Below are 57671 nucleotides of genomic sequence, written 5' to 3'. Positions count from 1 at the left end.
TCGTCGATGGAGCGGTGAAGTCGATGGAACGGTGAAGCGGTGAAGCGGTGGAGCGGTGAAGAGAAGGACGCCTTCGCGGCGCCGCGGGTTTCCGTACCGGCGAGGAGTACGGGCGCGGCGGACGCCGGGCCCGCCGCGCCGCGTCCGCACACCGCAGTGTGGAGCACGTGCCGACTTTCCGGAATAACTTCCGGAAAAAATTCCAGAAAATTCTTCTATGCTGGTCCGCGAGGCGCCCGCGGGGCGCCGGACCCCGAACCGGGAGCGAGGCGGCGGCGATGAGTCCGAAGCAGCAACGCGGCGCGGCCACCGCCGCGCAGGTCCTCGACCGTGCGCTGGAGATCTACGCGGCGGACGGCGAAGCGGGCCTCACCCTGGGGGCGATCACCTCGGCCAGCGGCGTCAGCGCGGGCAGCATCTACCACCACTTCGGCAGCCTGCCGGGCGTCCTGACCGCGCTGGCGCAGCGCTGGCTGGCGCGGCTGCTGGAGGAACTGACCGCCGCGCTGGGGCAGGCGGACGACGCGCGCTCCGGCGTCCACGCGGTGGTCCGGGTCTATCTGCGCTTCGTCCAGACGCACCCGGACGCGTCCCGGCTCCTGCACTCGGCCCCGGTGGACCGTGAGGTCATGGCGCGCGCCCCCCAGCTCCGCGGTTCGCAGGAGGCCCGCCTCGCCCCGCTCGGCGCCTGGCTCCGGGACCGCCAGGAGGCGGGCGAACTGGCCGACCTCCCGCTGCCCGTCCTCGAATCGCTGATCCTGGGGCCGGTGACGGGGCTCGCCCGCCGCTGGCTCTCCCTGGGGGACGTCGATCTCGACGCGGCCGCGCGGGAGACGCCGGAGCGGATCTGGCGGTCGGTCGGTCCGTGAGCCGGGCGGATGCCGACGGACGCCCGGGGTGGGCCACCTTCCCCCGTCATTGCGACCCGCCGGACGCCGCCTCACTCCTCGATCTCGCCGTCCTCCACCGCCTCCACCGTCTCCGCGTCGACGGCCGGTCCCCGCCCCTCGGGCAGTACGGGTGCCTCCTCCGCCCCGTCCAGCTGCTGTTCCGAACGGAGCGACTTGACCCGGTCCATCATCCGGGCCACCGCCGACATCGGCAGGGTGTCGATGTAGCTGGAGATGTCGCCGCCGCCGATGTAGCGGGGGACCTGCATACCGGAGATCTCCCTGATGATGCGGATCATCGCGACGTTGTCCCGGCCCAACGCCTCGATCTCCCCGTCGAGTTCCAGGGCGGCACGGCGCCGCTCGACAACCAGCCGCCGCTCCTCGATCGCCAACTCGATATCGGCGTTCTTCTGCTCATGGGCGAGCCATTCGCCCCGCTGCTCCGCCTCGAACGTCCGCTTCAGGGCGTCGTTGAGCGACTCGTCCTCGGCCCGGAACTCGCCGAGCGTGGTCAGCCGCGCCTCCACGCCCGCGGCCTCCAGGGCGGTGCGGACCTGCGCCGCGAGGTCGGTCCGGGTCTCCGCGTAGGTGCTCAGGAACTCCGAGACGGTGGAGGCGGCGGCGATCTCGTTGAAGTACGAGGCGACGGTCGCGCCGAGCACCCGCTCGACGAACCGCTGCACCGGGATCGGGTCGTTCTCCAGTCCGCCGAGGCCGGAGATCTGGGTGCCGCCGAACTCACGGATCAGCTGGGGCGCGGACTTCCGGGGGATCACCAGGGTCTGGCTCATCTCCACCGACAACCGGTGGCCCTGGACGGTGACGACGATCTGCCGCAGCTGTGCGTCGTAGTTCCGGGACGCCGACGCGGTCTTGTACATCCACTCCAGGATCAGCAGCCGGGTCGGGACCAGCATCACGCGGACGAACCAGGGGTTGAGGGTGTAGACGGGCCCCTCGCCGAGCGTCTCCGCCTGCACGCCGCGGCGCCCGCCGTTCTCCAGGAACACCCACGGCAGCTGGAAGCGCCGGTGCCCCGGCACCCGCGGCCCCAGCTCGTCGTCGGCGTCCTCCTCGGGGTCCGCACCGTCGAGCGTGACGACCACCCCGGTGAAGCCGACCGGGACGGTGATCTCCTGGAGGTGGTGGGTGGTCAGCCCGCTGCCGCGGAACCGTTCGGTGGTGACGTTGTCGGTGGTGACGACCTCGAACAGCGCCGGGTTGATGTCGTAGTACGAGCCGCCGGCCAGCACCGCCATCTGCCGGCCCTGCTCCCCTCCCCCGGCCAGGAACGCCTCCCCGTCCTGGAAGTTGTCGCACTCCACATGCGGCCCGAAAAACCGGTCCGGCGGCCGGATCCGGCCGTCCCTGGCGCTCACCAGCCCGATCGTCCCGGAGCCCACGTAGGTGCGCGGGGCCAGCTCGACGGTGAAGAGTGCGGCGTTGAGGTCGTAGGCGTGACCGCCGCTCAGCGTGACGGCCTGGACGCCCTGCTCGCCGCCGTTCAGCAGGAACGCCGCACCGTCCTGGAAGAAGTCGCACTCCACGGCCCGCCCGACGGTGCGACCGGGCGGTTTCTTCCGCCCTTCGCGGGCGGTGACCACACCGATGCTGTCCACCGGGATGCGCACCCGGGCGACGAAGGTGACCTCGTACAGGCCGGGCAGCAACCAGGTGTAGCGGTCCGGGAGGAGGGTGCGCGCCCACACGCCCCGCGAGGCGCGCGGGGTGATCCGCCGGAACTGCGCGTCGGCGCGCCCGTACCGCCGGGTGACGATGCCGACCTCGTCCGGGGGAACGACGACACGGCCGAACCACGCCAGGCTCACGAGGCCGACGAGGACGAGCAACGCCACGATGATCACGATCGGAGTCATCAGCGGACAATCCCCTCGTGGTGGAGGTGCAGATGGGTGGCCAGCACGGTCGCCGTCCACTGGTCGTACCAGTCCGGGAACCGTTCGTTCTGCGGATTGCGCAGCGTCGGGTAGAAGCCCGGGCGGCCGCCGGGCCCTGCCGCCGCGGTGAACTCCCGGTAGGAGCGCGGCACGCCGTCCGCCTCCGAGCCGCGCCAGCCGCAGGCGACCGACAGGGCCAGGAACTCCGCGTGCCGGGTGCCGCGTACCGTCGCCGTCCGCGCCTGTGCGGTGAAGCCCTGGCGGTCGTGGGAGTGGGTGGACCACAGCGCGTCGATGCCGGTGAGGACGCCGGTCGGCAGGCGCCGGGCGTCCCGGGCGCGCAGCCAGCCGTCGTCGAGGCGCCCGGCCGCCTCCAGCAGGAGTGAGGTGGTCAGCAGGTCGGCGTGGGCCCATTCGCCCTGCCGCAGTACATGGGCGAGCCCGTCGAGGGAGGTGGCCGCCGGGATGCGGACGGCGCGGACCGGGGGCCGGGCGAGCGGGGCGGGCAAGACGTCCGCGGGGTCGAGCGGGCGGCCCGCGGCGCGGGCGTCGTGCAGGCGGCGCAGCAGGGCGAGCTCGTCCGGGCCGGGCAGCCGGCCGTCCCGGGCGTCGAGGTACCAGGTGTGCGCCAGGTGGTAGTTGCGGTCGCCGTGGAGCAGGACGGGGAAGAAGGGCCGGTCGTGCAGCAGCCCTTCCAGGATCATCCGGGTGATGTCGTCGGAATCCTGGGACTGCGGGGACATGAGCACCACGACCGCGGTGGCGTACCGAAGGCGCTGCCGGATCGTCCAGAAGTGCGCGTCCCCGGGCCGCAGGTCACCGGCGGACCAGGTGGGGAGCCCGGCCGTGCGCACCTGTCCGGCGAGCGCCTGTCCGTAGGCGGCGTCGGCGGGGACGTAGCAGAGGACGACGCCGGGCTCGTCGGGCGGGGTGAGCGGCCGGGGCGGGGCGGGCAGGGCCGCCGCGAGGCTGTCCGCGTGCCCGGTGGCGGGGTCCGGGGCGTGGCCGAGGATGACGGCGGCGAGTTCGGCGACCTTGGCGTCGTACTCCTGGGCGCCGACGTCGCGGAAGTCGCGCCAGGTGCGGTTCGCGGCGAACGGCGGGAGCGTGACGTCGCCGAGGAGCAGCGGGATGAAGCGCAGGGCATGGCGGGCCCCGGCGGTGGCGAGGGCGGCGTACTCCTCGTGGGCGCGCGGTGAGGCGACCGACGCCGGGCTGATGAGCGCGAGGGCGTTGGCGGTGTCGCGGATCTCGGCCTCCAGCCGGTGCACGACCACATCGCCGGGGAGCAGGCTCCACTCGTCGAGGAAGACCCGGACACCGTGGGCGGCGAGCCGGGACGCCAACTCCGTTGCCCAGGCGGCATCTGCGGGTGCGTGGGAGAGGAACGCATCACTCATCGGCAGCCTCCGTCACGGCGCGGTACGGGGAGTGGCGCCGCCGCCCGGCGCCGCGGCCTCGTCCGGGCGGACGGCGCGGACGAGGGCGGCGAGCTGTGCGTCGAACGCGTCGGCGCCAAGGTCCCGCAGGTCGAGCGGCCGGCGGATCCGCGCGAACGGCGGGAGCAGCACGTCGTCGGTCAGGACGGGGACGAACCGCCGCCCGCCCGAGTGGTCCCGTTGCAACAGCGCCGCGTACTCGTCGCGGATCGCCGGGTCGGCCAAGGTGGCGCGGCTGAAGAGCAGCACCCCGTTGGCCGACGCGAGCAGCGCCCGCTCCTTCTCCAGGGACGCGACGAGCCCCGGGCCGATCCACGCGTCGAGGAAGACCTCAAGACCCGCGTCCCGCAGCCGGTCGGCGAGCCGCCGGGCCGTGTCGGCGTCCGCGTCGGCGTACGAGAGGAAGACGTCGTAGCCGGGTGCCGGATCGGGCACCGGGGGCTCGGGCACCGGCGGCTCGACCGGGTCCGGTGGCCGCCGTCGGCGGATCTGCCCGCGGACGGCTACGTATCCGAAGTACGTCGAGGCGAGGGCGGTGGCCCCACTGATCACCGCGATGACGTCGTCCAGCATCTCCACTGTCCAGCCCCCGTCCCCGTATCACGCCATCCATCACGCCATCGGTTCAGAGTAATGGGAGGGGCGGTGAAGGGGACATCAACTGACGTGATCTGCAAGGGAGTTGGGAGAGATAAGTGAAGCGGGAGAGAGGAGGGGAGCCAGAGGGAGAAGGGAAGTGTGGGGCTGAAGGGGCGGCGGGCGGTCTCGGAAGTGGTGCGGGTGGCCGCGGGAGATTGCCCTGCTCAGCCATGAGCCGCCGTCGAAGGCCCGGAACCGGCCGCCCCCGAACGCACACCGGGCCCCGCGGACCGAAGTCCACGGGGCCCGGTGACGGGAATCGCTCAGTCCGTGCCGGATTCCATCGCGGCGCGGTCCAGTGCCTCGTCCTCGGCGGAGACCTCGCCGCGGGAGGCGATGGCCTCGGCGCCGCCCTCGGGCATGGAGCCGATCAGGCCGGTCGCGGCGGCCTGGGCGGCGCCGACGGCGGGGCTGGTGGTGCCGATCAGGCCGATGCCGGCGTACTGCTCCAGCTTGGCGCGCGAGTCGGCGATGTCGAGGTTGCGCATGGTGAGCTGGCCGATCCGGTCGACGGGACCGAACGCCGAGTCCTCGGTGCGCTCCATGGACAGCTTGTCCGGGTGGTAGCTGAAGGACGGGCCGGTCGTGTCGAGGATCGAGTAGTCCTCGCCGCGCCGCAGCCGCAGGGTGACCTCGCCGGTGACGGCGGCGCCGACCCAGCGCTGGAGCGACTCGCGGACCATCAGGGCCTGCGGGTCCAGCCACCGGCCCTCGTACATGAGGCGGCCCAGGCGGCGGCCCTCGTTGTGGTACTGGGCGAGAGTGTCCTCGTTGTGGATCGCGTTGACCAGGCGCTCGTACGCGGCGTGCAGCAGGGCCATGCCGGGCGCCTCGTAGATGCCGCGGCTCTTGGCCTCGATGATCCGGTTCTCGATCTGGTCGGACATGCCCATGCCGTGGCGGCCGCCGACGGCGTTGGCCTCCATGACGAGGTCGACGGCGGAGCCGAACTCCTTGCCGTTGATCGTCACCGGGCGGCCCTGCTCGAAGCCGATCGTGACGTCCTCGGCGGGGATCTCGACCGACGGGTCCCAGAACTTGACACCCATGATCGGCTCGACCGTCTCCAGGGAGACGTTCAGGTGCTCCAGGGTCTTCGCCTCGTGGGTGGCGCCCCAGATGTTGGCGTCGGTGGAGTACGCCTTCTCGGTGCTGTCGCGGTAGGGGAGGTCGTGGGCGAGCAGCCACTCCGACATCTCCTTGCGGCCGCCGAGCTCCGTGACGAAGTCGGCGTCCAGCCACGGCTTGTAGATCCGCAGGTTCGGGTTGGCGAGCAGACCGTAGCGGTAGAACCGCTCGATGTCGTTGCCCTTGTACGTGGAGCCGTCGCCCCAGATCTGGACGTTGTCCTCCAGCATCGCCCGGACCAGGAGCGTGCCGGTGACGGCGCGGCCGAGCGGCGTGGTGTTGAAGTAGGGGCGACCGCCGGAGCGGATATGGAACGCGCCGCAGGTCAGCGCGGCCAGGCCCTCCTCGACCAGGGCGGCCCGGCAGTCGACCAGACGGGCGATCTCGGCCCCGTAGGTCTGCGCGCGGCCGGGCACCGAGGCGATGTCGGGCTCGTCGTACTGGCCGATGTCGGCGGTATAGGTGCACGGGACCGCGCCCTTGTCGCGCATCCACGCGACCGCGACCGAGGTGTCGAGGCCGCCCGAGAAGGCGATGCCGACGCGCTCACCGACGGGGAGGGAGGTAAGGACCTTGGACATAGGAAGAGTATGCAGTGTTTCGAATTTTCATGCAAGTACTGCCGCACTCCGCCCCACCCGGCCTCCTCCTCCCCACGCGCCCGGCACCTCCCCGCACCTGCCCGACCTGCGGAAACGCGGCCGCCCGCCGTCCGGACGGTTCCGGGCGGCGGGCGGCGTGGCGGCGGGTCGGCGGTCAGTTCCGGCCGCGGCGCAGCGCCTTGCGGATGAAGTGGACGAGCAGCCAGATCACCAGCACCACGAGGAGCAGGAAGATCACGAAGAGCACGATCAGGAAGATGCCCAGCTTCTTGAAGAAGCTCGTTTTCTTCTTCGGCTTCCCGTGGGCGAGATGCACCTTCTTGACCTTCGAAGCGGTCACGGCGGTACCGTGCCCCGCCTCACCGGAGACCGTGGCCGCACCGGCGACCGCCGCACGGGACGAACCGGCGGCGGGCGCAACGGACTTCGCCTCCGCCCCGGCCGCCCCGGCCGGTACGGCGTGGTGGGCGACGACCGCGGCCGGGCGGGGCGCGGCGGTGGCGGCGGGCGCTGCGGCGGCCAGCAGGCCGACCAGCAGCGCGAGGATCACCGCGGGCCGACGGCGCGAACCACCCTTCCTGGGCGTGGAGCTGAGCCCGGACCCGGCAACGGATGCCGTCCCCCCGGCCGCACCGGTTCCCGGTGCGCGGCGTATGTCCCTGTCCATGTGATGTTCCCCCTCGGGCGTACGTCGGACGCTGCGCCGCGACGCGTGGACCGTCCGCGGCGTACACCATTATCGGCGGCGCGGACACCCGCTCGGGCCCCGCGCGCACGCACCGTACCGCCCGGCGCCACACACCCGTACGCGGCGGTCCGCACCGGGCGACGCTCCGCGCAGGAAGAAGAGGAGGAGGAGAAAAGAGGAGGGGGAAGCGGCCAGGCGGGGGGGGTGCCTGCCGCTTCCCCCTGGGGGCCGGGCCTCCGAGTCCGTGCCGCGATCGGGGGAGTACGCGACACGGACCCCGCAGTGAGGCCCGGCCCGGCCCCGGGGCTCCTGCTGGGCCCGCCGGGGCATATCTCCATGCTGCCCGCGCGAGACGCCCCGACGGCGGGCCAAAGGGCCTTCTTCAACGGGCCTTTGGTCCCGTTTACGCGGGACGGACGGGGTCATGGGCGGCGGGGGCCGGGGCGGCGGATGCGGATTCCGGCCGGTGCCCGGGGCGCGGGAGTGGTTACACTCGCCCGGTCGCACAGGGGATCGGGCAGCACTGCCCAGGGGGAGACGGGATCGATGGCGCAGGCGAGAAAGATCGCGTTGTACGTGCTTGTCGTCTTCGTGCTGTACACGATCATCACCTCCCCCGACCGGGCCGGTGATCTGGTGAAGATAGGCTTCGAAGGTGTCTCGTCCGCCGCGAAGGGCGTCGGCGAGTTCATGACGCAGCTGGTCAGCTGACCGTCCCCGGCACCGCCGACGGCCGGTCAGGCCACGCACCGCCCGCCGCACGGAGGCCCCAGTGATCCGCCACCTGGTCCTGTTCCAGCTCAACGACGGCGTCTCGCCGGACGAGCCGCGCGTCCAGGAGGCCGCTCGCGCCTTCATGGAGCTGGGCGGCAAGATCCCGGAGCTGACGCACTGGGAGTGCGGCTGGAACATCAGCGACCGACCCATCGCCCGCGACTTCGCGATCAACTCCGCCGTCGCCGACCGGGACGCCCTCGCCCGCTACCTCGCGCACCCGGCCCACCAGGCAGCCGCCGCGCAGTGGCGCGCGTTCGCCACCTGGGTGATCGCCGACTACGAATTCTGACCGCCCGCGGCACCTTCTGACGCGCCCCTCGCCCCCGGCCTCGACCCCGGGCGGGGGGCTTTTGCGTACCGGCGCGGCGGAACGGGGCGCGGCCCGGGGCCGCCCACGCAGCTACCGGCGTGCGCGCGGGCGCCCGGCGCGCGCGACCGTACGCCGTTCGGGGCTGACCCGACGCACAGCGGCGCACCGCGTTACGCGGATCAACTCGCCGCTCAACACGGAGTAATGCGGTACTTGCACACACTGCGCATGTCTTGTGATGCTATGACCGCTTTGCCGGATGCATGCATTGTGAAGGGTGGCGTGACCGTGACGGCCCGTACTGCGCCCAAGGCGCCATCCCGCGAGAGCCGGAGCGCGGACACCCGGGCGCTCACGCAGGTGCTCTTCGCCGAGCTGGCCGGGCTCGAATCCGGCACCCCCGAGCACACCCGGGTCCGCGCCGCCCTGATCGAGGCCAACCTCCCGCTCGTCCGATACGCCGCCGTACGGTTCCGCAGCCGCAACGAGCCGATGGAGGACGTGGTCCAGGTCGGCACCATCGGCCTGATCAACGCCATCGACCGCTTCGACCCGGACCGGGGCGTGCAGTTCCCCACCTTCGCGATGCCCACCGTCGTCGGCGAGATCAAGCGGTACTTCCGCGACAACGTCCGCACCGTCCACGTACCGCGCCGCCTCCACGAGCTGTGGGTGCAGGTCAACGGCGCGACGGAGGATCTGACGGTGCTGCACGGGCGCTCGCCGACCACCGCCGAGATCGCCGAACGCCTCAAGATCGGCGAGGAGGAGGTGCTGGCCTGCCTGGAGGCCGGGCGGTCGTATCACGCCACTTCCCTGGAGGCGGCCCAGGAGGGCGACGGGCTGCCCGGCCTCCTCGACCGGCTCGGCTACGAGGACCCCGAACTGGCCGGTGTCGAGCACCGCGACCTCGTCCGGCATTTGCTCGTCCAGCTTCCCGAGCGCGAACAGCGGATTCTGCTGCTGCGTTACTACAGCAACTTGACGCAATCTCAGATCAGCGCGGAGCTGGGGGTGTCGCAGATGCACGTCTCGCGGCTACTGTCACGGAGCTTCGCCCGGCTGAGATCCGCAAACAGGATCGAGGTCTAACCGGCAGCGGCGACGCGGACCCCGCGTTCCTGCACAGATATGTCGACATGACGCTACAGCGCGTTGCCGACATGTGACATTCTGCTGGAACCGCGTTTGCCGTGGCGCCGCCTCCGGTATTCAGGTGGAGGCATCACTCTCCGGTCCGCCTCGGTCCGGGGACGCCGCAGCGACCCGACCCGCGACCTCAAGGGGGTGGCATGTCCGTAGAACTGGACAGCTCAAAGGTGCTTCCCGCGATTCCCGCGCCCGCACCGCCCGTGCACGACGACGACGCCATCAACACCCGCACGCTCTCCCGCTCCCTGTTCCTGCGGCTGGCCACGCTCGACAAGGACTGCGCGGAGCGTACGTACGTTCGCGACACCCTGATCGAGCTGAACCTCCCGCTGGTGCGGTACGCGGCGGCCCGTTTCCGCAGCCGCAACGAGCCGATGGAGGACATCGTCCAGGTCGGAACGATCGGTCTGATCAAGGCGATCGACCGTTTCGATTGCGAACGCGGGGTGGAGTTCCCGACGTTCGCAATGCCAACGGTCGTGGGCGAGATCAAGCGTTTCTTCCGTGACACCTCCTGGTCGGTGCGGGTCCCGCGCCGCCTCCAGGAGCTGCGCCTCGCGCTCACCAAGGCCAGCGACGAGCTGTCCCAGAAGCTCGACCGTTCGCCGACCGTCCCCGAACTCGCCCGCGTGCTGGGGGTGTCGGAGGAGGACGTCGTCGACGGTCTCGCCGTCGGCAACGCGTACACCGCCTCCTCGCTCGACTCGCCCTCCCCCGAGGACGACGGCGGCGAGGGCTCCCTCGCGGACCGCCTGGGCTACGAGGACACCGCGCTGGAGGGCGTGGAGTACCGCGAATCCCTCAAGCCGCTGCTGGCCAAGCTGCCGGCGCGGGAGCGGCAGATCATCATGCTGCGCTTCTTCGCCAACATGACGCAGTCGCAGATCGGCGAGGAGGTCGGCATCTCGCAGATGCATGTCTCGCGCCTCCTCACCCGCACCCTCGCGCAGCTGCGGGAAGGGCTGATCGCCGAATGAGGACGGGTCCGCCGAGCGGTCGTTGACCTCCCGCGTCATCGCACCACCCGCACCACGCGCACCACTGCTCGCACGATGCGCACCACTCGGCGGACTGCGAAGAGGATCGATCGCCGGTCGGTCCGGTACCCACCGGCCGTTCCCCTCTTCCTGGACCTCCCTCGCCTTTCTCACCTCGCGCGCCTCTCTCCCCTCTCCCGAACCTCTCTCACCTCTCGCGAGCCTGTGGCCCTTCTCGGCCCTCGCCCCTCGGCCACCTCCCCTCGCCCCCTCACCCCTCGGCCCACCGCGCCGGTCTCCGGCGGTCGCGTGGCGACGGCCTCTGCCGAGGGCTAGGAATCTGACGGTTCGTCATCAACACTGGGCCGATGCGACAGTCACCCCGCATACCCGCCCGTGACACGTCCCCGCGCTCCGCCCGCGCCGCCGCGTGCCCAGCGGAATCCGCCCCGGCACACCACCGCCTCTCCCCCTCCCGTACCGCGTCGGCGGTCGCCGCGTGCTGCCTGGGAGGCGCACTGCTCGTCGGCTGCGGGAGCGGAGCCGGTCAGGGGTACGCGGCGGTCGGCGCCGCCGGTGAGGGCGCCGCGACCGGCGCGCCGTCCGGGCAGGGCGTCGAGCTGACCCCGCTGGACGGGTCCGGCGCGCCCGCGCACCGTACGCCCGGCGGGGGCGGCGGCGACGCAACCGGGAATTCCGGCGAGGGGCAAGATCCGGCCAACTCCGCGCCCGGGGGTGCCCCTTCGGGCGCTCCGGATCAATCAGGCACAGACCCTGATGGTTCCGGTGGGCCCGGCGCACCCGGCGGCCCCGACGCCTCCGCCTCGCCGCCCGCGCGGCCGGGGGCATCCGGCTCCCCGGGCCCGTCAAATACGCCGGACGCACCGGGCTCGCCGTCCGCGCCGCAGCTCCCCTCCCCCACCGTCCCCGCGGGCGAGGGCGCACCCGCGGGGCTGGTGATCGGGAAGCCGGTGCGTGCGGACGGCGGGGAGCGGTGGTGCGAGCAGGTCGCGTTCCCGGTGCTGAACACCGGTACGGAGCCGGTCACCGTCGGCAGGGTCACGTTCGGAACGCACATCATCGGCGGCCTCGGCATCGACTGGGACACCCGCACCTCGACCCGCAAGCTCCCGCTGCCCCTCCCACCGGGCGCGCGCCGCACCGCGTCGTACCGGGTCTGCGTGGAAGCGTGGCGGGTACCGCTGGGGATGCACATCGAGACCAAGGACGTGTCGTTCGACTGGAAGCGCCACCTGGCGGACGAACCGGAGACCGGCCCCGGGGAGAAGCCGGGGCGGACGCCCGGGGAGAAGCCGAGCCCGAAGTCCGAGTAGCGGCCCGGCCGCCCTCTCCCGGCCCGAAGTCCGAGGAGGGCCCGGCCGCCCGGCCACCCGCCCGACTCCCCTCAGCCCGCACCGGGCATCCCGTAGGGCCTGTCGTCAAACTCCCGTTGTCGCCCGCGAGGCAGGCGGGAGTTCGCGGACACGTCCTGGACCCGGCGGAACACGGAAACGGGGCCCGGAAGCGTTCCGGGCCCCGCGTTGTACGGAGGGGTGAGGGGTGGTGCGGGGGTCAGGCGACGGCGAGCCAGACCGCTGCCGCGACGACCACCACGGCGACGGCGATGCCGACGATCAGGCCGACGCGGGGGCCCGCCGGCTGCGCGGGGGCCGGGGCGCGGCGGCCGCCGGTCTGCGGGGTGCCGCCCTCGTCGACGAAGGCGCGGAACATCTGCGTGCTGCCCGCCGGGTCGTAGCTGCCCTCGGCCTGGTTCTGCGGGTTGGTCGCCATGGGCAAGGACCCTAGCGAACCCCGGTCTTCGGGGCACCCTTGGGCCGCGCGCAGCGGCGCCGGAACGGCCCGCGGAAGCGGCCGGACGCCACGTCCCGCACACCGTCGGACCGCCTCTCCCCTGCCCGGAACGTCTGCCCACCCGGTACGTACAGGAGAAGAGAGGAGGTACGGGAAGAGAAGGGGTGTGAGGCGTGGCGGGGGGTAACACAGGGCAGACCGGGCGAAATGAACGACCACGCGCCGCACCGGGCGCTGCCCTCGACGCCTCGAAGGGCCACCGAAGCGCCCCGAAGCCCGTCGAAGTGACGCTGACCACATTTCGGAGCGGCCTGGCCACCCCGGGCGAGCGGCCCTGACCTGCACCTTCCCGGCGATCACCCACCCCCTTGACCCCGGCCTGAGATCGTCTTTCCCTTCCCTTTACTGTAGGCCCCACCTATTCGTTTGCCTTCAGCAACCAACCTCCCTATGGTTGCCTCAAGCAACAAAACCGCGTGGAGGAGCCCATGGCCGCCCAGAGTCAGTACGAGGAACTGGCCAGGCAGCTCAGCGCCATCGGAGCCGTCAAGCGTGAAATGGGGCGCATTCTGCCCCAGGACTGCCCGCCCGCCTCGGCCGGTGTGCTCACCCTTCTCGACTGTCACGGCGAGATGCGGATGAGCCAGCTGGCCGAGCTGCTCGCGATCGACATGTCGGTGACCAGCCGGCACGTCGCCCACGTCGCGGAGCGCGGCTGGATCGAGCGCAAGCCCGATCCGGCGGACAAGCGGTCGCGTCTGTTGCGCCTGACCCCGAGCGGCAAGGAACTCCTGACGGAGCTCTCCGAGCGCTACACCCACACACTCGCCCGGTACCTGGACGACTGGACCGACACCGACGTCGGCCACCTCGTCGAACTGCTCACGCGGCTCCGTACGAGCTTCGACGACTGCCGTACCCGGGCGCATCACGACTCCACCACCCGTACACCCGCAGGATGAAAAGGAACTACATGGCTACGACCACACCAGCCGGTGTGCGGGGCGGCCACGCCAAGCACGGGGGGATACCCGCCTCCGGACAGCCGCCCATGACGCACCGTCAGATCATGGAGGCACTCTCCGGGCTGCTGCTCGGAATGTTCGTCGCCATCCTGTCGTCGACCATCGTGTCGAACGCGCTCCCCGAGATCATCCACGACCTCGACGGCGGCCAGTCCGCCTACACCTGGGTCGTCACGGCGTCGCTGCTGGCGATGACCGCGACCACCCCGCTGTGGGGCAAGCTCTCCGACCTGTTCAGCAAGAAGCTGCTGGTGCAGATCGCGCTGGTCATCTACGTCGCGGGCTCGGTCGTCGCCGGTCTGTCGCAGAACGCCGGGATGCTCATCGCCTGCCGTGTGGTGCAGGGCATCGGCGTCGGCGGCCTGTCCGCCCTGGCGCAGATCGTCATGGCCGCGATGATCTCCCCGCGGGAGCGCGGGCGGTACAGCGGTTACCTCGGTGCCACCTTCGCCGTCGCCACCGTCGGCGGTCCGCTGCTCGGCGGCGTCATCACCGACACCAGCTGGATGGGCTGGCGCTGGTGCTTCTACGTCGGCGTGCCCTTCGCGGTGATCGCGCTGATCGTGCTGCAGAAGACCCTGAAGCTCCCCGTCGTCAAGCGCGAGGGCGTCAAGGTCGACTGGGCGGGTGCCTTCTTCGTCAGCGCGGCGGTCTCGCTGCTGCTGGTGTGGGTGACGCTGGCCGGTGACAAGTACGACTGGATGTCGTGGCAGACCGCCGCGATGGTGGGCGGCGCCGTCGTCCTCGGTGCGCTCTTCGTCTTCGTCGAGTCCAAGGCGACGGAACCGATCATCCCGCTGCGGCTGTTCCGCAACAAGACGATCACCCTCGCCTCGCTGGCCTCGCTGTTCGTCGGTATCGCGATGTTCACCGGCACCGTCTTCTTCAGCCAGTACTTCCAGCTGGCGCGCGGCGAGTCGCCGACGATGTCCGGTGTGATGACGATCCCGATGATCGGCGGTCTGTTCATCTCCTCGACCGTCTCCGGCCAGGTCATCACCAAGACCGGCAAGTGGAAGGCGTGGCTGGTCTCCGGCGGCGTCCTGGTCACCGCGGGTCTGGGCCTGCTGGGCACCATCCGCTACGACACCGCCTACTGGCACATCGCGATCTTCATGGCCCTGATGGGTCTGGGCATCGGCATGATGATGCAGAACCTGGTGCTCTGCACGCAGAACCAGGTCGCGCCGCAGGACCTCGGCTCCGCCTCGTCCATCGTCACCTTCTTCCGTTCCCTCGGCGGTGCGGTCGGCGTCTCGGCGCTCGGTGCCGTGATGGCCACCCGGGTCACCCACTACGTGAAGGACGGCCTGGCCGAGCTGGGCCCGAAGGCGGCCAAGGCGGCGGCCCAGAGCGGCGGCGGGAGTGGGAGCATCCCGGACCTTGACGCGCTCCCGGCTCCGCTCCGTACCGTCATGGAGAGCGCCTACGGGCACGCCGTCGCCGACATCTTCCTGATCGCGGCTCCGTGTGCCCTGCTCGCTTTCCTGTTCACCCTGTTCATCAAGGAGGTCGCGTTGAAGACTCGCGGCGGACTGGCCCAGAACGCGGACGGCGAGGAGGCGGCCACCCCGGCCACCACCCCCGCGGCCACCCCGGCCCCCGCGGCCGCTGCGGCCGCAGCCGAGCGGGAGCCCGCCCTGGTGGGCGCGCCCGCACCCTCCGACGAGCACACGCCCACCTGGGCACAGCCGGCCGCGGCGACGGCCACCCAGCCCCTGGCGGCGTTCGCGTCGGCCGGCGGCGGTGACGTCCCGGCCGGGCCGTCGATCACCGGCTTCATCCGCAACCCCGAGGGCCACCCCGTGCCGCGCTCCGCGGTCACGCTGATCTCCCTCAGCGGCCGCCAGCTGGGCCGCGCCGCCGCCCGGGCGAACGGTGCGTACGAGCTGACCGCCCCCGGCGCCGGTTCGTACGTGCTGATCGCGGCGGCCGACGGGCACCAGCCGCAGGCGTCGACGGTCGTCGTCGGCGACCAGCCGCTCGGCTACGACATCCTCCTCAGCGGCACCAGCGGCCTCGGCGGCCAGGTGCGCAGCGCGGTCACCGGGCAGCCGGTGACCGGAGCGATGGTCGTCGTCACCGATGTCCGCGGCGAGGTGCTGACCACCGGCACCACCGGTCCCGAGGGCTACTTCGCCTTCGACGACCTGGCGTCGGGCACCTTCACCGTCGCGGTGAACGCCGCGGAGTTCCGCCCGACGGCCGTGCCGGTCGAGGTCGGCGGTCAGGGCACCACCCGCATCGAGGTCGAGCTGCTGTCCGGCGCGAAGGTGGAGGGTGTCGTGCGGGCCGGTTCCGCGCGGCGGCCGCTGCCCGACGCCCGCGTCACCCTGGTCGACGCGGCGGGCAACGTGGTGGCGACCTCCACCACCGGTGAGGACGGCGCGTACGCCTTCACCGACCTGGACGCCGGCGACTACACGGTCATCGCGAGCGGCTACCCGCCGGTCGCCAACGGCCTGCAGGTCGACGCCCGCGGGATCGACGGCTACGACGTCGAACTCGCCCACCCCGGCGACTGACCCGCCGTCCGGGCACCCGCCCGGGCGACGATGAACCCCGGACCGGGGCGCGCTTTTTGAGCGGAGACGCGCCCCGGGCCGGACCCCAGGGCTCCGGCAGCGGTGCTGCGCACAGGCAGGGGACGGCCTGCAGGCCGCTGCCGGAGCCCGATACGTACCAGGCAAGAAACGGGAGTGGGAATGACTTCGACGGGCGCGGGACCTGCGGGCGTACGGGCGCAGGTCCGCACACGGGACGGCTGGGCGGTTCAGCACGCCGTGCTGACCGTCACCGACATGACGGGCGCGCAGATGCTGCGCGCGACGGCCGACGAGGATGGCGCCATCCGCAGCACCGAGCCGCTGCGGCCCGGTCCGTACACGGTGATCGTGACGGCCGTCGGCTACGCGCCGGTCGCTTCCAGCGCGATCGTGACGGCGAGCGGCCGGATGGACGTCGGCAACGTCGTGCTGGCGCGGCAGGGCGGCGCGGAGCTGCCGCCGCCCGGCACCTGGACGATCGACCCGATGCACTCGACGGTCGCGGCGACCGCGCAGCACCTGGGCATCACCAGCGTGCACGGCCGGTTCACCGAGTTCAGCGGGCGGATCGAGATCGCCGAGGACCTGGAGAAGTCCGGTGTCGAGGCGGTCATCGCGGCGTCGTCGATCGACACCGGCAACGGCATGCGCGACGGTCACCTGCGGTCCGACGACTTCCTGAACGTCGCGGAGTTCCCGGAGATCACCTACCGCAGCACCGGTCTGGAGCCGGCCGGACCCGACCGCTGGACCGTCCACGGCGACCTGTCGCTGCACGGCGTCGTCCGCCCGGTCGACCTGAGCCTGAGCTACCTCGGCACCGGGCCCGACCCGTGGGGCGGTGTGCGGGCGGCCTTCAGCGCCACCGCGGAGCTGCGCCGCGAGGACTTCAAGATGAACTACAACCAGGTCGTGGCCGCCGGTATCGCGGCGATCGGCACGACCCTGCGGGTCCAGCTCGACATCCAGGCGGTGCAGGGGGATTCGCTGCCGACGGCGGGCTGAACCGGCACACCACGACGGTACGGATCGGCGTACGGGACCGGGCCGGGCGCGGGCACCTTGGGGGTGCCCGGGCCCGGCCCGGTCCGGTTTTCGTGCCCGGTCCGGTACGGGCTCGGCCCCTACGGGCTCGGTCCTCGGCGAGCGGGTCCCCTACGGGTCAGCCCCCGGTGGCCCGGTCCCGCAACGTCTCGATGCCCGCGATCTGGAGGTCGAGGGCGAAGGCGAACTCCCGGTCGAGCATCTCGACGATGCCCTGACCCTCGCGGGCGTACCCGGCGCGGGCGGACAGCTCACGGGTCTCGGCATACTCGGGACGGTCCACCATGGCGGCGGTGACCTGCGCGAAGTAGTCGTCGAGGGAGACCCCGGCGGCCCGGCAGCGGGCCTCGTGCAGGGCGCGGATCGTCGCGAAGCCGTAGACGAAGTGGAAGACCGCGGCGAGGGCGCCGGAGGCCCGTTCGGGCTCCAGACCGCTGCGGCCCATCACCCGCAGCGTGGCATTCGAGAACGCCAGCGAGCGGGGGCCGATGTTGAGGTACTCGCCGAGCAGCCGGGCCACCCACGGGTGGCGCAGCAGCATGTCGCGGTAGGCGGTGGCGAGCACCCGCAGCTGGTCGCGCCAGTCGGCGCCGCCGTCCTCGTCGGGCAGCCGCATCTCGCCGGCGACCGCGTCGATGGCCAGCTCCAGCAGATCGTCCTTGGTGTCGACGTACCAGTAGACGGACATCGCGGTGACGCCCAGCTCGGCGGCGAGGCGGCGCATCGAGAACTTCGCCAGACCGTCGGCGTCCAGCAGCCGGACGGTCGCCGCGACGATCTTGTCGAGGTCGAGTCCGTCCGGCTGGTCCGCCTTCCGCTTGAGCGGCGGACGCCCGCCCAGCCAGACGCTCTTCGGCCGCTTCCCGGCGCCCTCTCCTGCCGCTGCCATGACGCCTCTCCCTCGCGCTTCGCCTCCCGCCGAGCGGGACGTGCTCCGCTTTCGATGCTATTCCGCCGCGGCGGCGGCTCCCTCCGGCGCCGCCGGGCCGGCCGACGGACCGGCCGACCGCTCCGCCCGCCGCAGCAGGACGGCGGCGAGCAGCCCGCCGAGGAACACCGCGGCGGCGCCCGTGAGTTGACCGGTGCCGATACCGGCGGCGAACGCGTCGTGGACGGCGGTGCGCTCCGCGCCCGTACCGGACTTCGCGAGCGCCGCGGCCAGCGACCCGGCCCCGGCGGCGGCCACCGGCAGCAGCGCCTGGAAACGGGCGGTGAGCACCGCGCCGAGCACCGCCACGCCCAGCCCCTGGCCGAACTCCATGAGCGTGCCGTTGACCCCGGCGCCGACGCCCGCCTTGGCGGGCGGGATGGCCGACATGATCGCGTTGGCCATGGCGGGCATGGCGAGCGCGATCCCGGCGCCCATCACGATCAGCCCGGCGAGCATGCCGCCGTATCCGGAGCCGCCGAGCGTCGCGATGAGGAGGAGGCCCGCGGCGAGCAGCGACATCCCGGAGACGATCATTCCGGGGGTGCCGAGGCGGGGCATCAGCCGCGCGCCGAGCCCGGTGAAGTTGATCAGTACGACGGTGACGGCGAGCGGCGCCATCCGCAGCCCCGCCTCCAGCGGCCCGTACCCGAGGACGAGTTGGAGATGCTGGGTGAGCAGGAACATCGAGCCGCCCATGCCGAAGGCGACGAGGATGCCGCCGGAGACGGCGCCGATGAAGCGGCGGTTGCGGAAGAAGTGCATGTCCAGCATCGGATACGGGGTGTGCAGCTCCCAGAGCGCGAAGACCGCAAGACCGGCGAACCCGACGGCGGCGGAGACCAGCACCTTCCCGGAGAGCCAGCCGTCGACCGGTCCGGAGATGATCGCGAAGACCACCCCGACCATACCGATCATCGACAGGACCGCGCCGAGCGGATCGGGCCGCTCGGTGCCCGGACTCTTCGACTCCGGTACGAGGGTGAGCACCGCGCACAGCGCGAGGACCGCGACCGGCAGATTGACCAGGAAGAGCGAGCCCCACCAGAAGTGGTCGAGCAGCGCCCCGCCGATGAGCGGACCGGCGGCGAAGCCCAGGGAGCTGACGGAGCTCCAGATGCCGATGGCTCTGGGCCGCTCGGCGTCGTCGAAGATCTGCATGACGACGGCGAGCGTGGTCGTGACCAGCAGCGCGCCGCCGACGCCCATCCCGGCGCGGGCGGCGATCAGCATCCCGGGCGAGGTCGCCAGGGTCGCCCCGAGCGAGGCGAGCCCGAACAGCGCCAGCCCGATGGCCAGCATCTTCTTGCGCCCGTAGCGGTCGGCGGAGTTCCCGGCGATGAGCAGCAGCCCGGACTGGACGAGCGAGTACGCGTTGACCATCCACTGCACATCGGCGGTGGTGGCCCCCAGATCCTCGGTAAGGGAGGGGATCGCGACGTTCAGCACGGTGTTGTCGAGGATGACGGTCAGCTGCGCGAGACAGATGACCGCGAGGATCAACCAGCGTGTGGCGGAGGAGCGGTCGGTTCCTGCGGGTGGGGCGGACGAGGGCGAGGGTGCGGTGTCGTGGGCGGAGGGGGGCATGTGCGGCTCCCGTGGCGGGTGGTGAGCGGAAGGGGACGTGCCGCCCTGGAGACCCGCGTGGGTTCAGGTGCTCCGGTGGGGCCGGGCGCCTGGAGTTCCGGGGGTCCGTGAGGCCCGAACTGCCGGGCACCGGTGGAGCGGTGCGGGCGCCCGGTGCGGAATTGCCCGCGCTGGGCGCCGGAGCGGGGCGTAGGGGCCCGGGGCGGCGTCGTAGAGCGTACGAGAGTGAGCTGTACGGCGTACAACGCTTTTTGGGAGCCTCTGTTGGAGCCCATACGAGCGCGCCCCCGGCCGGTTTCACGTGAATCCGGCCGGGGGCGCGCTCGTTTCACGTGAAACGGCGTTCCTGTAGGGCGAGTTGGCGTCCCTGTGGGACGAGTGGGCGCTCCCGTGGCGCGAGTCCGGCGCTGCGGCCCGCCTTGAGGCTGCGGGCCTGCCGACGCCCGGGACCCTCAACGGCTCAGGGTCCGCCTTGAGGGTGCGGGCCTGCCGACGTCCAGGGCCCCTCAGCGGCTCAGGGCCCGCACCTCACTTCTTCGGCGCCGTCAGGTCGTAGAAGGTGGCGTCGCCGACGGTGACCTTGGTGAAGGTCTTCGTCACCCAGGAGGAGATCGCGGACGCGGTGCCCCGGCTGTCGCGGCCGCCGCCCGGGAAGCCTCCACGGCCGCCTCCGTGCCCCTTTCCGCGACCGCCACCGGCGCCGCCGCCCGGGCCGCCTTCGCCCGCGAGGAAGTAGTGGATCCGGCCGTCCGCCACCAGCTTCTTGAAGTGGGCGAGGGTCGGGGACGGGTCGCTGCCGTTGAAACCGCCGATCGCCATCACCGGCTTCTGCGTCGCGAGTTGGTAGCTCGCGGCGTTCTGGGAGCCGATCCCCGCCGCGGCCCAGGTGTAGCGTTCGGCGTCCTTCGACACCAGCGCCCGCGCCGCGGCGCTGACCTTGCTGCCGTCGAGCAGTCCGCCCATGCCGCCGCCCGGTCCGCCTCGTTCGCCGAGGGCACCGGCGCCCGGGAACCCGCCCCGGCCGCCCTGCCCCGGGAATCCGGCGCCGCCGTGGCCCGTCCCGGTGCCCGGCGGGCGCCCGGTCCAGGCGCCGCCGTTCGCTCCTGGGGAGCCGTTCCTCCCGCCGGGCAGGCCGCCCTTTCCGCCGGGGCCGCCGCCCTGGAAGCCGTGGCCGCTCCGTACCGCCGGTCCGGCCGTGATGATCGAGCCGCGGTGCGGGGTGGCGACCGTGTTCAGCGTGTACGCCACCGGACCGGCCAGCGCCACCGCCGCGCCGAGCGTGGCCGCGACCGGCGCCGTACGACGCCGCGCCGCGCCACCGCCCGCCGGGACCAGCAGGCCGAGCGCGGCGAGCACGCCCACGACGAGCACCACCCACCGCAGCCACGGCAGCCACTCCGGCGAGCGGTCCAGCAGTACGTACGACCAGACCGCCGTCACCGCGACCACCACGGCGAGCACCACACGCCCGCCACGGCCCGGGCGGCGCCACAGCAGCACCGTGCCCATGCCGGTCAGCGCGGCCACATACGGCGCCAGCGCGATGTTGTAGTACTGGTGGAAGATCCCGGACATGAAGCTGAATGTCACGAACGTCATCAGCAACGCGCCGCCCCACAGCAGGAACTCCGCCCGCTGCGCCGCCTCGTGCGCGGCGGTCGCCCGCCGGGCCCGCCGCAGCAGCCATACGGCCGTGACCAGCAGGATCAGCGCGGCAGGCAGCAGCCAGGAGATCTGCCCGCCCATGTCCGAGGAGAACAGCCGGGCCGGACCGGTGTCCCCCCAGCGACCACCGCCGCCGGGGCCGCCCTTGAAGCCGCCGACGCTGCCGGTCTCGTTGCCGGTGATCCGGCCGAACCCGTTGTAGCCGAAGGTCAGCTCCAGGAAGCTGTTGTGCTGCGAACCGCCGATGTACGGGCGCGACGCCGCGGGCCACAGCTCGACGAGCGCCACCCACCAGCCGCCCGTCACCACGGTCACCAGCCCGGCGAGCAGCAGCTGCCCGACGCGGCGGGCCCGGCCGACCGGCGCGCAGCACAGGTACACCAGCGCCGCCGGCGGCAGGATCAGCCACGCCTGCAACGTCTTGGTGAGGAAGCCGAACCCGAAGCAGACCCCGGCCACCAGCAGCCACCGCGTCCGCCCCGTCTCCAGGGCTCGCAGTGCGGCGGCGACGGCGCCCACCATCAGCAGGCACAGCAGCGCGTCGGGGTTGTTGAAGCGGAACATCAGCGCGGCCACCGGCGTCACCGCCAGCACCGCCCCGGCCAGCAGCCCGGCGCCCGCCCCGAACCGCCGCCGCACCGCCGCGTACAGCACCCCGACCGTCGCGACGCCCATCAACGCCTGGGGCACCAGCACCTGCCAGGCCCCGAGCCCGAAGAGGCGCACGGACAGCGCCATCGGCCACAGCGCGGCCGGGGGCTTGTCGACGGTGATGGAGTTCGCGGCGTCCGACGAGCCGAAGAAGAGCGCCTTCCAGCTCTCGCTGCCCGCCTGCACCGCCGCCGAGTAGAACTGGTTGGCGTACCTGGAGGCCGACAGGTCCCACAGGTAGAGCACGGCGGTGACCAGCAACAACACCAGCAGCCCGGGCCGTGCCCAGCGGGGGTCGTCGGATCGGCCGCGCAGGCAGCGGGCGGGGAGTCCCCGCCAGCCGTCCGTCGTCCCGCGCGCGGGCCCGTGTGCGGGATCGTCGTACGGGGGCAGGGCTGCCGTGTCCTCGGTCTGCGGCTGGGGGGTCATCGGGTACTCCGGGTGGTGTGGGACGGGTCGGGGACGTGGGGTGCGGGGTGGGGTGGGGACGTGTTGCCGGATGCCGGGCCGCCGGGCGTCGCGCGGGGCGGGAAACCGGGCGTCGCGCCGGGCACCTCCTGCGCATCCGGGACGGCAGCAACCGTGGCCGGGGCGTCCGGCACCGTTCCCCCCGTCCCCTGGCGCCGTTCGCGGTCGGGAAAGACCCAAGCCCGGAACAGGAGGAAGCGCAGGACGGTGGCGGCGAGGTTCGCCGCGATCAGGACGGCCAGTTCGGTGGCGTGCGTGGGATGGCCCGCGGCGGCGTCCAGCGCGGCCAGAGAACCGCTGGTCAGAGCCAGTCCGATGGCGAACACGGCGAGACCCTGCGCCTGGTGGCGCACCGCCCGGTCCCGGCCCCGTACGCCGAACGTCAGCCGCCGGTTGGCCGCGGTGTTCGCACACGCCGACAGCAACAGCGCCATGGCGTTGGCGAGTTGCGGGCCGACGCCCAGCCGGGCGAGCGAGTACAGCCCGAGGTAGCAGAGCGTGCTGAGCGCGCCGACCGCGCAGAAGCCGACGAGCTGCCGGGCCAGTCCGCCCGGCACGCCCGCGAGGGCCCGGTCCCGTGGATCGTCGCCGAACGGCCGCGCCAGCCGGTCCAACGGCAACGCCCCGGTGGTCAGCGCCCGCCCCACCCGCCAGACCCCCTTGAGGTCATCGGTCGCCGTCCGGACCAGGTGGACGGTGCTGTCCGGATCGTCGATCCAGTCCACCGGCACCTCGTGGATCCGCAGCCCGGCCCGCTCCGCCAGGACCAGCATCTCCGTGTCGAAGAACCAGCCGGTGTCCTCGACCAGCGGCAGCAGCCGCGCGGCGACGTCACCGCGGATCGCCTTGAACCCGCACTGCGCGTCGGAGAACCGCGCCGCCAGCGACCCCCGCAGGATCAGGTTGTACGTCCGCGAGATGAACTCCCGCTTCGGCCCGCGCACCACCCGCGCACTCCGCGCCAGCCGCGAGCCGATCGCCAGATCCGAGTGACCGGAGATCAGCGGCGCGACCAGCGGCAGCAGCGCGTTGAGGTCCGTGGACAGATCGACGTCCATATACGCCAGCACCGGTGCCCCCGACATCGACCACACCTGCCGCAGCGCCCTCCCCCGCCCCTTCTGCTCCAGCCGTACGGCCGTGACCTCGTCAAACGTGTCATCGAGCCGGGCGGCGACCTCCGGGGTGCGGTCCGTGCTGGCATTGTCGGCGATGGTGATCCGGAACCCGTAGGGGAACGTCCGGCTCAGATGCGCGTGCAACCGCCGTACGCACGGCCCGAGGTCGCGTTCCTCGTTGTGGACGGGGATGACGACGTCGAGGACGGTACCGCTGCCGCCGGGACGTAGGTGCTCCCGGACCGGCAAGGTCTCCAAGGCGTTCCATGCGTCCGGTGACGGCGTGGCCTCGGCGGGCTCACCGGCTCGATGGGCCTGATCGGCCTCATGGGCCTCACGGGCCTCACGGGCCTCACGGGCCTCACCGAGGTGGCCCTGCTCCCGCCGGTTCGGTTGGGCCTGTTGGGCCTGCCGGTTCGGCTGAGCCTGCCGGCCGCCTTGAGGGTCCGGCTTGCCGCGCCGGCCCGGGTGGCCGTGCCGTTCCGGCTCACCCGTACCGCTCCTCGGCGTACCGCTCGGTTTCCTGTCGCTTGGCGTCTCGCTTGGCGTCACAGGGGGAACGCTCGCCAACCCCGCTGTCACAGGGGTGTGCTGACGCTGTGTTCGAGCTGTGAGATCAACGCGATACGGGCTCGGGCGCGGGCTCCCGGCCCTGACCTCCAGCTTCGGCCCTGGATCCGGCTCGGGCGCAGCCCCTTCGGCACCGGTCGGCCGCGGCTCGGGCCTCCGGCTCGGATGTCGGCCTTGGCCCTGACTCCGGCTCGGGCTCGCCCCCCTGCGGTACCGGGGTCGGCTGCGGCTCGGGCTCCGGCGCCGGCCTTGGCGCCAGATCCACCCCTACGGCACCGGCGCCCACCCGCCCCCGGCCCCACATCCCCCCGCCGCGCCGGTATCAGTCCAGGTCACGACCCCACCCCCGGCAACACCACCGCAAAAACCGTCCGCCCCGGCACACTCTCCACCGTCACCCTCCCGCCATGCGCCGCAACCACCGCCTGCACCAGGGCCAACCCCAACCCCGTACTCCCCGCCACCCGGGAGCGGGACGCATCACCCCGCGCGAACCGTTCGAAGACGCGCGGCAGCAACTCCGGCGCGATGCCGGGACCGTCGTCGCCGACCTCCAGCCGGACCGCGCCGCCGCCGTCCGCCGCCCGTACCCGCGCCGTGACGGTCGTTCCCTCCGGCGTGTGCACCCGGGCGTTGGCCAGCAGGTTCACCAGCACCTGCTGCAACCGGGCCCCGTCCCCGCGTACGGTCATGGGCTCGACGGGCAGATCCAGCCGCCACCGGTACCCGGGCCCCGCCGCCTGCGCATCGCTCACCGCGTCCACGACCAGCGGCGACAGGTCCAGCGGTGTGTACGCCAACGGGCGCCCCGAATCGAGCCGGGCGAGCAGCAGCAGGTCCTCCACCAGCCCGGACATCCGCTCCGCCTCCGACTCGATCCGCCCCAGGGCGTGGCGGGTCTGTGGGCCGGGGCGTTCGTCGCCGCGCCGGGTCAATTCGGCGTACCCGCGGATCGAGGCGAGCGGCGTCCGCAGCTCATGGCTGGCGTCGGCGACGAACCGCCGCACCCGCATCTCGCTCTCCTGCCGCGCCGCCAGCGCCGACCCGACGTGCCCCAGCATCCGGTTGAGCGCCGCGCCGACCTGCCCGACCTCCGTCCGCCCGTCCGACTCGCTCTCCGGTACGCGGACGTGCAGCGCCACCTCCCCCTGATGCAACGGGAGTTCCGCGACCGACGTGGCCGTCGCGGCGACCCGGCGCAGCGGACGCAGCGCGTACCCGACCATCGCGGCCCCGGCGATCCCGGCCGCGAGCAGCCCCGCACCCGTCACACACGCCTCAACAGCCACCAACGTCCCCACCGTGTCCTGCACATCGTCCAGCGGCAGCCCCATCACCAGCGACTCGTCCGGCGCGAACGCCGCCCGGTAGTCGCCGAGCCCCGCCAGGGTGACCGTGTGCGGCCGCCCGTCCCTCGGTACCGCCCCGAGCGCCGCCACCTGCCCGGCGGACAACGCGTCCAGCCGCTCCGACGGCACCCGGCTCAGCGAACCGTTGCCCCGCGCCCCGGCCCCCACCGACCCGTCGGGCGCCACCCGCGCCCCCACCGTCCCCCAGTGCTGACCACCCAACGCGACGAAGTCGAGGCTCCCGGCATGCACCATCACCTCCCGCGGCGGCCGCGCCGCCCGCCCCACCGCCTCCTCCAGCCGCCCGTCCAGCTGCTCCTGCAAATACGAGTGCAACGCCACCGCCGTCACCACCCCGATCACCGTCCCCACCACGGCAATCAACCCAACGGCGGACACGACCAGGCGCGTCCGCAGGGACCAGGGGCGGCGGATGCGTGGTCCGGTGAGGATTCCCTTACGGGTGGGGACGCCCGTACCGAGGGGAGGTTCCGTACGAGTGGAGGTGCCTGTACGGGTACGCGCGCCGGGACCGGTACAGGGGCCGGGCTCGCCCCTTCCCCCCGAGCGCGTACGCCTACGGAGGCGGGTGCGGGCACCGGCTGCTGCGCCTGAAGCCGTACGAGTGCGGGCACGGGCCGTCGCCTCCGAGGGAGCAGCCATCGGGGAGGTGGCTTCCGGGATGGTGGCCTCCGCGGTTGCGGCCTCCGGCGAAGCGGCTTCCGGCCAAGCGGCTTCCGGGGCGCAGGCCCGGGCTTCGTCCCCGGCACTTCGACGGCGCTCCGGCAGGGCACCGTCCCCCACTCCCCCGCCCGCTTCCCCTCCCCGGTACGTCATCGTCCGCATCTCCGCATCCGCATCCCCGTCCGCGTCCGCGTCCGCGTCAGCCCGCCGGCTTGATCAGATAGCCCGCGCCGCGCCGGGTGTGGATCATCGGCTCCCGCCCGGCGTCGATCTTCCGTCGCAGATACGAGATGTACAGCTCGACGACGTTGGCCTGCCCCCCGAAGTCGTAGCTCCAGACCCGGTCCAGGATCTGCGTCTTGCTCAGCACCCGCCGCGGGTTACGCATCAGGTACCGCAGCAGCTCGAACTCGGTGGCCGTCAGCCGGATGTCGTCCCCACCGCGCGTCACCTCATGGCTGTCCTCGTCCAGCGTCAGATCGCCCACCGTCAGCACCGAGGCGCTCTTCGCCGCCGCGGCCCCCGCCCGGCGCAACAGGCCCCGGAGCCGGGCGACCACCTCCTCCAAGCTGAACGGCTTGGTGACGTAGTCGTCGCCACCCGCCGTCAGCCCGGCGATCCGGTCCTCGACGGAGTCCTTGGCCGTCAGGAACAGCACCGGAACGTCCGGCAGTTCACGCCGCAGCCGGGCCAGCACCGTCAACCCGTCCATGTCCGGCAGCATCACATCGAGCAGCACCGCGTCCGGCCGCCAGCTCCGGGCGCAGCGCAGCGCTCCGGCGCCGTCGCCCTCGGACCTGATGTCCCAGCCCTCGTAGCGGAGCGCGAGCGACAACAGATCGGCGAGCGAGGACTCGTCGTCCACCACCAGCACCCGCACCGGACTCCCGTCGGCCCGCCGCAGCCCGGGCTGCCCACCGGGCGCCCGGGCCTCCCCGCCGCCCCCCACGGCGGACCGGTACGGCCGGGCACCCGAAGGCCCCGCGGAAACAGCGGACGGCGATGAAGTCACGGTCATGCCCCGAACGTCCCCCTCCCCCGTGAGAGCCCCCTTTCCCCTTTCTGTGAATACCCTGAGAATCCCCCCAGCCTGCGGCGTGACCGCACGGCCTCAACGTGGCCCCTCGGCCCACGTCCTCAACACGCAGCCTCAACGTGCCCCGTCAGCACACGCCCTTGAACACGCGGCCTCAATGTGGCCCCTCAGCACTTCCCGTCAGCGCTCCCCCGTCAGCGCTCCCCTCACCGCCGCCTCCCCCGCGTACGACACCGCCTGCGCCCCCGAATCCGAAGCCAAGCTGTCCAAGACCCGTCGTTGCCGCGCTCCCCCGCTCCCCCGCTCCCCGACACCGGCCGCCGCGCCCCCAAGTCACCTCAGCTCACCCCAGCCCCCGGCATCGCCCCCCTCTCGCCCGGCACCGACTTCGCCCCCGAGCCCAAGGCCCAAGCTCCCCTTGCGTCTCGGGCCCCGGCCTCTCCGCCCCAGGCCCGTCACCGCCTGGTGGCCGCTCCCCGCTCCTCCGGCCCAGGCCCGTCACGGCCTGCGCGCTGCTGCCCCTCCTCTCACTCGCCCCGCCCCGCGCACGGTGCCAGGTTCGGCCCGGCCGTCTCGTCCCCCCTGTCTCCCCGCTCTCGCCCCTGCCCCCGTTCCCGTTCCCGTTCCCGTTCCCGTTCCGCCAATGGCTGCTGCCGCCCGTCCCCACCTGTTCGCGGCGCCCGCCGGCCCTCCCGGCTCAGGCCCGTCACGACCTGCGCGCCGCTCCCACGCGTTTCTCCCCACCCGGACGCCGCCTTCTCTCCACACCCCCGCTCATCAACTCCCCCGCCGCGAACAAGCTGGCCACGACCGAGCTGGACCGCCCCCCGCGCGGCCCACCCCGATCACTGCGTTCCACCTTCTCACCCACCACTGACAATCGCCCTGACCTGCAACAACCCGGCCCGCCCCTACTTCTGACACCTCACCCGCCCGCTGCCTTCCCCACCGATCCGCCCCAGGACACGGAGCGCCCGGGCCCCAGGGCGCTTGAGCACCGGAGACCCACGCAGGGCACCGCAACACCGAACCCAGCCCCCGAGGGACAACCACCCGCCCTCGACCACCCGAACACCCGCCGCAGCGGCCCAACGCCCGGCGTACGGTCACCCCATGAGACTCGTCGCCCTGTCCGGCAGCCTGCGCGCCCGCTCCTCGAACGGCGCCGTGCTGCGCTCCGCGCTGGCCTTCTTCGACGGCCCGGCCACCACCGCCGACATCGCCGCCCTGCCGCACTTCAACCCCGACCTGGACGGCGAGGGCGCCACCCCACCCGAGCCCGTCGCCGCCCTCCGCGCCACCGTCGCCGCCGCCGACGCACTGCTCGTCGTCAGCCCCGAGTACGCCCACGGCATCCCGGGCGCCCTCAAGAACGCGCTCGACTGGCTGGTCAGCAGCGGCGAATGCGTCGACAAGCCGGTCGCCGTGATCACCGCGTCGCCATTCCCCACCGGCGGCGATCACGCCAACGCGCAACTGCGGGAAGTGCTCCGCATGATGACGGGCCAGGTCGTCATGGACGCCTGCCGCGAAATCCCCGCCATCGGCCCGAAGATCGACCCCACCACCGAACGCGTCACCGACGAGGCGACCCTGAACGACCTACGCACCGCCCTCCACGCCCTGACAACAGCGGCGGCAGCGACCGGACCAGCACCGACGGCCGAGGCGACAACGACGGCCTGACCCTCACCCCACGAACCGGGCCCCCACCAGGCCACCCCGTACACCGGACCGCCCCGACACCACCTCACGGCCCTCCCTCGGCGGCGCGCTCCTCCAGGCGGCGGCACCCCGCCTCGGCGGAACACCGGCCCCCACCCCCAGGCACCCCCTCGCACGCCCCGGCCCCGGCCCCGCTCCGGCACCACCACCCCGCGCCCGGGAGGGGCCGTCTCATCCGGGAAGCCGACGCCACCGCCTTACCGGAGCCACCCGAGGCACCCGAGCCGCCCGAGGCACCACCCCGCCCGAGGCGCCCGGCGCCACCGCCTGACCCGGGGGCCCATACGCCTCCCCAACGCCCCCTGGACGCCGGAGCGCTCCCCTCCCCCCAACCTCAGAACAGCCCCTCCTGCCCGCCGTCCCCCTCCTCTCCACCCCGGCGGCCCCCTCTCCCGTACGACGCCACCCGCACGGGAACCGTCGTCACCTCACCCCGCGCGGCCCCCAGCACCCACCCGGACAACAACCGAGCATCAAGCACCGCCACCACCTCACCGACCGCCCCCTCCTCACCGGAACGCCGAAGCCCACCGCCAGGACCGCCCCCGCTCCCGGCGCCCGCCGCAGCCCGAGCCCCAGCCCCAGCCCCAGCCCCAGGCGCAAACACCCCACCCTCCGCAGCCGCCCCGGCCACCTCGGACACCCCCCGGATCCGCACCCGCACGTACACGTCCGTCCCGGCCCCCGCCAGCACCTCCCCCACCACCTCCGCGCCCGCCGCCATCGCCCCCAGCTCGGCGGCGTCCGCCGGAATACGCGCCAGCCCGAACAGCTCACTGTGATCGCCGAACGTGAAGTCCACCGGCTCCAACGTCTCCGGCCACCCGGGCAACCCCCGTGCCCGCGCGTGCAGTTCGGCCAGCTCCGCACGCCGCTCCGCCACCGCCGGCAACACCCCTCGCGCCGCCCGCTTCGCCTCCTTGGCGAACCGGTCCGGCACCGCGAGCGCGCTCCCGAGCACCGCCTCCGCCCGGCGCGCCGCCATCAGCGGCCCGCGCCCCAGCCACGCGTACGCCACCGCCCCCTGCTCCACCAGCCGCGCCGCCCCGCGCTCGGCCGCCGTGATCCCGACCTTCACCAGGCCGGGCCCGAAATACGCGAGGTAGACGCCGTACGGGCGCGGATCATCGGCCATGGTGTCCGCCGCCACCGACCGCGAACGGTCCAGCCGGGCACACGCCTCGCACTGATCCCGCGCCGCCGCCCCCGGGATCGCCGCCTCGTACGGGCAGACGATCCACCGCCCGCCGCGCCGCACCCCCAGGCATCGCCGCTCCCCCACCACGGAAAACGCCAGCCACTTCCCCGCGGTCAGCGCGCTGACCCGCTCCGCGCCCCGCTCCGCGCAGTACCAACCGAGCCCCTGCCGAAACCCCCGTTCTCCCCCCGCTTCCCCCTCCAACGACCACCGCGGACCCGTACATCGCCACACCCCGCAAGCGTACGGCCACCCACCGGCCGATCGAGATGTTCCAGCGCCCAGGTGCGGGCGGCCGCCGTCGACGAGGTCCGGGCCCGCCCCCTGAAGCCCGCCGCGGGCGCATCCCCACGCAAAAAAGCCGTAGGCCCGGTGGACGAATCCACCGGGCCTACGGCATCAGTAGCGGGGACAGGATTTGAACCTGCGACCTCTGGGTTATGAGCCCAGCGAGCTACCGAGCTGCTCCACCCCGCGTCGGTAAACAGAACTCTACGCGAACTCCGCCCCAATGCCTAATCCTTCCCCCTCACGCCACCAGACACCCCGCGCACCCTCCGCCACCAGGGCCACGAGCCCCCGAACCACGAGCCCCCAGACCCCAGACCTGCGAGCCCCACCCCCGCGCCCCGTTGAAGCTCCCGCCCCACTTCAGGAGCCCCGCCCCACGCCCACAGGAGCCCCGTGCCCCCACGCAGCCGCCCCGCCGCCATCCCCCACCACGTCCGCTTCCAAGGCGCGACCCGCAACGACCACGGCTCCTTCCCCGGCGTCTTCGCCCTCGTCAACGGTCTCGCCCGCCAGGGCCTCCTCACCCCGGCCCAGGAACGCTTCCGCCGTGCCTCCAACGACTGGTACGACGCCCACTTCACCAACCCCACCGACGTCGACCCCACCGTCTACGACCGCACCCGCCACCCCGGCGCCGCCGCCTGGTTCAAGTCCACGTCCCCCCGCCTGATCACCCGCGTCGACGGCTACCTCGCCATCCTCCGCACCCACCGCATCCCCTGCCACCGCCTCCACTCCCGCTCCCCTGGCCACGTCGTCTACGAGGACCCGGACCAGATCGTGGTGGTACCCCGACGCTCGACGTGAACGGCCGCGGCATCGGTCGGCCTGCTGCTCCTCGCCCTCGCCTACGGTGCCTTCGCCGTCATCGTGCTCCGGCAGGCATACACCGGAGACGGTGCAAGCGGCCCGTTGACAGGCCCGGCCCAGTGGCCCCTGGCCCTGTCCGCCGCCACGGGCCTGTCGGCGCTCTGCCTCCCCAACGCCGCGATGAGCCACACAACGCGCCGCCGCACCGTCGCGCTCCAGTACGCCCTGGCCCTCGCAGGCCCCGCAGTGGCGGCCGTCGACTTCGCCTAGGAACACCAACGGGCCCCGGCCCAACACAGGGCCCCGGCCTCCTCGGGCGGGACCACTCAGGGCATCAGAAACACCGGAGGCCCCGTCGATTCCTCGACGGGGCCTCCCGGCCTGCTGTGCGCTCGGCAGAATTCGAACCTGCAACCTTCTGATCCGTAGCGTTGGGCAGGTCTGTGCAGCGACACTGCCTGATCAGTCGGCCCGTGTTCGGCTGACCGCTGGTGTCAGCTCACGTGTGCCGTCGTTGCCGTCACAGTTGACCGGGCAGGACGGCACGTGCCTCGACACCTGGGTGGTGCCCGGCGGCGATGCGCCGGGCACCGGTTCCGAACGAAGGTCGCACAGCCCGCGTCAACCAGACATCAACGGGCGAAGAGGGCAGGCGTGATCGAGGCGCTGGCCGTGGCTTGCTGGTACTTCTTGTTGCCCGGGAAGTGCACCTCGTACCCGCCGGCGAGACCCGGCCCCCACACGCCAAGGGGAGAAGAGTTGCCCTGAAGGTGGCCTTCGCCCCGACCACGGCGCCCGAGACATCGTCGGCAGTGAGCTGCGGGAGCACCTTCATCTGTTCCCCCCGTCCGCGGTCGGAGGCTGCGGCGGGTAGTAGCCCTGCGGCGGGTACGGGTAGTACCCGGTCGGAGGCTGCGGCGGGTAGTACCCCTGCGTCTCCTAGTAGGGAGAAGATCGGTCCGGTCTGCATCCCCCCAAGCACGTTCGCACAGCCCTCGTTGTGCCGTATTTCGGATTCACCAGCCGACCTGCGCATCGTTCCGGTCCTTTGATGCCGCGCATCTGACGCAAGCCTCGTCCGAGATGCCGAGGGCCACGAGGCGAGAGGGTCGACGATCAGGCAGTGGAAGACCCATGGCGAACGGCAGATCTCCACCCATCGGTGGGTGCACCTGTGCCTGGTGGACGTCCGGCAGCCGGACGGGCGCCGCTGGGAACACCACGTCGTCCGGCTCCCTCACCTGACCGCGGCGACCGCGGTCAACGAACGCCGCGAGATGCTGATGATGTGGCGTCACCGCTTCGAAGGGTTGGCGATCCGCCTCCCCATACAGGATTGGCGATCCGCCTCCCCATACAGGTCAGCCGTGGCGCGTCCGGTGACAGCGGCTGCTGCTCGCCGATGACGACGTAACCCCCTCCCGCGTACAGCGCTTGGACCTTCCCGTCACCGGCCTTGCCGTTCACGAACAGGGTGGCGTAGCGCTCGGGGCGTGCCTCCAGCAGGTGGTAAGGGCCTGCCGGGCGCTGTCCAGCTCGGTGAAGCGGCGCATCGTGATCGAGTCAGCGTTCATGTCAGGACCTCTCGCTGGTACTGCGTCCACGTCGGTAACGCTCAAGATCAGCGCCTACGCGAGGTCGTCAACAGGGCGAACGTTGCCTGATGCGGCACTGGATAACGCTGGCGGTCGCCTGCGAGGTGGGCGATGTGGTGATTGGCATGCTGCAAAGCCACAGACACAGCCACGGGGACGTGGCTACACGTGGAAGGGCACGGTGGTGATGACGATCTTCGGCAGTGGGCGCAGTGCGTGCCGCAGCCGTGGGGCGATCCTGCTGTGCAGCAGGCGGTACCGCCTGCGCATCGTGACGGTCTCCGGCAGGATGACCGTCAAGGTGAGGTCCGGGCGCTGTGCGTGCAGGGCTTCGATGTAGTGGACCAGTGGCGCGACGATCGCGCGATAGGGGGAGACCACGACTTCCAGCGGGAGGTGGTCGCCCCACAGGGTCCAGTACTGGCGGAAGCGTTCGGCCTCGTCCTCTTCGGGGCTGACGTGAAGGGCGAGTACGGGCTGGTGGAGCGAGGCGGCGTAGGCCAGTGCGCGCATCCCGGCCAGGTCCATGGTCGCGATGGGGACGACCGATAGGTGGCGGATCTCCTGGGGTGTCTCCTCGTCCTCTTCTTCCGTCCGGGCGTCGGGAAGTGCCGTGGGGGACTGCGGAGTTGTCGCCGCGGACGGCGCCGCGTCGGGGCTGGGGTGTGCCGGGAGGATGGGGGTGGGCAACTCGATGGCGTGCGGGTGCAGACGAAGCGCCTTGCCGACGGTCTCGTAGTGGTGCCGGATGCGCATCGTCACCACCAGGAACAGTCCGACGGCAAGCACGGCGACCCATGCGCCCTCGGTGAACTTGGTGAGGCCGGCGGTGAGGAAGACGACAGCCGACAGCAGGGCGCCGGTGGCGTTGAAGAACAGGCTCTTGCGCCAGTGGCGGTCACGCAGGCGCCACCAGTGGACCACCATTCCGGCCTGGGACAGGGTGAAGGCCAGGAAGACGCCGACGGCGTACAGCGGGATCAGGGATGCGGTCGTGCCGTTGAAGGCCACGTAGACCAGCGTCGCCGCGATCGTCAGCAGAATGATTCCGTTGCTGAAGGCGAGGCGGTCGCCCAGGCGTAGAAAGATCTGTGGGGCGTGTCGGTCACGGGCGAGCAGGAACAGCACGCGAGGGAAGTCGTTGTAGGCGGTGTTCGCCGCGAGCAGCAGGACCGCGGCCGTGGCGGCCTGGGTGAGGACGTACAGCGGTCCGGTGCCGAAGCTGTGGTGGGCGAGCTGGGAGAGGACCGTCTCCCGGGTGCTGGGCACGACGCCGTCGAGTTGGACCATGGCGACCGTGCCGGCGAACAACACAATGAGCAGACCGGCCATCCAGGTCAGCGTGGTGCGGGCGTTGCGCCACTCCACGGGTTTGAATGCCGGCACCGCGTTGGAGATCGCCTCGATACCGGTCATCGCTGTGGACCCGGAGGCGAAGGCGCGCATCACCAGCAGTACGCCGACGCTCTCCGTGGTGTTCAGGTGCGGAGCCGCAGTGGGGTGGAAGCCGCGGCCGGCGGCGTCGACGAGGCCCACGGCGACGAGCGCGAACACCGCAATGATGAAGGCGTAGGTCGGCGCGGCGAACAGTGCGCCGGCCTGCCGGATGCCCCGCAGGTTCCCGGCGAGCAGCAGGGCGATCACACCGACGCCGATCGGGACGGCGTCGGTGGCGAGTGAGGGAACTGCCGAGGTGATCGCCGCGACCCCGGAGGCGATCGACACGGCGACCGTGAGGATGTAGTCGGTCATCAGGCCGGCGGCGGCGATCAGTCCGGGAACGCGGCCCAGATTGTCGCTGGCGACGATGTACGAGCCGCCGCCGTGCGGATACGCGCGGATCGTCTGGCGGTATGACACCCCCACCGCCAGCATCAGGAAGACGATCGTGGCGGCGATCGGCACGGAGTAGGCCAGTCCCGCCACGCCGCCGAGCACGAGGACGGCGAGCATGGCCTCGGGCCCGTAGGCAACCGAGGAGAGGGCATCGGCGGACAGCACGGGCAACGCCACCAGCTTGCGCATCCGCTCCTGCGCGATCGCCGTGCTTTTCAGGGCGGCCCCCAGGGCGAAGCGTCGCACGTGGTAGCCGAAGCGGCCCAATCGGCCTGGAGGCAGCTCTCCCGCGGCCATGCCGGGGGCGGGCGGTTGTCCACCGAGTGGCGAGACGCTGACCAGACGACCCCAACCGACGGGCTGGATCTCCGCAGGGGACGGAAATCTGCCCAGATCGGAATCCACGGGCAGTGCCCGGTGCCACGCATCGGGAGCCGACACCCGCCCCCACTCACGCCCCACCCGACGCAGCAGCCGCAGCTGCTCCTCGTCGAGCCCCGGCAAGACCGCCGAAGGGCTCAGCGCACCACACCGGCCCACGCCACTGCCATCACTCTGCGCATGCGTCACATAACGCAGTGTCTCCTATGGGTGCCTGTCTAATCTGCACCTTCGCGGCAACCTGCATCCCTCTCGCCAAGGAGCGCCGAAGCCTCGACGGCTTCCTCACCGCTCACCGCGTACGCGGCCCGTCTGCGGCTCTTCCGCGGGAACCGGGTGTGTGCGAGGGGTGCCGGTATCGATGAGGATCTGCTCGGCCTGGGTGACGTTGCCGGCCTCGACGGCCCTGGTCATTGCGGCGCGGGCTGCTTCAGGCGTCGCGTGCGGCGGGACCACCAGCAGGGAGAAGTGGTCCTGGTCGCCCCGGGTGATGAGGACGGTGTCGTCACCGATCGGGAAGGATTCGATGTGCACGACCCGGTCGTCGATGACCAGACGGGTCGGCAGTTCTTCCCAGGCACCGGTGTCCAGGCCGATGCGCAGGACGGGGCCGAGGTGCTCGGTCAGCGCGGCGATCAGACCGGGGAGTTCGGCGCCGATGTCGCGCGAACGCGGCCACCACGCGCCGTCGAGAACTTGCTCGCGGGTGTGCGTGGTCACCAGCCGCAAGAGGGCCGTCCCGGGTCTGACGGCCTGGTGGACCTCGTCCGGCAGAAGCTGCGGGACGCGGGGAGCGTCGGAGTCGGCCATGTGTGTTCGCCCGTCTTCCCGGGGTTGCGTCCGCCCGGCGAGGTGACCTCGTCACTTCACCGTACTCCGCGTGCCGGGCGCGGGCGCGCCGCCCGGCGGCGGAGCCGGACCCCCCTTCGCCAGGAAAGTTGCTGGTCACGCGCACCTTCACGGACCGCTGGCCGGAGTAGAGTAAAGAAACCGGGAGTACTCCGCGCACCGGCTCCCACGCCGGTGTCGTTCTCGGCGAGCAACAACACCGGGACGTCGAAGACGAGCCCCGGGGACGGGTCTGCGCCATGACCGCGACCATCGACCGTACGATCATCGGCGAGCGCGTACCTTCGTCACCGGCCCGCCTCTCCTTCACTCCGGCAGGATCACCTCCGGGTCTCCTGGACGGCGCCTGGTGGCCCCGCACTCGCGATCTCTTCCGCGAACTCCCCGCTCTGACCGACGTGCTGGACGCGCGCTGGGGCCGGATCACCCATGTCACGGTGAACCCGACCCACTGGCCCGTGGTGCCGCGAAAGGTGCCGGTGACCGGGCACACGGTGCACGTGGGCTGGTTCGCCGAAGAGCAGGACGCGAACAAGCTGATCCTCCTCTCCTACACCGCGGGCCGCTGGGACCTGCTGGTGATCCCGCCGGAGACCGGCGCTGCCGCCGCCGCCCGGCTGATGTCCGCCGCGGCCACCCCTGGCAGCCTCCTGAGCGCCAGCGCCGTCATGGCGAGCGAGGACACCACCCATGACGCGCAGGAGGCGCTGTGGCAGGAAGAAGGGTGGGAGAGCGAGGGCGGAGCCGCCTCGGCGACAGGGAACCCAGCCGGGCTCCTGCCCTCCGCCGGAGGGATGTGAGGACGTGGAGACGGTCATCACCGTAGCCGTGATCATCCTCATGATCGTCATGGGCATGTTCCTGATCCATCTGCTCAACGCGCAGCACGACGAGCGGATCGCGGCCTTCCACTACAGCGAGGCCCCGCGGGGATCCGGACGGCGGAGCCGCCCGAATCAACAGCCGCCCAACCCTCTGAACCGCCCGTAGTACGGTGAACACGTCGGGACATTTCGAGCGCTCCCGCCGGCATGACACCTGCAGAATCGATGCCTTCGGCACGTGGCCGCCCGCATCCGGACGAGGTCTGAGGGAGCCCGGGCCTCAGGTACGCAGCTGCGCCGGAGTCGGCCCTCGACCGGGCGTCCTGGCACACCCTTCGCCGCGATGAACACAGCGCATTTTTCCCAGAGGTGGCAGTCATGGCATCACTAACCGACCGGAAGGCGTACCGCGAGAAGATCATGCAGGCTCTGTACGAGGCCACCGAAGGCAACCGCCTTCTGGGGATCGCCGGGGCGAAGCTGCTCCAGGAACTCGCGATCCCCGAAGAGGATCTGGCGGCTGCCTGCACCTATCTGGTGGGCGAGGACCTGATCACGGTCGACTGGGCCACGGGCAATACACCGGCCATGGTCACGCTGACGCACCAAGGCATTCGACGCATGGAGGCCGAAGAAGAAAAGCGCGGCTGACGCACTGCTCAGGCGGCGCCCGAACCCTTCGACTGCCACATTGCCCGTAGGGGCATTCTGCTGCCCGGACTACGCAGCAGCCAGGTACTCCACGTGCCGATACTCGCGGAGTTCCGGAGGAACAACCCATCCGGCCGTTAGCACCAGGCTCCGCGACGGGTACCGGTGAACCATGGCTGGCACCTTCACCACACGCACGATCAACATCACAACCGGCTCCACCGAGACCCTGCACGACCTCACGAACGCATGCTCCGCGTTCCTCCGAGAGGCCGCTCACGGGCGAAACGGACTGCTGAACATCTTCACCCCCCACGCGACGTCCGGCCTGGCCATCATCGAGACCGGCGCGGGCAGCGACGATGACCTGCTGGCGGCCCTCCGTGACGTTCTTCCGGCGGACGGCCGCTGGCAAGACCGCCACGGCAGTCCTGGCCACAGCAGCGCCCACATGCTCCCGGCTCTGGTCCCACCACACGCCACGTTGCCCGTAGTCGAGGGTGAGCTGGAGCTGGGGGCCGCGCAGTCCGTCGTACTCGTGAACACCGACCGGGACAGCCCAGAACGCCAAGTCCGGCTGTCTTTCCTCAGCTGACCACACGACCCTGCACCTGGTCTTCGCCCCCTTGACGAGGCAGTTCTCCGGCCGGCCACCCCAAGGTCTCCTGTGCCCGGATCGAACGTCTCGAAGAGCATGGCTTTGGCCTCGCTCAGCGGGAGCCGCAGGGCCAGTTCCTCGGCCAAGCAGCTCAGCGACGGGAAGGCCCCCTGGGTGAAGCGCGTGGTCATACCTCGCAGCTCTCCACGGTCCATTCGGACAGCAACTCCGAGCGCTCCAACAGCTCCCCGACGACCGAGCCAGCCGCCCTCCGTCCAGGACCGCACTCAGACGGGCGAAGTCCGAAACGATGCCCCGGGGACGGGTGCGGCATGGCACGCGGCTGACGGGGCGCTACCTGATGCCGCGCCCCGGACGGCAGTGGGCCGAGCAAGGTGGCAAGCACAAAGACCCCGAGCGTGAGCCCCGCCGCAGGCGGCGGGCGGCCTACAACCGCTACGGCGGAGTACACCTGCAGATCTGTCCGCAGGACCACCTACATCAACTACGAGTCGCTGGTCCGCAACTACATCACCCGGAGTTCGGCAGGAAGAAGCTGTCCCGGCTCGCCGCCCGCGACATCCGCGCCTTCCTCGCCAAGGCAGCGGTCACCTGCCAGTGCTGCGCACAGGGCAAGGACAAGAAGCGGCCGGAGCACAAGCTGCGCTGCTGCGCCCTCAGCACGTGCGGCAAGAAGCTCCCCTCCGACCGGACCGTGCGCTTCTTGCTGGTGATCCCTCCTTCGGGCGGCTCTCCAGCACGCCGTACGCGAGGACGAGTTGCCCGCAACGTGGCCCGGAGCGTGGAGCTGAGCATGGGAACGAAGCGCGAGATCGAACCGCTCACGGTCAAGGAGGGGCGTCAGCTCCTGGCGACGGCCCGGGACAACCGTCTGTGGGCCGCGTACGAAATGGCGGTCCGCATCGGCCTGCGGCGTGGTGAGCTGCTGGGGCTGCGCTGGTCGGACGCGGAGAACGGGACCCCCATCGTGCCGCGCAACCTCAACCGATCCTTCGCGACGCTGTGCGTCCGCACCGGAATCCGCAAAGTCCGCTTCCATGACCTGCGCCACACGTGCGCGTCCCTGCTCCACGAACAGGGCGCCGACGCTCGCATGATCATGGAAGTCCTGGGCCACAGCTCGATCCGCGTAACCATGGACATCTACACGTTCGTCCGGCTCGACTCCCAGCGCTCCGCGTTCGACCGGGTCGGGGACGCGCTGAAGGGTGACGGCAACCGGCCGGACGATGACGACGGCACGACCGGCGCGCTGGTAGCCGTCCGACCTTCCCTCACCAGCCGTTCAAGGCGGTTGCCGTCAAACACTGCCGTCAACACAAAAGCCAGAGGCCCTGTCGATTACTCGACAGGGCCTCTGATCTGCTGTGCGCTCGGCAGGATTCGAACCTGCAACCTTCTGATCCGTAGTCAGATGCTCTATCCGTTAAGCTACGAGCGCTTGGCTTTCCGGCGGTTTTTCTTGCCGGTCGGCGTTGCGTGGACAACATTACATGAACCGCGCCGTGACACGAAATCCATTGCCCACACCGTCCCTGACCTGCAGAAACGCCCCTGAGGGCGCTGTTCGGAGGGGCTCGGCCCCGGCGGCGTCTCCGTGAAAACGATGAAGATCGATGACGATCGGCGGGGACCGGTGGAGATCGATGGCACTGCGGGAGCACAGGGGGCCGCTCGGGGCGTCGGGTGCGCCCCGAGCGGTGACGAAGATCGGTGCCGGGCCTCCGTGGCGGACCTCGCCGCAGGGGCGCGTCCGTGATCAGCGCCTGATGCCCGTGCCGGTGATCGTCACTGCGGCGCGAGCCGGGATCCACGACTGCGAGCCTCAGCGGGACCCGAGCCCGGCCACCGGCACGCCGCACCCGGGCCCCACCCGGAGCCCCAGCCCCGCAGGAGCACCCCACACGCCGACCCCCACCGGTGGAAGCCCCCGGCCCCCGGCTCCCGGCCCCCGGTACGCAAAACGCCTCCGGGCCCCCTCTCGCTAAGGAGAGGGGGCCCGGAGGTCGGAACGCGGAGGCGGAGGGATTTGAACCCTCGATGGGGGGTAAGCCCCAAACCGCATTAGCAGTGCGGCGCCATAGACCGGACTAGGCGACGCCTCCACACACCAGCGCGTGAGCGCTATGGCGTGTCCAGATGATGGCACAGCTCTGTGGGCTGTCACCAATCGCCCCCTACGGTACTCGGCGGGCGGCCCCTCGGGCAAAGACGTTCCTGCAGCGAAACGTCGGGGCGGGAGGCGCGTTAGAGGGGGTGGGGCCGGGTGCGGCGTGGCCGTGAGGTGCCCCGGTGGGTGCGTGTCGCGCGCCCGTTCCGCTCTCTCCTCTGGAGCCGAGATGCCGTATCTCAGGAAGTCCCTGCTGACCGTCGTCGCCCCGGTGGTGGCCGCCGCAGCCGCGCTGGCGCTGGCCGCGCCCGCCGCCTCGGGTGCGCCGATCCCGCTGCCGCTGCCCGGGGAGCGCGCCGCGGCGCCGAACCCCACCGGTCCGGCCGGGGTCCTCGACCGTACGGGCCTGCGGCCGCCCACCGGGCACCGTCACCACCGGGGCGTCTCCGGGCTGCCGGGGCCCGACGCGCGAACGGATGGCGAGGGCGGGGCCGGGCCGCTGCGGCCCGCGGATCATCTGACGGTGACGGTGACGCGGTCCGGGCCGGCGGGGATCGACGGGCGGTACGAGCTGTTCTGCCACCCCGACGGCGGGAACCACTTCGACGCGGCGGGGGCGTGCGACCGGCTGGACCGGATGACGCGGTGGGGGCAGGACACGTTCGCGGCGGTTCCGCAGGCCGCGAAGTGCACGATGATGTACGGCGGTCCGATCACCGCGCATGTCTCCGGCTACTGGGCCGGGCGGCCGGTGGATGCCGAGTTCCGGCGGACCGACGGCTGTGAGATCGCCCGCTGGGACCGGTTCGAGCCGCTGCTCCCGACGACCGGTTCATGACGCGATGCCCGAGCCATTTCGTGGCGGAGTGGGTGGGCAGGTCAGGACGCGGGGCACATGTCGGGCGTGCGGTGAGTCGCACCCGGCCGGGGCACCACCTGCCCCTCATCCGCCTCGGCGTCCACGGCAACTGCCCGTAGACTCCCTACCAGCGGCCCGCCCAGCCGGGCCGGCACTGTGCGGTAACAGGGAGGAAGCGTCGTCGTGAGCAGCAGGCCATCCCGAGGCGCTGCTCGCCTCGCAGCCATACTGGACGCCCTTCCTGACGCGTTGTTGCTCGTCAACTGCAATGGCACGGTCGTCAACGCCAACACCATCGCCCTGGAGACGTTCGAGGCGCCCGGTACCGCCCTGGTGGGGCGCGGGCTCCTCGACCTCCTGCCGTCGTTCGACTCCAAGCGCATCCCCGGCTCCATGCGGCGGCACGACACCGATGCCGAGGGCGGGCGGACGAAGCCGACGCGGATGGTGGCGCGCCGTACCGACGGCACCGAGCTGCTCGTCGAGGTGACCAGCGCCAATCTGGAGGACGGTCGTACCCCGTACGAGTCGGCCTTCGAGGCGGCGTACGCGGATCACCGCAACGGCTACACCGGCAACGAACTGCTGATGCTGGTGGTGCGGGATCTGACAGGGACGCTGGACACCGAGACGGAGCTGGCGCGTCAGCAGCGGCAGACGGAGATGATTCTGCGGGCCGCGGCCGAGGGGGTCGTGGGCGTCGACGCGGACGGCAAGGTCGTCCTCGTCAATCCGTCGGCGGCGCAGATCCTCGGCTACCGGGCGAGCGAGCTGGGCGGCAAGGAGCTGCATCCGCTGATGCATCACTCCCGGGCGGACGGTTCGCCGTTGCCGTGGGAGGAGACGCCGCTGGCGGACACGTTGCGGTCCGGGCGCAAGCACCGGGTGCGCGGGCAGGCGCTGTGGGCGAAGGACGGCCGGTCGGTCTCCGTCGATCTGACGACGGCTCCGGTGCGCGACGGCGATCAGCTGGTCGGCGCGGTGATGACGTTCACCGACCGGCGACCGTACGACGCGCTGGCGGCGCGCCACACGCAGCTGCTGGCGGTGCTGGAGCAGGCGCTGCGCGGGCCGTTGGAGGAGCTGACCGGGGAGCTGCGGACGCTGGCGTCCGACCCGGCGGGGCAGCTGTGGCCGGAGGCCAACCAGATCCTGCACCACCTCGCGGCCGGGCACGCGCGGATGACGACGCTGGTCGACAACGTTCTCAGCTATCAGCGGCTGGACGCCGGGGCGGAGAAGCTGCGGCGCGAGAAGGTGTCGCTGGACGGTGTGGTGGCGGCCGGTGTGGAGGGCGCGATCGATCTGATCGGGCCGGGCCGGGCGCAGTTCGCGGTGCACGCGCCGCCGATCGAGGCGATGGTCGACGCGGAGCGGGTGGCGCAGGCGCTGTCGCATCTGATCGCGGATGTGGCGGGCGTCGACTCGACGGGCCGGATGCCGGCCGCGGACGCGGCGGCGGGTCAGGGCGCGGGCGGCCGCGGCGCGGTGGGCCAGGACTCGACGATCGTGGTGGCCGCGGCGCGGCGCGGCGATGTCGTCCGTATCGAGGTGCGTGGCCCGTACCGCGGCGGCGACCCGGTGCACGCGCCGATCGCGCGGGGCATCGTGCGGCAGCACGGCGGGCTGATGCAGACCCACAAGGTGCCGGGCGGCCAGAGCGCGGGCGGCAGCGCGTGGGTGCTGGAGTTGCCGGTGTCGGCGGACGGCACGGTGCCCGCGGGCGGCGGCCCGGCGCGGGAGGCGCAGGGCGACGGGACGACGGTGATGCCGTTCCCGGCGCAGCGGGCGCGCGGGACGGAGCCGTCGGCCGCGGCGGGTTCGGAGGAGTCCGGCGGGTCGGACGGTGCCGGGCGCGCGGTCGGCGACAGCGCGGGCGGTCATCGGCGGGCGCGGCAGGACGGCGAGGCGACGGACGGCGGGTCCGGTGGGACCGGGGCCGGGCGCCCGGGTGGCGACGGTGCGCCCGAGTGTGACGGTTCCGGGCGGCGGCGGGCGCCGCAGTCGGACGGTGCGGCGGGCGCGCTGCCGGCGTTGCCCGGTGGTGCGGGCACGGGCGCGGCGCAGTTGACGCCGGTCGGGCATCCGGCGCAGGCGCAGCAGGCGCCGCCGCAGGGGATCGCACAGCAGGTCGGCGGTCGGCGGGCGCGCCGGGCGCTGGCGGAGGCGCCGGAGCGCGCCGGTCAGCAGGGGCCGGGCCGGGCGGACGCGGCGGGCGGCGGGCGGTCGCCGTTCGCGCTGCCCCCGGCGGCGGCCGATCAGGTGCCGGGCACGGCCTCCGCTGCGTCCGCTACGTCTTCGGGGTCCGCGCTTCCGGCGCTGCCCGCGGTCACCGGGCAGTCGTCCGCGCAGGCCGAGGGGACCGGGCGGCGCCGGGCGCGACGTCCGGTGGCGAACGGTCCGGCGCAGCCCGCCGGGGCTCCGGCGGGTCCGCCCGGGCTGGAGCCCGCGGTCAACCCCGGTGTGCCGCAGGGTGAGTGGCAGGACGAGCCGACCGGTCGGCGGCGGGCGCGGCGGGCCGCGGCCGAGGAGCGGGCGGCGGCCGCGATGGCGGATTCCGAGGCGTCCGGGATGTTCGTGGCGGGCCCTGAGGGGCTGGTGGCGCAGTCCAGCGACGAGGACGCGGCGGGCGCCGGTGCGGCGCCGGGCGCGCAGCCGCAGGGCGCCCCGGGCCGGCAGGCTCCGCAACAGGGGCAGCAGCCGGTGCACCAGGGCAAGCACGGCCAGCACGGGCGTCCCGAGGAGCACGGGCCGCAGCAGGCCCGCCCGGATGTGTCGCAGCAGCGCCCGGCCCACGGCGGCGGGCCCGTACCGCCGCAGGGTGCGGGGCAGCCGATGCCGTCTCAGGGGCCGGGTCAGCCCGTACCGCCGCAGGGTGCCGGTGAGCCGATGCCGTCGCAGGGGCCGGGCCAGCCCGTTCCCCCGCAAGGTGCGGGGCAGCCGATGCCGTCTCAGGGGCCGGGTCAGCCCGTACCGCCGCAGGGTGCGGCGCAGCCCGTACCGCCGCAGGGTGCGCCGGTGCCGCCCGCCGAGCCGACGCGGGCCGCGCACGGCAGTGCGCCCGGGGCCGTTCCGGCCGAGGGGGAGGCGCCCGCGCCGACCGGGCGGCGGCGAGGGCGGCCCAGTCCTGCCGAGACGGAGGCGGAGCAGCGGCCGGAGGAGGACGGCGGGCCGGGGCCCGGGCAGTCGCACGGCCGGGAGTTCAGCGTCCGCACCCTTGGGCAGGGCGTGCCGTTCGCGCAGCAGCTCGTCGATCCGCAGGCAGCGCAGGGGACCCCTGCCGGGGGCACGCCGCCCGCCGGTACCCCGGCCGCCGGGTCGGGTCGTCGCCGTAGGCTCGCCGCGCCGCAGGAGAGCGGGCGCGGGGAGGCGGGCGCCGGGCGTCGGCAGGTGTCGGCGCCGTCCGGGCAGGGTGCGCCGCAGCCGCATCTGCTGGACGCGAGCGAGGGCCGGGCGTTCGCGGTCTCCGCGCCGGACGAGGGCAGCGAGGGACCGGAGCCGCTGGACGGGCCGAACGGTGCCGTGGAGGTGCTGGGTCCGCAGCAGCCGCCGATGGACGACGAGTTGCCGCCGGAGCCGCTGGACAATCCGCGGCGGCTGCTGGTGTGGCCGGCGCCGGACGTCTCCACGCAGCAGGCGCTCAGCGACCGCGGCTACCGCCCGGTGATCGTCAACTCCCGCGAGGAGGTCGACGCGCAGATCGCGGCGTATCCGGCCGCGCTCTTCGTCGATCCGCTGACCGGGCCGATCACCCGTACCGCGCTCCGGTCGCTGCGCCAGGCGGCGGGTGCGGCGGAGGTTCCGGTGCTGGTCACGGCCGGTCTGGGGCAGGCGACGCGGGAGGCGGCGTACGGCGCGGACCCGGCGGTGCTGCTGAAGGCGCTGGCGCCGCGGGACAGTGAGCAGCATCCGCCGCGGGTGCTGCTGATCGAGCAGAACGACGTCGTCGCCGGGGCGTTGACCGCGTCGCTGGAGCGGCGCGGGATGCAGGTGGCGCGGGCCGGGGCGGACAGCGACGCGGTCGCGGTCGCGCATCAGGTGCGGCCGAACCTGGTGGTGATGGAGCTGATGCAGGTGCGCCGCCGCCGCGCCGGGATCGTCGACTGGCTGCGGGCGAACGGTCTGCTCGACCACACCCCGCTGGTCGTCTACACCTCCGCCGACCTCGACCCGGCGCAGCTGCCGCGCCTCGCGGAGGGCGAGACGGTGCTGTTCCTCGCGGAGCGTTCCACCAGCGCCGAGGTGCAGGCCCGGATCGTCGACCTGCTGGCGAAGATCGGGACGAACTGAGCGCACGCCCGCGCGACGCCGGAGCCCCCGTAGGTGAGGTCCCTACGGGGGCTCCGGCGCGTCGGTGTGCGGCTCACCCCAGGTGGGTGACGTCCAGCTCGCCGTCCGCGTACCGCTGGCGCAGCGCCTTCTTGTCGAACTTGCCGACGCTCGTCTTCGGGACGGACGCGATCCGCGCCCAGCGCTCGGGCAGCTGCCAGCGGGCGATGCGGTCGGCGAGGAACGTCTTGAGCGCGTCGTGGCCGGTCGTGGCGGAGTCGATGAGGACGACGGTGGCGAGCGGCCGTTCGCCCCACCTGTCGTCCGGTACGGCGATCACCGCGGCTTCCGCGACGTCCGGGTGGGCCATCAGGTGGTTCTCCAGCTCCAGGGAGGAGATCCATTCGCCGCCGGACTTGATGACGTCCTTGGCGCGGTCGGTGAGGGTGAGGTAGCCATCTGGGGTGATGGTGCCGACATCGCCGGTGCGCAGCCAGCCGTCGGGGCTGAACTTGTCCTCGGGGCGCTGGGGTTCGCCGTCCGCACCGCCGTAGTAGGCGCCCGCGATCCACGGGCCGCGGACCTCCAGTTCCCCGGCGGACACGCCGTCCCAGGGCAGCCGGATGCCGTCCGGGCCGGTCAGCCGTGCCTCGACGGAGGCGGGGAAGCGGCCCTGGGTGGTGCGGTAGCGCCACTCGTCGTCGCCGGTGGCCCCGGCGGGCGGGTGGGCGACGGTGCCGAGCGGGGAGGTCTCCGTCATGCCCCAGGCGTGGACGACGCGGATGCCGTGCCGCTCCTCGAAGCCGCGCATCAGGGCGGGCGGGCAGGCGGAGCCGCCGATGATGACGGTCCGCAGACAGGCCACGTCCCGCCGGTTGGCGTCGAGTTCGGCGAGGAGGCCCTGCCAGATGGTGGGGACGGCGGCGCCGATGGTGGGCCGCAGCGTCGCGATCATCTCGGCGAGCGGCGCGGGCTGGAGGAACCGGTCCGGCATCAGCAGCGAGGCACCGGCCATGAACGCGGCGTGCGGCAGTCCCCAGGCGTTGACGTGGAACATCGGGACGACGGGAAGTGCCAGGTCACCGGCGCCGAGCGCGAAGGATTCGGCGGTGTTGACCTGGAGGCAGTGCAGGTAGAGCGAGCGGTGGCTGTAGAGGACGCCCTTGGGGTCGCCGGTGGTGCCGGAGGTGTAGCAGAGGATGGCGGCCTCGCGTTCGTCCAGCTCGGGCCAGTCGTAGCGCTCCGGGTGCCTGGTGAGGAATTCCTCGTAGTCATGGACGGTGGGGCGGGCGCCGTCCAGGACGGTACGGTCGCCGGGCCCCGTGACGATGAGGTGTTCCAGGAGCGGCAGTTGGGGCAGCAGGGGCGCGAGGAGCGGCAGCAGGCTGCCGTTGACGAGCAGGACGCGGTCCTCGGCGTGGTGCGCGATCCAGGTCAACTGCTCCGGGGCGAGCCGCAGGTTGAGGGTGTGCAGCACCGCGCCCATGGAGGGGACGGCAAGATACGCCTCCAGGTGCTCAGCATTATTCCAAAGAAGAGTCGCGACACGGTCCTCCCGCTCGACGCCGATGCCGCGCAGCGCGTGGGCGAGCCGCGCGGCCCGCGCGCCGACCTCCGCGAAGGTCCGCCGGTGCGGCTCGCCACCGGTCCAGGTGATGACCTGCGACGATCCGTGGACGGTCGAACCGTGCTCCAGGATCCGCGAGACCGTGAGCGGTACGTCCTGCATCGTGCTGAACACCGGGTGCCTCCGCGTGGTACGTGCGCTGCTGCGGGCGCTTGTTACGGGCAAGTAGTGACGCTGGGTGCGATTCTCGGCGCGTACCGGGTGGTATGTCACGTGCTCGGGAGTGTTCTTCCGAGCACATGGCCTGATGAGGCGGGGTGGGGTGGGGTGGGGTGGGGTGGGGTGGGGTGGGGTGGGGTGGCTTGACGGGCCGCGGTCGTGCCCCTCCCCCGCTACTTCCCGATGACCGACCGGATCCAGGACAGCTGCTGAGAGATCTCGCCCGCTCCGGCGATCTGCTCGCGGTCGGAGGTGTCGAAGACGCCGAGGAGGGTTTCGGTGCCGTTGGGGGCGATGCTCATCACCGGGCCGCCGGAGTCGCCGCCCGCGGGCAGCCCGGTCACCTTCTCCATGCAGAAGTCGGAGCCGCCCGGCGCGCTGAAGCCCTCGCACCGCGGGTCGTCCGGCCGTACGACGCGCAGGTCCGACTGCTTGAGCACCGGGGACTGGCAGGTGTTCTCGTCCCCGGTGCAGGTGGCGCCCCACCCGTACTGGCGGACCAGCTGCCCCTGCCGGACCGGCGAGGTGGCCAGGGGCGCGGTGGGGATCTTCATCGGCGGGACCTTGATCAGCATCATGTCGGCGTCCGCGGCGCCGTGGCGCGCGCCGGGCACCGGACGGACCCTGGTGCCCTTGTTCATGTCGAGGTCGCCGACCCGGAACAAGATCCGCCGGTCGGCGATCGGCTGCGCCTGCTCGAAGAAGCAGTGCGAGGCACTGATGATCCACTCCGGGGCGACCGCCGTCCCCGTGCACTCCGGTTTCCCGTCGACGAGCATCCGCACCGCCCACGGCCCGTACGTACTCTCCGTCCCGCCGATGACGGCGGCGGCCGGGGTGGACGACATCACCGCGCCCGTCACCAGCAACAAGACGGTCAGCAACAGCGCGCGTACGCGACGCACCATCCGGATCAGCTCCTCTCGGCGGGGAATGGGCCGTACGGCTGAGGAGAGGGGCCGTACGGCTGGAGAGAGAGCGCGGCGGGGCGAAAAGTTCCCGTAACCCTTCTCCGGGCCCTCCCCCGCGGCCGTCTAGACGGCTGCCTCGACCGTCTCGATCGCCTCGAAGATGTCCGCGTCCGTCTCCCGCTGCCACTGCGGCAGTTGGGGCCAGTCGGCGACATAGCCGGGCTTCGGGTCCGCGAAGTGCCGGTACATCTGCGCCGTCCAGCACGTGGCGACGAACCGGCCCTTCTGCTCCCGCGTGAGCCGGGCCGCGTGCCCGTCGCTCACCTCCAGGAACTGCCGCACCTGCGCGTACACCGCCCCCGCGGCCGCCCGCTCCCACTCGGGCGTCCCGTCCCACGGCGTGACGTAACCGGGCTTCGGCTCCCCGGGGAAGTGCCGCCGCACTCCGTCGATCCACGCCTCCCGGAAGATGCGTGCGCCTTCGGTTGTCATTCTGCGTTCCCCTCTCGTCGGGTCATGGTGTGCGCGGGGCGGGGCCCGGCGCGTTCGTACGGGTCCGGGCCTCATCCCGCGTCGCCCCCTCCGGCCGAACGACCGCGACCGGCACTCCGGTACGCCGGGCGTGGGCCACCACGTCTGCGGTGCCGCCGTAGCCGCGCGCCGGTTGCCCGTCCCAAACGGCGAGGAGCCGGTCGGCCAGCCCGACGAGGACCTCGCTGCCGCGCATGTGCGCCTGCTCCGTCGACACGCGCATGCCGGTGCGGTGCACCTCGGCCGCCCGGGCGAGCAGCGCGTCGTACGTGGCGTGGCGGGACACGGGCAGACCGGCCCGGTACTCGTCGGCCGGTACGACCACCTCCAGCCGCCCGCCGCGCGCGAGAACGGCCTCCGCGAACCAGGCGTCGGGGCCATCCGCGAGGCACGAGATACCGCACAGGTCGGAGTCGTCGTACGCCTCCAACTCCGCGTGGAGGCGGGCCCGGACCTGACGTTCGACCTCGGCGGAGAGGCCGCGGTGGCCGGTGATTCCCAGGCGCATGGAAGTCCCTTTCCTGGATGGAAGTCCCTTTCCCGGCGTGCGGCGGTGAAGGCGAGCGCGCACCTACTGCAGATACGTCCGCTGCCACTCCGCCGAGGACATGTTCTGTGCAGCATCGGCGAGTTCGATTGCCGACGGTGTCTTGAGTTTGGCGCGGGTACTGTCGACCCATTCGCGGGCGTTGCGGTATCCCTGTTCGAGGTATTCGAGACCCTGAATCATGCATTCCAGCTTGTCGGCGTCGTGCGCGACGAGGACTTCGAGCGAGTCGCCGTTCTCGTATTCGTCGATCACGGCCTGGATTCCCGACGCCACCTCGGGGTGCGCGTCGGCGACCTGGTCCCGGGTCACGTCCTCGTTCTTCGCCGCCGTCAGATAGCGGCGGCCGATCCACGGGATGTCGCCGACGCGGGTCTCCTGGGTGTCGTGGAAGGTGCACAACAACGCGACCTTGGCGGGGTCGGCGCCCTCCATCATCGCCAGGACCGCGCCGACGACGGCGACGCGGAACGAGTGCTCGGCGATGGTCTCCGGGTCCTTCACCCCCGCGATCCACCAGCCGGAACGCTTTCCGCGCTTCAGCGCGCCCATCTCCATCAGGTAGCCAACGGTCCCCTTGGCGTGCTGATCGTCAGACATGTGGTGTCCTTCCCGGATCATGGGGTGTTCAGCCTCAGACCGTAATGCACCGCGTCGAGCTCGCGCCGGGACTGACGGGAGACCTCTCCGCTCTCCAGCAGCCTTACGACGCGTTCACGGAGATCCCGGCACAGGTCAGGGTCCACCGCCAGAACTCCTGGACGAGCGGTGAGCAATGACCACACGGAATGCACATTGAGATCGATGCATCCGAGGTCAGGGTGGAGCCGGTCGACAAGACACCGAAGCAGCGCGCCCGCGTCCCACACCGAGCGGTCTCCCATGAACGCGTCATCGCCCCTGGGCAGGTGATCGAGCCCGAGCCAGTACGCCCAGTAGTTCAGGTTCGCCAGTTCGCCGACATCATCGGACATGGATCTCTCGGTGAACGCCCACAGCGGGTCGCGTTCGCCGTATCGAGCAAGAGATGTCGCCAGAGAACGGGCGTCTGCCCACGTCCATAGGCCACCACACGCCGTCAGGGGCCGCCGCGCACGCATGTCCGCGATCCAGGTGCGCGTGTCCGATGCGGTGTCGTAGCTGCACAGATACAGCGCTTGACGGCGAAGAAGGGGGCCGCCGCTCCCCGAAGCCTCGGCGTCCTCCGCACTGTGCCGCAAGTGGTCAAAAAACATGCGACGTTCAGGCTCACCGAAGCAAGGGTCCCGCAGGCGAGGGGCCACGCCTGCGGGCCACTCCGGGCGGAGCAGCGGGCAGCGCCGCGGGCGGCATGCCTGTGAGCGCCCAAGCCACCATGTGCATTGATGTACGCGTGAACACGAGGCTTGCCAGCGGGTGCGCCCTCTGGTCCCACTTCCCGGCGTGTAGCGCATGACACAGAACAGCGTCGGCGTCCATGGCCACATCGAAGAGCGCCAGAAGCGCGGGGTCGGCACCGTGGAAGAGCAGATCGCGCTTTGCCGTACGGAACTGTGCGGCTGATAGCGCCGTCAGCGGTCGACGCCCCGACTCCCACCCCTGGACCGTCGTGATGTCCACGCCCAGCCTCTCTGACAGAGTCCGCTGCGTCATCCCCGCGCGCTCGCGCGTGATCTTGAAAAGGTGGCCCGAGACAGCCCCTTCATGAACCCTGCCGCGTAAACCCTGACCGCTTGTCAGTGATTTTCGTGGACGGCTTCCTTGCCCTGGAGTCATGCCATCGGCTCCTGCTCCTGGTACCAGCGCTCAACTCGTACTTCTCGTCAGTTTTATGACCGGGTCAACGCTCTTAGGTTCGTGGCTAGCTCAACGGAGAGTCGACGCGCTTCGACCATAGCCGCGTGCACCACCGCTTACCCGCGGCATGGGAATCCGCGCTGCTCAAGAGTGAATGTGCTGTCCACAGAATGGAGTTCACCTCATGCCCCCAGAAGTCTTGGGCATTGCCCCTTCGCCGACCGACGGTGCCGAGAATCTTCCCTCCCTGTCGGTGCGGGACCGTGACGCCGCCTACCAGGACTGCCACCGCGCCCTGGCGCCCCACCAGCAGATGCCGCCCGCCGAAGAGATCGCCGACCTGGCGGCACGGCTCGCGGAGCACTGCGCGAGGGCCGCGAAGGCGTGGGAAGGACGCTCGCCGGACACTGTCACGTCCCGTACCGCCACCGCCCTGCGTGACTGGCAGTGTCTGCGTACGGGCCCCGGTGAGGGCCCCTTCGCCGCCTGGCTGCACCTGCGGGCCATGGCGCGTACGTGCCGGACGCTGCTCGGCCAGGGCCAGTCGCAGGCCCTCCTCGCCTCTCTCCCCGAGGAGGATGGTCGTGACCGTTGACGCCGGAGCCCTCACCCGCGAACTCACCGACTACCTACGCCAACACCCGGATGAACTGGGCCCGTTGCTCCCGCTCTACGACGCCCTGCGGGATCACGCGCGGCGGGAGCGGTGTCCGCACGGTGGGCGGTGTCCCGAGGTGCGGGCCGGGGCGCTGTTGGTCGATGAGCGGGGGCGGGCGTTGCTGCTGCGGCACAGCGGGGGGGTGGGCGTTTCCGGAGGGGGTGCCCGAGCCGGGGGACGGTTCGCTTCGGGGGACGTCGTACGGGCTGTTGCGGGAGTTCGGTGGGGTGCGGGAGGCGTGGGCGGTGCCGGGGGCGGAGGGGCCGGTGCTCGTCGATGTCGGCGTGGCGCCCGGGGGTGGGGCGGGCGGCGCGCCCCGGATTCGCGTCGGATTCCGGTACCTCTTCGCCGCCCGCGCGGACGCCGTACCGCGTGTGGTGCTCCGTACGGGGCTGGCGCGGTGGGCCGATATGGGGGAGGTGGACGAGCGGATCGCGAGGCGGGTGCGGCCGTACACGGGGGCGGTCGGCGTGGAGAGCTCCTGACGGAAGGCTCTTCCGAGAAGCGGGGCGTGGCGGAGACGGGCCATCAGGGGCCCTGGGCGTGCGGCCCCGGCGCGGACGGCACCTGGGCCCTTGAGGCCGGCTGAACAGCACCTGGGCCCGTGAGACCTGCCGACCGAACCGGAGCGACAGCTCCGGCATCCCGCACCGCCCCGGCCTCCCGCGGAGGAGCCGGGCGGCTGTACAGGGGAGGGGTATGGGCAGTCTTCTTAGCGGGGACTTACAGGCCAACTTGTAGTCTAGCTGCAAGACCTGCGAGGCGAGGAGAAGAAGGAACATGACCGATGAACTGCGCAAGCTCGAAGTCGCGATCCTGGTGTGTCCTGGGTACCTGCCGGCCGATGTCATCGGGGTCCACACGCTTCTGGGCTTCCAGCCGGAGGTGAACGTGCATCTCGTCTGGAAGGACCTCGACGAGCTGACGGGCACCCCCCACTTCCCCACGCGTGCGACCACCACGTTCGAGGACTGCCCGGCCGACCTCGACGTCCTGCTCGCGGGCGCGGTGCCCGCCGAGATCTGCGAGGACGCCGAGACGCTGGAGTTCCTCGCCGACCGCGGCGGCCGCGCGAAGTGGGTCGCGGGTGTCTGCATGGGCAGCGTGCTGCTGGGCGCGGCCGGGCTGCTCCGCGGGTACCGGGCCACCACCAACTTCCACGCGTACGACCTGCTGCCGTACTACGGGGCGACCCCGGTGCCGACCAACCGCGTCGTGGAGGACCGCAACCGCATCACCGCCGGACCGGCGACCGGCGGCCTGGAAATCGCGCTGCGGCTGATCCAGGACCTCCGCGGCACCGAGGCCGCGCGCCGGTCCGAACTGACCTGGGAGTACGCCCCGGAGCCCCTGTTCGGCGTCGGTACGCCGGAGCTGGCCGGGCCCGAGCTGGCCGGGGCCTCGATCAGGGATTTCGACGAGAAGCACGCCGTCCTCCGGGAGCTGTCCGAGCGGGCGGCCGAGCGGCTCGGTGTCGTGGTGCCGCCGGCCTGAGAGGCGGCCTGGGACACTGAACACGGGGTTCCGGAACGTAGAGCCCCGGTAGGGAGTCTCAGGTGAGCAAGGCGCCGGAGGGTGCACCGTCGACCGTCATATTGGTGATCGCCGCCGGGCGGCGTCTGCAGGCGCAGATGGAGGACCGGCTCGTCGGCATCGGCCTGTCGGTGCGGCTGTTCAGCGCGCTCGGACACCTCTCGCGCGACGCCGACCTGTCGTACAGCGATCTTGCCCGCCGTGCGGGCGTCACCAGTCAGAGTATGCGCGCCACCGTTCTCCTGCTGGAGGAGATGGGGGCGGTGGAACGCAACCTTCAGGGGCAGGGGCACCGCGCACGACTGGAGCTGACCGACGAAGGCCGCGCGCTGCTCGCCAGGGCGCGGGGCCTCGTGTCGGAACTGGACGCGGAGTTCCTGGCGGATGCGGACGAGGAGCTCAAGGGGGCGCTGGAGGAGGCGTGCCGACTCGTCCTGGGGGGCTCGTTCCCGGTCCGGCCGCGGTGAGCGGGGGCGGTCATCCGCACATGGTGTCAGGGACGCCGGGCGCTGTGCGGCGGGCCGGGGCACCGGCCGGTCCGGGTGCCGCGTGCGTCCCGGACACCGGGCCGGACGCCGGGACTTGGGCAGCGGTGGCTCGCGCGCCGGTCACCACTCGCCGCCCGGCCCCCGCCCTCAGTCCCGCCCGCGGTAGGCAGCCGTGGCGAGGGCGGAGATCACGCGCTGGGCCGGGTCGAGGCCCGGGGGTTCCTCGAACGTGCCGGGCAGGGGCCGGGCGTCGGTGATGCGGTCGAGGCGGAGGGAGCGGGCCTCGCCGAGTCGGGTGTCCTCGCCCGTGACGTACCAGCGGCCGGCGTGAGCGACGATTCCGTAGGCGTGCAGGGTGCGTTCGGTGCGGTGGCCGGTGCGGTCGGTGTAGCGGAGCGAGAGCGGGCGATGGTGGCGTACCGCGTCGGCGACGGTGAGCAGGACGTCGGTGTCGGGGGTTTCGGGCGCTCCGGGGCGGTCCGTGAAGGCGAGCGTTTCCAGGAGGGCGTCGAGGCGGTGGGTGAGGTGGCGGGGCAGCACCCGGCGGTTGTTCCGTCCGGTCCGGGGCAGGGTGGATGCCGTCGATCACGGGGGTCCGACCCGCGCCCCCGCAGGCAGGCGAAGGAGACAGCAGATGGGCAAGGTCACCACCAGCGTCACCACGATGTCCTTGGACGGCTACATCGCCGGGCCGGAGGAGAGCGGCTTCGACCTGCTGTTCCGGTGGTACGGCGACGGCGATGCCGAGATCCCGACGGCCAGTCCCGACGTACCGCCGTTCCGCGTGTCGGCGGCCAGCGCCGAGCTGATCCGGCGGGAGTGGGGGAACACGGGGGCGCTGGTCGTCGGGCGGCACCTCTACGACCTGACGCACGCCTGGGGCGGGCGGCATCCGATGGACGTGACCACGGTCGTGCTCACCCACCGGCGTCCGGAGGACCGTCCCGAGGACGACGAGAACTTCGTCTTCGTCACCGGCGGCATCGAGGCAGCGGTGGCCCGGGCGCAGGAGCTGGCCGGGGAGAAGGACGTCGTGGTGAACGGCGGGCAGATGGCCCGGCAGTGTCTGGAGGCCGGGTTGCTCGACGAGGTCGGTATCGCGCTGGTGCCGGTGGTCCTGGGCGGCGGCACGCGGCTCTTCGACGGGCTCGGGAGCACACCGGTGCGGTTCGACGGGCCGGTGGCGGTGGTCGAGGGCGAGGGCGTCACCCATCTGCGCTACCGGGTCGGGAAGTAGGGACCCGTGGCCGCCGTACCCCGGGGGCGTACGGACCGAGCGCGGCTCGCCCCGGCCGCCGCGCCCCGGGGACGGTCACCCGTCGGCGCGCGCCCGGGCCGCCGGGGGTACCGCCTGGAGGACGAGGACGGAGAGGTCGTCCTCGACGGGGCCGGGGCCGAAGTCGTGGGCGGCGCGGCGGACGTGTTCGGCGAGGGCGTTGGCGCCCAGGCCCCAGCCGTCGCGGAGGATATCGGCGAGGCCGTCGTTGTCGTCCAACTGCCAGCTGCCGCACCGGCGTTCGGTGACGCCGTCGGTGACGCAGACCAGCGCCTCGCCGGGTGCGAGGGTGAACGGGCTGGCGCTGAACTCGGCGCCCTCGTCGATGCCGAGGAGCATCTGCGGTTCGGAGACGGGGACGACACTGCCGTCGGAGCGCAGGTGGAGCGGGAGCGGGTGGCCGGCGCTGGCGACGGAGCCGTGGGCCCCGGGGACGCCCGGGTCGCTGGTCAGCTCGCCGCACAGGAGGCTGAGGAAGCGCGGCCGGGCCTGTTCGCCGCCGGCCTCGACGGCCTCGGCGCTCTCCTCGGCCATGGCGGCGTTGAGACGTTCCAGGACGGATTGGACGCCGTGGCCCTCGCGGGCGAGGAGCCGGACGAGGTGGCGGGCGAGGCCGGTCACCGACATGGCCTCGGGGTCCTTGCCCTGGACGTCGCCGAGGAGGAAGCACCAGCGGCGCTCGCCCAGCGGGAAGATGTCGTAGAAGTCGCCGCCGACGGTGAGGCCCTCGCCGTGCGGTTCGTAGACGACGGCGGTGTCCACGCCGGTGATGCTGGCGAGGGTGGTGGGCAGCTGGCGCCGCTGGAGGGCGCGGCTGATGGTGCGCTGGCGGGTGTACTGGCGGGCGGTGTCGACGGCCTGGGCGACGCGGTGGGCGACGGCGTCGACGGTGCGGGCGACGGCGTCGGTCATCCGCAGCCGTCCGGCGCGGCCGAGCAGCAGCATGCCCTGTTCCCGGCCCTGGAAGACGAGGGGGAAGGCGAGCGCGGAGCCGCCCGCCGGTCCGCCGCCGGCGCTCTTCGGCCAGGGCCAGGCGGTGCCGGGGGCCGTGACCACGGTCGCCGGGGGCTCGCGTTCCAGCTCGGCGCGGAGCGGGCCCAGGTGGCGTTCGTCGGTGTGCCAGATGCGGGAGAGGTGCAGCGCGGCGGTGCCGGGGGTCTCGGTCCGCAGCCAGATGCCGCACCAGTCGGCGAGCCGGGGGACGAGCAGCTGGGCGACGAGCGCGGTGACGAGGTCCTGGTCGAGCTGGCCGGCGAGGAGTTCGCTGGTCTCGGCGAGGAGGGCGGGGCCGCCCAGGTCGGCCCAGTCGGCCCAGTCGGCCTGGTCGGCCCTGTCTGCCTGGTCCGCCCTGTCTGCCTGGTCCGTCTGGCTCCCTCGGGCCGACTGGTCCGGCCGGTCCGCCTTATCCGGCTGGGCCGGCTGGGCTCCCCCGGCCGGCTGGTTCCCTTGGTCCGCTCGGTCCGGCCGGGCTGCTCGGTCCGCCCGGTCCGTCCCGTCCTCCCGGTCCGTCCGGTCCGTCCGCGCGGCCCCGTCGGCCCAGTCGGTGACCAGACCCACCCCAACGGCCCCGTCCTCCTCACCGGACGCCTCCGCCCCACGTACGGGCGCACCGTCCGGCCCGGCACCCCGCTCGGCGCCCAGCGCCGCCTCCCCCGTCTCATCCCCCACCACGTCCACCCCCGCCGCCGTCACCAAACCGGCGAGGTCGGAGCGGGGTGCGGCGGCGGAGGCACGGTCCGGGGCGGAGGCCGGGGCCCGGTCGGGGGTTTCCAGGCGGAACCAGACGGTTTTCTCGGCCTGCCGGTAGGTCACGCCCCAGGATTCCGACAGGGCGCGGACCAGCTGGAGGCCGTAGCCGGGTTCGGCGTGGTGGGACGGGCCGGGGGCGGCGGTGGACGGGTCGCGCAGGCTGCGGGACGGGTGGCGGTCGACGACCTCGACGACCACGCCGGCGCCCTCCGGGCGGTCCTCGGGGGCGGTGCCGGGCGGGCGGTGGTGGCCGCGCTCCAGGCGGCAGCTGACGTCGATGTCGGTGCCCGCGTACATGACCGCGTTGGTGACGAGTTCGCTGGTCAGGAGGACGGCGTCGTCGACGAGGCCGTCGGTGACCGCCGCCGCCGCGGGCGTGCGGCCGGTAGCGCGGCCGGTGAGCGCGGCGCGGACGAAGCGGCGGGCCGCGGCGGGCGCGAGCTGGTTCGCCGGGATTCCCTTCCGGGACACGGACGCGGTCGTCTGCGCGGACAGCGGTCCCACTGCGGCCCCCTGCGTACGCCTGAGCAGAACGATTTACCTGCACTTAAACTATGGCATATGTGACTAATCGGACAGTCGGCTGGCCGTGATTGGGACGGTCAGCGGATTGTGGACAGCCAGCGGATCGCTTGGGGAGAGTGCGTCATGGCACACGACCCGGTCCGGCGTCGGCCCGCCACGCCCCCCTCGGGGTCCGGTCCCTCCGGCCGGCCGGCGGCGCCGGGCTCCGGAGCACACCATCCGCCGCCGGCCCCCGATGCCGCCGAGCGACCGGCCGCCCCGGACCCCGACGGGGTACCCGTACGGGAGCTGTGGCCGCTGCTCGCGGCGATGCGGGCGCTGTGCGACGGTGACTTCACGGCCCGGGTGACGGGCGAGCCGGACGGGGTGCTCGCCGAGGTCGCCGGGGTCTTCCACCAGATCGTCGCCCGCAACGCGCATCTGGCGGGCGAGCTGCAACGCGTACGCCACGAGATCATCCGGGAGGGCCGGCTCGACGAGCGGATCGCGCCGGGGCCCGGGCAGGGCGACTGGGCGGCCAACGTCGACGCCGCCAACACCGTCCTGGAGGCGCTGGTCGTGCCCGTCGCGAAGGTGTCGCGGGTGCTGGAGGCGGTGGCGGACGGCGATCTGACGCAACGCGTCGACCTGCACGACGGCAGCCGCCGGCTCCGCGGCGATCTGCGCCGCCTGGGCAGCGGCGTCAACCGCATGGTGGACGAACTCTCGCTGTTCACCGGGGAGTTGACGCGGGTCTCGCGGGAGGTCGGCACGGAGGGGCGGCTCGGCGGGCGGGCGAGTCCGCAGGGGCTGTCCGGCGACTGGCTCCAGGTGACGGAGGCGGTCAACACGATGGCGGCGCGGCTGACCGCGCAGGTGCGGGACATCGCCGTGGTGACGACGGCGGTG

At 72.3% G+C, this 57671-nt stretch carries 46 protein-coding genes, 3 tRNA genes and 4 pseudogenes (1 of these 53 only partly in view); 26 read left to right on the top strand and 27 right to left on the bottom strand.

Features of this window, described 5'->3' with window-relative positions; translation table 11 throughout:
• The first annotated feature begins 278 nt into the window (after positions 1–278).
• On the top strand, positions 279–869 hold the full coding sequence (locus OG422_RS16465) for a TetR/AcrR family transcriptional regulator (RefSeq protein WP_405743512.1): 591 nt from the start codon (positions 279–281) through the stop codon (positions 867–869).
• Positions 870–940: 71 nt separating this feature from the next.
• Here OG422_RS16465 and OG422_RS16460 read toward each other — a convergent pair whose 3' ends face one another.
• The 5 genes from OG422_RS16460 to OG422_RS16440 form a co-directional block, all read right to left on the bottom strand.
• Positions 941–2770 (bottom strand): SPFH domain-containing protein, encoded by a 1830-nt coding sequence (locus OG422_RS16460; protein ID WP_405743511.1) that lies wholly within the window; start codon positions 2768–2770, stop codon positions 941–943.
• On the bottom strand, positions 2770–4191 hold the full coding sequence (locus OG422_RS16455; RefSeq protein ID WP_405743510.1) for a TIR domain-containing protein: 1422 nt from the start codon (positions 4189–4191) through the stop codon (positions 2770–2772). Before OG422_RS16455 ends, OG422_RS16460 begins: the two co-directional genes overlap by 1 nt.
• Positions 4192–4203: 12 nt before the next feature.
• A complete protein-coding gene (locus OG422_RS16450; protein ID WP_405743509.1) occupies positions 4204–4803 on the bottom strand; it encodes a toll/interleukin-1 receptor domain-containing protein in 600 nt (199 codons plus the stop codon).
• A gap of 329 nt (positions 4804–5132) precedes the next feature.
• Entirely contained in the window at positions 5133–6578 is a 1446-nt protein-coding gene (gene argG / locus OG422_RS16445; RefSeq protein WP_143942293.1) for an argininosuccinate synthase, read from the bottom strand.
• A 175-nt stretch (positions 6579–6753) separates the two neighbouring features.
• Positions 6754–7266, bottom strand: a complete 513-nt coding sequence (locus OG422_RS16440) for a hypothetical protein (protein ID WP_405743508.1) — start codon at positions 7264–7266, stop codon at positions 6754–6756.
• Positions 7267–7833: 567 nt separating this feature from the next.
• Here OG422_RS16440 and OG422_RS16435 point away from each other — a divergent pair.
• The 5 genes from OG422_RS16435 to OG422_RS16415 all read left to right on the top strand — a co-directional run bounded on the left by OG422_RS16435 (position 7834) and on the right by OG422_RS16415 (position 11837).
• A complete protein-coding gene (locus OG422_RS16435) occupies positions 7834–7998 on the top strand; it encodes a hypothetical protein (RefSeq protein WP_185994026.1) in 165 nt (54 codons plus the stop codon).
• 61 nt (positions 7999–8059) lie between these two features.
• Positions 8060–8353 carry a Dabb family protein gene (locus OG422_RS16430; protein WP_143942291.1) on the top strand — a complete coding sequence of 98 codons (294 nt, stop codon included), beginning with the start codon at positions 8060–8062 and terminating at the stop codon, positions 8351–8353.
• Between the two features lie 303 nt (positions 8354–8656).
• The gene (locus OG422_RS16425) at positions 8657–9466 is read left to right on the top strand and encodes an RNA polymerase sigma factor SigF (protein WP_030286018.1); all 810 of its coding nucleotides are present in this window, start codon (positions 8657–8659) and stop codon (positions 9464–9466) included.
• Between the two features lie 200 nt (positions 9467–9666).
• On the top strand, positions 9667–10503 hold the full coding sequence (locus tag OG422_RS16420) for an RNA polymerase sigma factor SigF (RefSeq protein ID WP_030286020.1): 837 nt from the start codon (positions 9667–9669) through the stop codon (positions 10501–10503).
• A gap of 368 nt (positions 10504–10871) precedes the next feature.
• Positions 10872–11837, top strand: coding sequence for a hypothetical protein (locus OG422_RS16415; RefSeq protein WP_405743507.1), 966 nt, complete (start codon positions 10872–10874; stop codon positions 11835–11837).
• A 238-nt stretch (positions 11838–12075) separates the two neighbouring features.
• Here OG422_RS16415 and OG422_RS16410 read toward each other — a convergent pair whose 3' ends face one another.
• Positions 12076–12294, bottom strand: coding sequence for a hypothetical protein (locus OG422_RS16410; RefSeq protein ID WP_405743506.1), 219 nt, complete (start codon positions 12292–12294; stop codon positions 12076–12078).
• A 509-nt stretch (positions 12295–12803) separates the two neighbouring features.
• Between OG422_RS16410 and OG422_RS16405 the strand changes: the two genes are divergently transcribed.
• From OG422_RS16405 to OG422_RS16395, 3 genes are all read left to right on the top strand, one after another.
• Positions 12804–13277, top strand: a complete 474-nt coding sequence (locus OG422_RS16405; protein WP_405743505.1) for a MarR family winged helix-turn-helix transcriptional regulator — start codon at positions 12804–12806, stop codon at positions 13275–13277.
• A gap of 11 nt (positions 13278–13288) precedes the next feature.
• Positions 13289–15865, top strand: coding sequence for an MFS transporter (locus OG422_RS16400; protein WP_405743504.1), 2577 nt, complete (start codon positions 13289–13291; stop codon positions 15863–15865).
• A 180-nt stretch (positions 15866–16045) separates the two neighbouring features.
• Positions 16046–16891: a YceI family protein gene (locus OG422_RS16395; RefSeq protein ID WP_405743503.1), complete on the top strand. Its 846-nt coding sequence runs from the start codon at positions 16046–16048 to the stop codon at positions 16889–16891.
• 157 nt (positions 16892–17048) lie between these two features.
• On the opposite strand, the gene OG422_RS16390 is transcribed toward OG422_RS16395, so the two are convergent.
• From OG422_RS16390 to OG422_RS16365, 6 genes are all read right to left on the bottom strand, one after another.
• The gene (locus OG422_RS16390; RefSeq protein WP_405743502.1) at positions 17049–17819 is read right to left on the bottom strand and encodes a TetR/AcrR family transcriptional regulator; all 771 of its coding nucleotides are present in this window, start codon (positions 17817–17819) and stop codon (positions 17049–17051) included.
• A gap of 57 nt (positions 17820–17876) precedes the next feature.
• Positions 17877–19445 (bottom strand): MFS transporter, encoded by a 1569-nt coding sequence (locus OG422_RS16385; RefSeq protein ID WP_143943727.1) that lies wholly within the window; start codon positions 19443–19445, stop codon positions 17877–17879.
• 528 nt (positions 19446–19973) lie between these two features.
• The gene (locus OG422_RS16380) at positions 19974–22190 is read right to left on the bottom strand and encodes an ArnT family glycosyltransferase (protein ID WP_405743501.1); all 2217 of its coding nucleotides are present in this window, start codon (positions 22188–22190) and stop codon (positions 19974–19976) included.
• The gene (locus tag OG422_RS16375) at positions 22187–23596 is read right to left on the bottom strand and encodes a glycosyltransferase (protein ID WP_405747826.1); all 1410 of its coding nucleotides are present in this window, start codon (positions 23594–23596) and stop codon (positions 22187–22189) included. The genes OG422_RS16380 and OG422_RS16375 overlap by 4 nt, the downstream gene beginning before the upstream one ends.
• A 653-nt stretch (positions 23597–24249) precedes the next feature.
• Positions 24250–25701, bottom strand: a complete 1452-nt coding sequence (locus OG422_RS16370) for an ATP-binding protein (protein WP_405747824.1) — start codon at positions 25699–25701, stop codon at positions 24250–24252.
• A 448-nt stretch (positions 25702–26149) separates the two neighbouring features.
• Positions 26150–26968, bottom strand: a complete 819-nt coding sequence (locus OG422_RS16365) for a response regulator transcription factor (RefSeq protein WP_405743500.1) — start codon at positions 26966–26968, stop codon at positions 26150–26152.
• Positions 26969–28099: 1131 nt separating this feature from the next.
• Here OG422_RS16365 and OG422_RS16360 point away from each other — a divergent pair.
• Complete coding sequence (locus OG422_RS16360; protein ID WP_143945001.1) at positions 28100–28672, top strand: NADPH-dependent FMN reductase; 573 nt, start codon at positions 28100–28102, stop codon at positions 28670–28672.
• A gap of 373 nt (positions 28673–29045) precedes the next feature.
• On the opposite strand, the gene OG422_RS16355 is transcribed toward OG422_RS16360, so the two are convergent.
• Complete coding sequence (locus tag OG422_RS16355; protein WP_405747822.1) at positions 29046–30113, bottom strand: DUF2797 domain-containing protein; 1068 nt, start codon at positions 30111–30113, stop codon at positions 29046–29048.
• 199 nt (positions 30114–30312) lie between these two features.
• Positions 30313–30386: transfer RNA gene (locus OG422_RS16350), tRNA-Met, on the bottom strand.
• A 207-nt stretch (positions 30387–30593) separates the two neighbouring features.
• Between OG422_RS16350 and OG422_RS16345 the strand changes: the two genes are divergently transcribed.
• The 3 genes and pseudogenes from OG422_RS16345 to OG422_RS16335 all read left to right on the top strand — a co-directional run.
• Positions 30594–31007: a hypothetical protein gene (locus OG422_RS16345; protein ID WP_405743499.1), complete on the top strand. Its 414-nt coding sequence runs from the start codon at positions 30594–30596 to the stop codon at positions 31005–31007.
• 105 nt (positions 31008–31112) lie between these two features.
• Positions 31113–31280, top strand: a complete 168-nt coding sequence (locus tag OG422_RS16340; RefSeq protein WP_405743498.1) for a hypothetical protein — start codon at positions 31113–31115, stop codon at positions 31278–31280.
• Between the two features lie 845 nt (positions 31281–32125).
• A pseudogene (locus OG422_RS16335) lies at positions 32126–32314 on the top strand (NUDIX hydrolase); the annotation flags it as partial.
• Between the two features lie 453 nt (positions 32315–32767).
• Here the strand turns inward: OG422_RS16335 and OG422_RS16330 are convergent.
• Together OG422_RS16330 and OG422_RS16325 are read right to left on the bottom strand one after the other, a co-directional pair.
• Positions 32768–34630, bottom strand: coding sequence for an APC family permease (locus tag OG422_RS16330; protein WP_405747820.1), 1863 nt, complete (start codon positions 34628–34630; stop codon positions 32768–32770).
• A gap of 477 nt (positions 34631–35107) precedes the next feature.
• Positions 35108–35632: a DUF5994 family protein gene (locus OG422_RS16325; protein ID WP_405743497.1), complete on the bottom strand. Its 525-nt coding sequence runs from the start codon at positions 35630–35632 to the stop codon at positions 35108–35110.
• Positions 35633–35910: 278 nt separating this feature from the next.
• On the opposite strand from OG422_RS16325, the gene OG422_RS16320 reads away from it, so the two are divergent.
• The 5 genes and pseudogenes from OG422_RS16320 to OG422_RS16300 all read left to right on the top strand — a co-directional run.
• Complete coding sequence (locus OG422_RS16320; protein ID WP_143943447.1) at positions 35911–36471, top strand: DUF5994 family protein; 561 nt, start codon at positions 35911–35913, stop codon at positions 36469–36471.
• A gap of 4 nt (positions 36472–36475) precedes the next feature.
• Positions 36476–36661: a hypothetical protein gene (locus OG422_RS16315; protein ID WP_405743496.1), complete on the top strand. Its 186-nt coding sequence runs from the start codon at positions 36476–36478 to the stop codon at positions 36659–36661.
• A 212-nt stretch (positions 36662–36873) separates the two neighbouring features.
• On the top strand, positions 36874–37146 hold the full coding sequence (locus OG422_RS16310; RefSeq protein WP_405743495.1) for a hypothetical protein: 273 nt from the start codon (positions 36874–36876) through the stop codon (positions 37144–37146).
• A gap of 172 nt (positions 37147–37318) precedes the next feature.
• Positions 37319–37741 carry a YjbQ family protein gene (locus OG422_RS16305; RefSeq protein ID WP_143943450.1) on the top strand — a complete coding sequence of 141 codons (423 nt, stop codon included), beginning with the start codon at positions 37319–37321 and terminating at the stop codon, positions 37739–37741.
• Between the two features lie 313 nt (positions 37742–38054).
• Positions 38055–38855: pseudogene (locus tag OG422_RS16300) on the top strand (hypothetical protein); the annotation flags it as partial.
• A 278-nt stretch (positions 38856–39133) separates the two neighbouring features.
• Here the strand turns inward: OG422_RS16300 and OG422_RS16295 are convergent.
• Both OG422_RS16295 and OG422_RS16290 read right to left on the bottom strand, forming a co-directional pair.
• A tRNA-Arg gene (locus OG422_RS16295) sits at positions 39134–39206 on the bottom strand.
• A 573-nt stretch (positions 39207–39779) separates the two neighbouring features.
• Positions 39780–39870, bottom strand: a tRNA-Ser gene (locus tag OG422_RS16290).
• 234 nt (positions 39871–40104) lie between these two features.
• Between OG422_RS16290 and OG422_RS16285 the strand changes: the two genes are divergently transcribed.
• Both OG422_RS16285 and OG422_RS16280 read left to right on the top strand, forming a co-directional pair.
• Positions 40105–40713: an SSI family serine proteinase inhibitor gene (locus tag OG422_RS16285; protein ID WP_405743494.1), complete on the top strand. Its 609-nt coding sequence runs from the start codon at positions 40105–40107 to the stop codon at positions 40711–40713.
• Positions 40714–40917: 204 nt separating this feature from the next.
• Positions 40918–45024: a PAS domain-containing protein gene (locus OG422_RS16280; protein ID WP_405743493.1), complete on the top strand. Its 4107-nt coding sequence runs from the start codon at positions 40918–40920 to the stop codon at positions 45022–45024.
• Positions 45025–45097: 73 nt separating this feature from the next.
• On the opposite strand, the gene OG422_RS16275 is transcribed toward OG422_RS16280, so the two are convergent.
• The 7 genes and pseudogenes from OG422_RS16275 to OG422_RS16245 all read right to left on the bottom strand — a co-directional run.
• Positions 45098–46744, bottom strand: a complete 1647-nt coding sequence (locus OG422_RS16275; protein WP_405743492.1) for a long-chain fatty acid--CoA ligase — start codon at positions 46742–46744, stop codon at positions 45098–45100.
• Between the two features lie 218 nt (positions 46745–46962).
• Positions 46963–47697, bottom strand: a complete 735-nt coding sequence (locus OG422_RS16270; RefSeq protein WP_405743491.1) for a S1 family peptidase — start codon at positions 47695–47697, stop codon at positions 46963–46965.
• Positions 47698–47823: 126 nt separating this feature from the next.
• Positions 47824–48192: a hypothetical protein gene (locus OG422_RS16265; protein WP_405743490.1), complete on the bottom strand. Its 369-nt coding sequence runs from the start codon at positions 48190–48192 to the stop codon at positions 47824–47826.
• A gap of 22 nt (positions 48193–48214) precedes the next feature.
• Positions 48215–48739 (bottom strand): hypothetical protein, encoded by a 525-nt coding sequence (locus OG422_RS16260; RefSeq protein ID WP_405743489.1) that lies wholly within the window; start codon positions 48737–48739, stop codon positions 48215–48217.
• Between the two features lie 63 nt (positions 48740–48802).
• Positions 48803–49378, bottom strand: coding sequence for an HD family hydrolase (locus OG422_RS16255; protein ID WP_405743488.1), 576 nt, complete (start codon positions 49376–49378; stop codon positions 48803–48805).
• A 17-nt stretch (positions 49379–49395) separates the two neighbouring features.
• Complete coding sequence (locus tag OG422_RS16250) at positions 49396–49752, bottom strand: hypothetical protein (protein WP_405743487.1); 357 nt, start codon at positions 49750–49752, stop codon at positions 49396–49398.
• A gap of 586 nt (positions 49753–50338) precedes the next feature.
• A pseudogene (locus OG422_RS16245) lies at positions 50339–50533 on the bottom strand (helix-turn-helix domain-containing protein); the annotation flags it as partial.
• A gap of 205 nt (positions 50534–50738) precedes the next feature.
• Here OG422_RS16245 and OG422_RS16240 point away from each other — a divergent pair.
• The 4 genes from OG422_RS16240 to OG422_RS16225 all read left to right on the top strand — a co-directional run bounded on the left by OG422_RS16240 (position 50739) and on the right by OG422_RS16225 (position 53212).
• On the top strand, positions 50739–51149 hold the full coding sequence (locus OG422_RS16240) for a DUF6415 family natural product biosynthesis protein (protein ID WP_405743486.1): 411 nt from the start codon (positions 50739–50741) through the stop codon (positions 51147–51149).
• 224 nt (positions 51150–51373) lie between these two features.
• The gene (locus OG422_RS16235) at positions 51374–51697 is read left to right on the top strand and encodes a hypothetical protein (RefSeq protein ID WP_405743485.1); all 324 of its coding nucleotides are present in this window, start codon (positions 51374–51376) and stop codon (positions 51695–51697) included.
• A gap of 295 nt (positions 51698–51992) precedes the next feature.
• Positions 51993–52706, top strand: a complete 714-nt coding sequence (locus tag OG422_RS16230; RefSeq protein WP_405743484.1) for a DJ-1/PfpI family protein — start codon at positions 51993–51995, stop codon at positions 52704–52706.
• A gap of 62 nt (positions 52707–52768) precedes the next feature.
• On the top strand, positions 52769–53212 hold the full coding sequence (locus OG422_RS16225) for a MarR family winged helix-turn-helix transcriptional regulator (RefSeq protein ID WP_405743483.1): 444 nt from the start codon (positions 52769–52771) through the stop codon (positions 53210–53212).
• 180 nt (positions 53213–53392) lie between these two features.
• Here the strand turns inward: OG422_RS16225 and OG422_RS16220 are convergent.
• A pseudogene (locus OG422_RS16220) lies at positions 53393–53779 on the bottom strand (helix-turn-helix transcriptional regulator); the annotation flags it as partial.
• Positions 53780–53867: 88 nt separating this feature from the next.
• On the opposite strand from OG422_RS16220, the gene OG422_RS16215 reads away from it, so the two are divergent.
• Entirely contained in the window at positions 53868–54470 is a 603-nt protein-coding gene (locus OG422_RS16215) for a dihydrofolate reductase family protein (protein ID WP_405743482.1), read from the top strand.
• 75 nt (positions 54471–54545) lie between these two features.
• Here the strand turns inward: OG422_RS16215 and OG422_RS16210 are convergent, their stop codons facing one another.
• On the bottom strand, positions 54546–56729 hold the full coding sequence (locus OG422_RS16210; RefSeq protein ID WP_405743481.1) for a SpoIIE family protein phosphatase: 2184 nt from the start codon (positions 56727–56729) through the stop codon (positions 54546–54548).
• 363 nt (positions 56730–57092) lie between these two features.
• Here OG422_RS16210 and OG422_RS16205 point away from each other — a divergent pair, with 363 nt between their 5' ends.
• Positions 57093–57671: the 5' portion of a HAMP domain-containing protein gene (locus tag OG422_RS16205; protein WP_405747818.1), read on the top strand. 3654 nt of this gene lie beyond the right edge of the window; only the first 579 of its 4233 coding nucleotides appear in the window; it begins with the start codon at positions 57093–57095; the stop codon falls past the right edge of the window.

Origin of the sequence: Streptomyces sp. NBC_01525 (genome assembly GCF_045040405.1) — a bacterium.
Classification (GTDB): domain Bacteria; phylum Actinomycetota; class Actinomycetes; order Streptomycetales; family Streptomycetaceae; genus Streptomyces; species Streptomyces benahoarensis.
This window is presented reverse-complemented; position numbering and strand designations above follow the sequence as displayed.

Coding starts and splice junctions, on each gene's coding strand:
- OG422_RS16460 (WP_405743511.1), bottom strand. CDS start 2,770: ATGACTCCGATCGTGATCATCGTGGCGTTGCTCGTCCTCGTCGGCCTC.
- OG422_RS16270 (WP_405743491.1), bottom strand. CDS start 47,697: ATGGTGCGTCGCGTACGCGCGCTGTTGCTGACCGTCTTGTTGCTGGTG.
- OG422_RS16415 (WP_405743507.1), top strand. CDS start 10,872: ATGCGACAGTCACCCCGCATACCCGCCCGTGACACGTCCCCGCGCTCC.
- OG422_RS16450 (WP_405743509.1), bottom strand. CDS start 4,803: ATGCTGGACGACGTCATCGCGGTGATCAGTGGGGCCACCGCCCTCGCC.
- OG422_RS16400 (WP_405743504.1), top strand. CDS start 13,289: ATGGCTACGACCACACCAGCCGGTGTGCGGGGCGGCCACGCCAAGCAC.
- OG422_RS16380 (WP_405743501.1), bottom strand. CDS start 22,190: ATGACCCCCCAGCCGCAGACCGAGGACACGGCAGCCCTGCCCCCGTAC.
- OG422_RS16240 (WP_405743486.1), top strand. CDS start 50,739: ATGCCCCCAGAAGTCTTGGGCATTGCCCCTTCGCCGACCGACGGTGCC.
- OG422_RS16395 (WP_405743503.1), top strand. CDS start 16,046: ATGACTTCGACGGGCGCGGGACCTGCGGGCGTACGGGCGCAGGTCCGC.
- OG422_RS16465 (WP_405743512.1), top strand. CDS start 279: ATGAGTCCGAAGCAGCAACGCGGCGCGGCCACCGCCGCGCAGGTCCTC.
- OG422_RS16325 (WP_405743497.1), bottom strand. CDS start 35,632: ATGGCCGACTCCGACGCTCCCCGCGTCCCGCAGCTTCTGCCGGACGAG.
- OG422_RS16410 (WP_405743506.1), bottom strand. CDS start 12,294: ATGGCGACCAACCCGCAGAACCAGGCCGAGGGCAGCTACGACCCGGCG.
- OG422_RS16360 (WP_143945001.1), top strand. CDS start 28,100: ATGAGACTCGTCGCCCTGTCCGGCAGCCTGCGCGCCCGCTCCTCGAAC.
- OG422_RS16390 (WP_405743502.1), bottom strand. CDS start 17,819: ATGGCAGCGGCAGGAGAGGGCGCCGGGAAGCGGCCGAAGAGCGTCTGG.
- OG422_RS16365 (WP_405743500.1), bottom strand. CDS start 26,968: ATGACCGTGACTTCATCGCCGTCCGCTGTTTCCGCGGGGCCTTCGGGT.
- OG422_RS16385 (WP_143943727.1), bottom strand. CDS start 19,445: ATGCCCCCCTCCGCCCACGACACCGCACCCTCGCCCTCGTCCGCCCCA.
- OG422_RS16305 (WP_143943450.1), top strand. CDS start 37,319: ATGGCTGGCACCTTCACCACACGCACGATCAACATCACAACCGGCTCC.
- OG422_RS16250 (WP_405743487.1), bottom strand. CDS start 49,752: ATGTCCGATGATGTCGGCGAACTGGCGAACCTGAACTACTGGGCGTAC.
- OG422_RS16230 (WP_405743484.1), top strand. CDS start 51,993: ATGACCGATGAACTGCGCAAGCTCGAAGTCGCGATCCTGGTGTGTCCT.
- OG422_RS16215 (WP_405743482.1), top strand. CDS start 53,868: ATGGGCAAGGTCACCACCAGCGTCACCACGATGTCCTTGGACGGCTAC.
- OG422_RS16440 (WP_405743508.1), bottom strand. CDS start 7,266: ATGGACAGGGACATACGCCGCGCACCGGGAACCGGTGCGGCCGGGGGG.
- OG422_RS16265 (WP_405743490.1), bottom strand. CDS start 48,192: ATGACAACCGAAGGCGCACGCATCTTCCGGGAGGCGTGGATCGACGGA.
- OG422_RS16420 (WP_030286020.1), top strand. CDS start 9,667: ATGTCCGTAGAACTGGACAGCTCAAAGGTGCTTCCCGCGATTCCCGCG.
- argG (WP_143942293.1), bottom strand. CDS start 6,578: ATGTCCAAGGTCCTTACCTCCCTCCCCGTCGGTGAGCGCGTCGGCATC.
- OG422_RS16255 (WP_405743488.1), bottom strand. CDS start 49,378: ATGTCTGACGATCAGCACGCCAAGGGGACCGTTGGCTACCTGATGGAG.
- OG422_RS16455 (WP_405743510.1), bottom strand. CDS start 4,191: ATGAGTGATGCGTTCCTCTCCCACGCACCCGCAGATGCCGCCTGGGCA.
- OG422_RS16260 (WP_405743489.1), bottom strand. CDS start 48,739: ATGCGCCTGGGAATCACCGGCCACCGCGGCCTCTCCGCCGAGGTCGAA.
- OG422_RS16320 (WP_143943447.1), top strand. CDS start 35,911: ATGACCGCGACCATCGACCGTACGATCATCGGCGAGCGCGTACCTTCG.
- OG422_RS16330 (WP_405747820.1), bottom strand. CDS start 34,630: ATGCGCAAGCTGGTGGCGTTGCCCGTGCTGTCCGCCGATGCCCTCTCC.
- OG422_RS16285 (WP_405743494.1), top strand. CDS start 40,105: ATGCCGTATCTCAGGAAGTCCCTGCTGACCGTCGTCGCCCCGGTGGTG.
- OG422_RS16405 (WP_405743505.1), top strand. CDS start 12,804: ATGGCCGCCCAGAGTCAGTACGAGGAACTGGCCAGGCAGCTCAGCGCC.
- OG422_RS16310 (WP_405743495.1), top strand. CDS start 36,874: ATGGCATCACTAACCGACCGGAAGGCGTACCGCGAGAAGATCATGCAG.
- OG422_RS16435 (WP_185994026.1), top strand. CDS start 7,834: ATGGCGCAGGCGAGAAAGATCGCGTTGTACGTGCTTGTCGTCTTCGTG.